The following is a 57,671-nucleotide window of genomic DNA, read 5'->3' as shown; positions in this document are numbered from 1 at the left end:
CCAGAGTAGCAAAGCAGTGCAATCAGCGGTGTCCAGTGCCAGACATCCATCAACAGAACCGTTAACCAGGCATCCACTGGATCGCCGGCATAGTTGTAATCAATTCCGATATTGTTGATTGCCCAGCCGAAAAGACCGATATCTGCACGTCCGAAAATCTGCCAGATGGTGCCAACCACATTCCAGGGAATCAGCAATGGAATCGCGATGAGGATCAGTGCCAGAGAGGCCCCTTTACCTTTGGTCGGCATCAATAGTGCGACACCAATGCCCAAAGGCACTTCAATCAACAGTACAGAAAATGAATACATGAACTGGCGCAGAAGTGCTTCATGCAGACGGGTATCAAACAGCATCTGACGGAACCATTCGGTGCCGACAAAATAACGGGTGTTCTGGTCAAAGATGTCCTGTACCGAGTAATTGACTACCGTCATCAGCGGAATAATGGCCGAGAAGGCAACGAGTAAGAATACCGGCAGGACCAGGAACCAGGCTTTGTTGTTTTCGACTTTGTTCATCCCAAGTCCTCCATCAGAAATTCATCGACATAGACTTTCAGCCATTGATCAGGAAAGCTGACATAGGCTTTGCCGTGGGGCATTTTCTGGTCTTCCTGCAGGCGCGCTTTCATTTCCACGCCGTCCAGTACAAAACTCAGGATTTTGTAGGTACCCAGGTCTTCGATATATTTCACATCGACAACAAATGCGTCATCGGTGGTGTCATCCCAGACATGAACAAACTCGGGACGTATACCAATCTTGATGTTATCGGACTGCTTCGCTTTGACGCGTTCCAGAAGCTTCTTGCTAAGAGGGACCTCTGTATTGGCAAAGCGAACTCCACTGTCGGTCAGCGTTACCGGAATAAGGTTCATGCCCGGACTGCCGATAAAGTATCCGACGAATGTGTGGTTAGGGCTTTCGAACAGCTCCCTTGGGGTGCCAAACTGTACGATTTGACCTTCATACATCACCGCAATTTTGTCCGCAAATGTAGACGCCTCGAGCTGATCGTGGGTGACATACACCATGGTAATGTTGAACTGCTCATGAATTTGTTTGAGCTTACGACGGAGTTTCCACTTGAGGTGTGGATCGATTACCGTCAGCGGTTCATCAAACAGAATCGCGGATACGTCATCCCGTACCAGCCCGCGTCCCATGGATACCTTTTGCTTTTCATCCGCGGTCAATCCCTTGGCTTTCTTATCAAGCAGTTCTGTCAGGTCGAGGATATTGGCAATCTCATGAACCTTGCTTTTGATCTTGTGTTCTGCAACTTTGACGTTGCGTAGTGGGAAAGCCAGGTTGTCGTACACCGTCATGGTGTCGTAGATCACTGGAAACTGAAATACCTGGGCGATATTCCGTTCCTGCGGGCTCATGCTGTTGACCTTCTTACCGTCGAACATAATGTCGCCGTCAGAGGGTTGCAGCAGTCCGGAGATAATATTCAGAAGTGTACTTTTACCGCATCCTGATGGGCCCAGTAGTGCGTAGGCACCACCCTGTTCCCAGATATGGTCCATTCTGCGAATCGCATAGTCTTCGTCAGACTTGGGCTGGCTGGAGTATGTGTGAGCCAGTTGTGATAAACGAATTTCAGCCATGATTAACCTCCAACCTTACGAGACGGTGCCTGCACCATCTGACCGTTCATATCAAAGGCGTACAGTTTGTGAGTCGGGAAGTAGATGTTGATGTCCTCATCCACGTCGTAGCCATGAACGCCAGACAGATGCAGTACCAGATTCATATGATCGTTCCGCACATGAAGGAAAGTTTCTGAGCCGCTGATTTCGGCCAGATCCACTTTCACGGACAGTTCCAGATCATCATCGTTCTGGGGCACCAGACCAATGTGAGACGCTCGTACACCAAACTGGTATTGTCCCGGTTTGAGTGCACGTAGATCCTGATTCAGAGGGAAATGAACCGTTTCATCGAAGGAAACTTCGGAGTCCGTGACACGCCCGTTAACGACATTTATAGGCGGCTCACTGAACATTTCCGCTGTCAGAATATCTTTGGGACGATGATAGACTTCGGCTGTTGGACCATATTGCAGCACTCTGCCCTCATGCAGAACGGTCGTGGTTCCACCAAGTGCCAGTGCTTCATTAGGCTCAGTTGTCGCATAAATCGCGATGGTGTTGCGTTCCTTGAACAGTTCTCTCAGTTCCAGGCGCAGCTCTTCCCTAAGTTTGTAGTCCAGGTTCACCAGAGGTTCGTCAAACAGAACAATGGTCGCTTCTTTTACCAGCGCACGGGCCATAGCTGTCCGTTGTTGCTGGCCACCGGAAAGTTCCAGAGGAAGTCGTTTGAGGTACTGTTCGATATGCAGCATTTCTGCTGTTTCATGAACACGTTTGCGAATCGTTGCCTCACTGATGTTCGCCAGGCGCAATGGAGAAGCGATGTTGTCGTAAACGGTCAGGTTGGGATAGTTGATGAACTGCTGGTACACCATGGAGATGTTGCGATCTTTTACCGGTACACCGGTAACATTCACGCCATTCATCATGATTTGTCCTGTACTTGGGCGGTCCAGCCCGGCAATCAATCTCATCAGAGATGTTTTTCCGGCTAGCGTGCGTCCAAGAAAGACATTGAAGGACCCTGGTTCCAGGGTGAGGTTTAGGTCGCTGATCCAATGCTGGCCGTCAACGACACGACTGATGTTTTTTAGCTCTAGGCTCATAATACATTCCGTCAAATTGTTTGATTTATTTTCGGAATTTTTCGAAATTCAATTTTTGAACGTGAGATTAGAAGGGCAAATAGCAGGCCAATTTTTTGATGACTCGAAAAAATATTAATAAAATATTTAAATAACATATAGTTATAAAATATCTCGTCTAAATTTTCCCCATAAAATCCAGTCAGTTAAAAATGTTCAAAAACGAAAAAATGTTGACAACTGTTCAAATCACGACGATTATTTGAACACTAATTTGAACAGTGAACACTCTTGAACAGTGTCACTGAGCGAAAGAACAATGAGCATAAACGATAAAAACACATCACAGGCCGCACATCAGGAAGAACCCACACATAAGGAAATGATCGAAGCATCATGGCATCGATGTGAGCAGTATGGTCTGACTCACAGCAGTACGCCTGTATATGGTACTTTGTCCCAGGGGGCGATCAGTGCTTTGCTGGATGAGCACCAGATACTGGTGAACACCACGCAAAAAGAAGTGCTTCCTTATTACGATCACATTCTGGCCAACTCCAAATGCATGATTGTCCTCGCTGACCGGCGGGGGCACGTCCTGAATACTTGGGGAGATCAGCGCTTTGCTGATCAGCGTCATGGTCTGGTTGTCGGAAACCAGTGGACGGAGGTCAGTACCGGGACCAATGCCATCGGAACGGCCATTGCCACCGGGCAGGCTGTTCAGGTCGGGCGTGAAGAACATTTCCTCAGGGCCAATCGATATATGGTCGGGTCGGCGGCACCGATATTTAATACCAACAAAGAAATGGTGGGTGTTCTGGATATTTCGTCCGACGCCTACCTGCCCCAGGATCATACACTGGGCATGGTGAAGCTGATGACGCTGACGGTAGAGAACCGTCTCATCATAAATGCCTTTGCCCGTGAACATATGCTGATCACCTTTAACACCAACATATCCTCACTGAACAGTCCCTGGTCAGGCATGCTCGCCGTCGATAGTGACGGCAGAGTCATCTCAGCCAACAGACGGGCTGAAATCATGCTGGCCCACGATCTGGCGTTGGTGAATATTGAGGATGTTTTTGACTGCAAGTTAAGGGAGCTGAGGCATCAGCCTGAAGGAATGCCATTCGAGGCCAATGCTTTGGGTAAATATCGCATGCATGTTCTTGTCCGCCCTCCGATGGAGTTGCCGCTGATAGCACCTGATTTCAGGAGGAAGAAGGAGAAAGCCCCGACCAAACATGTGCCAGAGTCAGCAGTTGAGCCGCCGCAGGCTGTTCCGAATGAGGAACTGCCGGATGATGTGGTGCCGTTGAATGAGCTTGAGCATGGTGATGAGCGAATGTCGCGCATGATCAAACAGGCATCCCGGATCATGGAAAAAGAGATCCCCATCCTCATGCATGGGGAAACCGGCGTCGGTAAGGAAGTGTTTGTTCGTTCCCTTCATTTTCACAGTTGTCGCAAGAAGTTTCCTTTAGTGGCGGTTAACTGTGCGGCTATTCCGGCCGAACTGGTGGAGTCAGAACTGTTCGGATATGAGAAAGGTGCTTTTACAGGTGCCAGTTCCAAGGGATCTATCGGCCTGATACGTAAAGCGCACCGGGGCACGCTGTTCCTTGATGAAATCGGGGAAATGCCGCCGAATGTGCAGTCCCGTCTGTTAAGGGTGCTGCAGGAACGAAAAGTCACGCCTCTGGGGTCTACAGAGTCTTATCCGGTTGATATCAAGCTGGTTTCTGCAACAAACCGTTATCTGAAAGACGAAGTGCGGGAAGGACGGTTCAGGGAGGATCTTTATTACCGGATATCGGGTCTGAATCTGGAGCTGCCTGCCTATCGGGACCGGTTCGATAAACGTGAGTTGTTAGTGTATGTTCACAAACGTCTTGCCCGCCAGAGTGGTGAGAAATATATACCTCTGAGTGCTGAAATACTGGACATGATGTGTAACCACCCTTGGCCAGGAAATGTGCGTCAGTTGATCAGTGTTCTCAGTGTTGCGCTGGCCATGGCGGACGGCGAGCCCATTGAGGACTGGCACTTGCCTGATGATTTCTATGATGATCTGCGGCGTGAAACACAGGGCAAAGGACCGGTGGAAGTGCCACCTGACTACGAGCAAACGGCAGAAGAAGATATCGAATCGCGGATTGTTCGCCTGTTCGAAGAACATGACGGAAATGTATCAAGAACGGCTAAGGCTGCGGGTGTGAGTCGTAATACGGTGTACAAATATACTCGTAGTGATTAAGCGCCGCCTGCTGATCTACATTTGAAGTGATAAGGTTTGTTGCCTAATATCTAATTAATCTCTCACTTGGGGCTGGCAGTGTGATTACCCGGATTCTGCTGATGCCTGGTCTGGTGGTGTGGTCATTATCTGGACAGGTGCAGGCACAAACCTCACCGGATGACAGGGTTGTTGAGGTCACTCACTACCAGAGTCAGGCCAGATATCAATATGGCCTTAAAATTCTTGATCTGGCTCTCAGTAAGCTGGATGTCCCATATGAAATTCGATCTATTGATTACCCAGGACTAAATGAAGCCCGGGGTGAGTTGATGGTCGAAAAAGGGGAAATCGATCTGGAATTCATGTCGACCAGTAGAGAGCGTGAAAAAAAGCTTATCCCAATCAAGATTCCTATCTATCGCGGCATTCTGGGGCTAAGACTTCTGTTGGTCAGAAAAGAACAGCATGAAGAGTTGCAAAAAATTGCCTCGTTAGAGGATTTACGCCGTTATGTGGGCGGCCACGGTACTCATTGGGGGGATTTACCTGTCTATGAAGCAAATGGCCTGAAGGTCGTCACAAGTGCCCAGTACGAGACCCTGTTTACACTTTTGATGCATGCCCGCTTCGACTACTTTCATCGTGGTCTCAATGAAATCTGGGACGAAGCACAACGGCACTCAAAACAGTTACAGGTTGCCGACAATGTGATGTTGTTTTATCCCCATCCTGTTTATTTCTTTGTTACCAGGAAGCGGCCCGATCTAGCTGAGAAAATTGAGTCAGGTCTTAGCCTGGCGATAGAAGATGGCTCCTTTGAACATTTATTTCTTCAGGAAGCCCAGCAATTTATCGAGAGAGCAGACCTCAAGAGCCGAAAGTTGATCGTGCTGAAGAACCCCGTGATTCCGCCAGGTACTCCGCCTTTGGATACAAGTTGGTGGCTTCCCGAGAAATTTCAGGAGCAGTTGATGGAATATCCTTTGCTCAGGTAAGGCAAAAAGCATTTTGGACCAATTTTTTAATCACTTGGTATGAATCGCTGACCAGCCTGAAAAGCGAGCTATATTTATTTAAATTGCGTTCGTTTGAAGGAGGTCCGCCATTAGTTCTCCGATTGATCTTCCCGCACTGCCTTTTGCGACAAAAAGTAGTGAAGAATCTCTGTATGGCGCAGATGTCGTTGTGCATCTCCACAATGGCTTTCTCATTCCCGGTGTGTTGAAAACCTTGGATGGGGTTCAGCAGCGTATCGAGATTTCCGATCAGTCAGATGAGCACCTGACGCCAATTGATTTTTCAGAAATGCGTTATCTCGTGTTTACTCACAAACTGATTCCCAGTGATCTCATAAAAGAGCAGTCTCTGGCGCCTGAAAGCTATCTGGTAGAGTTCAATGACGGTAAGCGCATTCGGGGTAAAACACTAGGATTTGCCTCAAGTGAAGCCGGGCTGAGTCTATTTCGATTTGAAGATAAGTATTCCGTCAGTCGACTGTTTATCCCTGCGACGGGAATCAAGAACTATCAGATTGAGCCATCTAATGGAAGTGACCCTCAAGTGTCAGACTCTGATGTGGACCTATACACGCCTCAGGACACATCCTTGTCGCCTGCGATGGTGCAGGCCCGGGAAATGCGGGATGAGCTTGAAAAATCAAAGGGGATGACTGACGAGCAAGTACATCGTGCTCTGGCCAATAAACTGGCTATTCCTTTTATTCAACTGAAGCAGTTTGCGATTACGCCAGAGGCTGTTGCTCTGGTGCCGGGAGACTTTGCCCGGCATAACCTTGTGATGCCGATCAGTCTGGAAAATGAAAAGCTGGTTGTAGCACTCGATGACCCTTGTAATATCGATACTATTGATGCCCTCCAGTTTATTACCAATCGTCACCTTGAATTGGTTACCGCCAGTAAACGGGACATCCTCCAGGCCATTGGCGAGTTTTACGGCGAAAGCACCATTGACGATGAAATTCTCGCCGCGGAGGATGACCGTCAAAACAACGATTCTGTTCCCCATAAAGACCGGGAAGTTGGTGAGCTGGAAAGGCTCAGCCGGGAAAAGCCCATCATTCGATTGGTTAGCCGGGTTATTGTAGAAGGTATCAGACGACGAGCATCGGATATTCATATCCGTCCAAGGGAAAATATCGCAGATCTGTATTACAGGATTGATGGCTCCCTGATCAAAGTTCGGAGTTTCAGCAAGAATCTGTTACCCGCTGTGGTCAGCCGTATCAAGATTCTGGGAACGATGGACATTGCCGAGCGCCGGTTGCCCCAGGATGGTCGTTCCCGGGTGGTGGATGGTGAAGCGATGGTGGACCTTCGGATCTCCATTATTCCCACTGTTGAAGGGGAAAGTGTGGTAATCCGACTGTTAAACCTGAATGCGGGATTGTTATCGATCAGTGAGCTGGGATTTAATCCCAGAGACGAAGAGTTGTTTACCGATCTGCTGAATAAGAGTTATGGCATGATTCTGGTCACCGGTCCGACCGGATCAGGCAAATCCACAACCCTTTATGCTGCGCTGCAGGAAGTGATAAAACAGAACGTCAATATCATCACGGTTGAAGATCCGGTGGAGTATCACATTGACGGTATTGAACAGATTCAGGTGAATACTGCCCCCGGTTATAGCTTTGCCAGGGCGTTGCGTCATATCCTCAGGCATGACCCGGACGTGATCATGATTGGTGAAATCCGGGATGAGGAAACCGGTAAAATTGCCGTGGAAAGCGCACTCACCGGGCACTTGGTTCTCAGTACACTTCATACCAACGATGCTGCTGGTGCTATCACCCGATTAATAGAGATGGGAGTAGAACCTTTCCTGCTCAATGCAACGGTGCTGGGGGTATTAGCCCAACGGTTGGTTCGACGAAATTGTCCTCATTGTATGAAAGAGGAGACTCCGGAGCCTCTGTTCCTCAAGTCTCTTGGCATTTCGGCGGAGGAAGTTTTCTATAAGGGGCAGGGGTGCGATCACTGCCATCAGACTGGTTTCAGCGGTCGAATTGCCGTCTATGAACTATTGAAGATTACTCCGGATATGCACTCATTAATCCAGCGAGGTGTGGCGGTTAACGATATTCACGCCCAAGCTGTTCGTGAAGGCATGGTGCCGCTGACGGAAAATGCATTGACCTTGGCACGCCGACGAACCACATCGTTATCTGAAGTATATCGGGTACGTCTTGAATAGAGTTTCAGAAGATTTAACGTAGCTGAAACCTGATCGGAATGGCCAGTGTCAGCATATTCTTGGCTAGTTGATCTGGTATTGGCTTGAATTTCTTGATGGACCTGACGGTATCCAGCGCGGCTTCGTCCAGAATTGGAAAACCTGAGCTTTCTCTGAGTTGAATACCTTCGAGTTTTCCTTCCCGGTAAACCGTAAACTCCACCAGTGCGACCCCTTCCTGACGGCGACGCTTGGCACGTCGAGGATATTGCATCGCTTTCTGCAATGCTCTGTGCAGTGCCGCCAGGTACTCCTGTTCAAGACGAGGGTCAATCACTGGTGCATCAGTTGCGACACTCTCCTCGACGCCTGGAGCACTACTTGCCAGTTGGGAGGACTCTTTCTGAAGCTGTTCCTCAGACTCAGCAGTGTCGGTATTTGGCGTCTCTTTGGCCTCAGCAACCACTTCTTCAGGGGGCTCTGGCTGTTCCTGTGTGTCCGATGGTTGGGGCGTTTCGGGCTTGGACTGCTCTACCACTTGTGGAGGTTCCGGGGCAGGCTCTGTAACCTGCTTAACCTCAGGTTCTGGAGGAACAGGTGTCGTTTCGACAACCTCAGGTTCAGCAATGGGTTCCGGTATGACTTCTTCGACTCGTGGAGGTACGTCTTCTACTGGAGTAGGGGGTTGATCCGCAACCTGCTCAACGGTTTCCGGTTGCTCTATAGGAGCAGGTGTCTGGGCGATTTCAGGTTGTGACCAGCCTATCTGGCTGATTGCCACGGCGACAGGCGTTCCCTGAGGGGGCGGCGAGGTATTTTCCTGGTACCAGTAAACGCCTGCTGCGACCAGACCGGCATGGAGGGTAAGTGCTGTGCTGAATCCAATCAGGTGGTACTTCATGTTGCACGCTTCGCCAGGATGGATACATCGTTAAATGATTGCTGTTTCAGGATGTCGGTGACTTCCACAAAGCGACGGAAAACAGCTTCCGCATCCACCAACAGTTTTACCGGCTGGGTGTCTGTTTTTTGTAAACGCTGTGTTAGTCCTTCAAGGTCAATGGCTTCGTCATTCCAGTAAAGTGACTCGTCTGACGCAATTGTCAGGGTGATGTCAATCGTGTCCTTTGCCGGAGTATCCACTTGCTGGGATTCCGGAAGAGTGACGGGAATACGGCCCTGAACGACAAAAGTGGCGGTCGTTAACACGATGGCCAGGAGTACCAGCATGATGTCGATAAATGGAATGACATTGATCTGGTCGAACTTTTTCATGTTGCCGCCGCTTGTTGCTGTTGCGCCCGCCACATGGCCTGTTTGACTTCAATTTTCCGATTCAGGCCATTAACCAGAATAATGGTGGGTATGGCGACAGCCAGACCCAGGGCAGTCGCTTTCAGGGCCAGGGCCAGGCCGCTCATGACCGCACTGACATCCACCTGTCCCCGCTGTCCCATGTCGTAAAAAGTCAGAAGGATACCGGCGACGGTACCCAGCAGGCCGACGTATGGAGCATTGGCGCCGATGCTGTAAAGGGTCGTGATATTGCGGCTTAGGTCGACCGTCAGTGTGTCGTAGCTTGAGTAACTTGAAACAGGCAGACGCTTTAGATAGAGCACTCGTTCCACACCGAGCCAGACCACAATGAAACTCATGGTGCCAAGGACGGAAAACACGGCGACATCCAGCCACATGGATAGCGACTCCACAGTACCTCCTAATTTGGTTTGTACTTTGAAAACAATCTTGGCTTATAAGATAGAATAACTGATAATCATACACAATTGATAATGAATATCAATTGTAAACAGCTCATTCCTTGTAGCAATAAGCCCTTCAATCATGGAGTCTGCAAATGTCGGTGCCCCCCTTTATTTCTCTTACCCAGCAATATCATGGAATTCAGATCAGTGATGAATATTGGCCGGTACTGTGGGTGAGGTTTTCGGGAAATGTAACGCTTCATCAGGTCGAAGAGTGGCTGGTGTCCATGGACCAGGCATTACAGCGTGGGGAGCCTTACGTTATCGTAATGGAAAATGGGGCCTTATTGGATTTTCCATTGGAAGGAAAAAAACAGCAGGTACTTTGGTTTAAGGCGAATCGGGAGGCTGTGGCCTCTCAATGCAGGGGAATTGTGAGAATTGCCCGTGATCAGATCCAGGCGGACAAGCTGCTTCGACCTCAGGTTCAGGCGGCATTTCCGTGTCCGATGAAAGTGGTGATGTCCGTAGAACAGGCGTTAACCATGGTGGATGACCTGTTAGCGCAAGGCTGATGAAGTCTGCTTCTGGTCGGAGACTATCGGCTTTGTGAATTGAAGTGACCGTCAGGCAGTCCCCATCGGTCACTTCAATAATCTTCCCGTTTAGAAGTCCAGACCGTACCCCAGTGTCAGCGTGCGGCCGCGACCTTTGAAATATCTGTCATCATTCACAATCGCACTTTGCGAGTAGTAGGTGATGTAGTCTTCGTTTAGCAGGTTGGCTACGGCGACACTTAACTTACCAACCGGAAGCTGATAACCGATCGAAGCATCCACTAAGGTAAAACCGTCAAACTCCTTCTCGGGGTCATCAAAACTGCGGTCAAACGCATGGCTGGTCTGTAAAGTGGAACTGAGATTAGGAGACCAGTTGGCGTTCCAGCTGACTATTAGCCGGTTTGGAGAGATGTTAAGGCCATCGAGCTTGCTGTCCACTGATCCATCCTTGTCGCTGTCATATTCTCCGTTAATGCGGGAATAAGTGAACTCCAGATGATGTCGCTCATGTGCCTGGATACCCAGGGATGCTTCGATGCCGTCGATTTCTGTTTTCTCCCGTTTGACGAAATAAATACCGTCAATGTTCTCAAGGCGGGAGCCAAGATCTGAATCTGACTGGTAGTAGCTCAATTCGAAGGCAACGGGTTGCATATCGATACGGAGCCCGATTTCCCGGTTGTCGGTTAGAATAGGTTGCAGGTTCAGAAACTCATCCACATCCTGATCCGGCTGGTTGATACCGCGCAGTACACGGCCCGCGTCAGGCATACCGAAACCTTCTGAGTAGTTGGCAAACAGGCTCAGCCAATCTAAAGGCTTGATGACGAGGCCGGTGTTGTACAGAGTTTCGCTGAAGCTGGGGTTACCTCCCTCCACACTGACACTATTGGCTGAAGCCAGGGTCTGGAAGGTATCCACATCCAGTTCTGCGTGTTCATAACGTACACCCGCGTGGAGGATCACGCTATCCACAGGCTTGAATTCTGCCTGCAGGAAGGGAGCGTAATTGTTATAAGTGGTTTCGGGTACCCAACTGCGATCCGTCAGAACCAGGCGTTGTTGGGTGGTGTCCTGCAGAAGATCAAGCCCGCCGGTTAATTTCAGCGTATTGTCGAACAGATCCGCTTTACTGAGAGTTAATTTTGCGCCCAGTTTGTCTGACTCATTTTGTGACTGATCATAGAGCGTGCCGTCTGGTGCGATACTGGTATCCTGAAAGGTTGAAGTCAGCGTAGCACCGAAGCGTCCTTCAAACTGCTGGCTGTATGCCTGGGCGGTAAGTGTCATGCCATAGAAGTCATCGTGGCGATAATTAACGCTGGCTGTCAGTACCCTGTTGCGCGGGGCAATCCCCTTCGGTGTCCCTTCAGCGGAGGTTGTAGCAATACCATTACTACGATCACCGGTAACGCTGACATAATTCATGTTGCCTTCAAGGATGAACCGGTTGATCTCCAGTTCAATGTTCTGATTGTCGTCAATCCAGTAACCCAGCTTGGCGAACAGGTCATAGGCTTGAGAGTCCATTAGATCGCCCTGGGTATTATCAACACCGATATTGTCGCCATCTGCGTCCAGGTATAGCCCCTGTTCTTCATAGGTAACGCCGAACAGGTACTCGATATTTTCGTGGGTGCCTTCAGCCCGGTAATTCAGTTTGTAGCTTAAAGTATCGCTATCCAGTTCTTCTGTCGGAGTGGTCGTCTGAATTTCTGCATGTTGTTTGAAGCTTTCTGCAGTGGGACGACGGGTGATGAAGTTGATGATACCGCCAGTGGCGCCAAGTCCGTGAATGGCATTGGCACCGTGGATCACTTCGATACGCTCGACCATGGACATGTCAATAGTGTGGCCTGAACGACCAGCATTACGTAAAGGATTGGACTGCGGAACGCCATCAATTAGCAACAAGGCTGAGCGGCCGCGGAAGGTTTCTCCGCTGCTGGTGAGTTTCTGGCGGTTGGGTGAGTATGCTGGTAAAAGATTGCTCAGAATCTGAGAAGTATCTGATGTAATGGTTAACTGCTTTTCAATTTGTTCCCGTGTAATCACGGTCACAACCTGGGGAGAATCCTCTTTCTCTGTCCCTGTTCTGGTGGAAGAAATAACGGCTTCATCCAAAACAGTGGGGGCGGCTTGAGACAAACAGGTGACAACAGCCAATGGCAGCAGTGCCATGGCACAATGAGAGGGTTTTAACTGCATGAGTGGATACCTCTGGATTAATCTTGGGAGGTTTATAGGTATTAAAGGAAGTTTTTTTATATTATTAGGTGGGCAAATTTTAATCTAAATGATAATGACTATCAATTAAATGATAATGTTGGCAGAGGTCATTGTGTTTGGCCAGAGGTGTGGAGATGCGTGACAGGGAATGTGGACACACCTGATGTGCACCCACACTAGGAAATTTCTGAGTTATTCGGGAGATAATGTCTTTCGAAGTTTTTTTAATTCCAGAGGCTTTAACTATTTCGAAGGCAACATCTGCGTTAATTCCTGACGTCTTTTGTCTTCCTGCTTCTGTATTTCCAGAGCTTTATGTCCCAATTCTGCAGCTTTTGCAGGGTCAATAAAGAACAAACCGTCGTCGTCTCCTAACACCAGATCTCCGGGGCGAACGGTAGCACCGCCAATGCTGACAGGTACATTCACCTCGCCTTCCATATCCAGGTTACGGGTAGTGAGGGCACTGGTGGATCGGGAATACACCGGGAAGCCCAGTTCTGTGATGGCTTTAACGTCGGTTGCACATCCTGAAACTACAGCGCCTGCCAATGGTTTGGTCATTGCTGCAAGAGTACGCAGCTCGCCCCAGCAGGCACGAATGTCATCTCCGGACATATCAATCACCAGCACATCGCCCGGTTGGCTGAGTTTCAGTGCTTCCCGAATAATACTGCCGTTGATGTGGGGGATCCTGACCGTAACTGCATTCCCCAGCATTCTGACAGGCCGGAACAGAGGTTTGATTCCGGTGGCATAACCGAAATCGGTGATGTGCCCGACAGTGGCGGCGTCGATGTCCTGATACAGGGATCGCAGTTCCTCTGTGATACCTTGAACTCTTGGGTAAATGCGATAGGGTAAATTTTCAGCCTGATCTTTAATGTCGAGTTGATTCATACGTTCATAATCTCCTTTTGAATGGGTTTCCGTGGCTGTTTTGGTCGAGTTAGAGGGCAGGTGGAACAGAACTCTTTTGGATCACTGGCCCTGTAGTAATAGCAGCAGGTTTTTCTGAAGCGGACCGGACTCCCGGAAGGAAAAGCACATTGTTTTGGCCAGAAGAATTGTTGCAGAGGGTTTTCGGTGGTACCGAATAACTCCGCCGGTGCTTCGTAAATCAGATAATGAAAATCCTCTTCTGCCTTAGATTCCTGTTCATTACTGCCTTGAGCCAGCATTCGTCTTTCATAAAGTGAGTAAACCCTTACAGCTGTGTTTTCCCATAGAATCTTGGACGGTACCCGGGCAACTTCTGTCAGTATTTGCCATAGCGGTGCCAGATTCCCCGCGAACAATTGCCTGATAACGTGTTGTCGCCAGGCGTGACGTTGATTTGGTTCAGGGACCGAAGCTGTGAGATTGGTCAGTGGCATACTGGATTGCCACAAGCGGTTGTCATAACCGTATTCGATGAAGGAATTTTCCGGTGACATATCCAGTCCAAGATCGTACATGCTCATGGCATAGAGACTGGCCGCTGTGTAGAGGAACGCGATGCGCTTGCTCAATAGTGAGGCCGTTATTCTGCGTGAAGGTGAGTGGATCACCGGCGTCAGTTTATCCAGTAATGTTTCGCAGGTCTGAGGATTGAGCATTGACAGTGTGGGAAGGGAGTTCCTGTGATCACGTTGGTCGGCGGAAACCAAACGGAACCTGGTGGTCAGTGTTTCCCATTGTTCCGCATCAGGCGACAGCTGCTTCATAGGTATCCTGGCTATTCTTGTCAGTCCTTTTTGCTTTTTCCCTGACATGTCTGCCTTTCCCGTGAGGGATGCACATAGGCGTTCCAAACAACGGGTCCTGGGTTATGTGGCAATCCAGATGAAATACGTCTTTTACGGTCTTTTCTGTGATGACCCTTTCCGGCAGTCCTTGGGTATAAACGGTGCGGTTATTGACCGCGACGATATGATGGGCGTAACGACAGGCCAGATTCAGGTCATGAAGCACCATAACGATGGTTTTGTTCTCGCGTTCATTCAGATCGTAAAGCAAATCCAGAATTTCAATCTGATGGGTCAGGTCCAGATAGGTCGTGGGTTCGTCCAGCAATAGAATGTTTGTGTCCTGGGCCAGAGTCATCGCAATCCAGGCTCGCTGGCGCTGACCGCCTGAGAGAGAATCGACCGTCCGGTGCATAAGCTCATGCATGTCGGTGCTTTTCAGTGCCCGGTTGACGACTCGTTCATCCTCTTCTGACCACTGCTGTAGCCAGCCCTGGTGGGGATATCGCCCTTGCTGAACCAACTGATAGACCGTAAGCCCCTCTGGTGCCGCAGGCCCCTGGGGCAAAATTGCCAGTTTCTTCGCTACCTGACGTGTCGATTGTTTTTGAATCGCCTCACCATCGAGCAGGACGGAACCCTGTTGAGGTTTCAGGAGTCTGGCGAAAGACTTCAGCAAAGTGGATTTTCCACAGCCATTGCTGCCCACAAAAACCGTGATTCTGGCCTCGGGGATGTTCAGGTCCAGGTTGTTAATGATGAGTTTTCCGTCGTAACCCAGGCTGAGTGATTGACTGACTAATGGATACATCGGTGTGACTCCTGTTATCGGTGTTGCCGGTACAGCAGGTATATAAAAAACGGTGCGCCAACCGCAGATACAAATACACCGGCAGGTACATCCAAAGGGAGGAATGCAGTTCTGCCAATGGTATCAGCCACAATTACCAGACTTCCGCCGATGAGCATGGACGCAGGAGCCAGTGCCGCAAAGCTCCGGTTCACGAGCTGTCTGGCGATATGGGGGGCTATAAGCCCTACAAAGCCTATTGCGCCGGCATAAGCCACGGCAGCGCCGGCTAATGCCACGCTGATAGCAAGAAGTAAAAAACGCGCCTGTTGCAACGGGACGCCGAGGTTAATTGCCACCTGATCCCCCAGTTCCTGAACATTGATGGTTCTCGCCATCAAAAATGCAGCAGGAAGCAGTACCAGTATCCAGGGCAGCAAAGCTTTGACGTCCTGCCAATCAGTACCGTAAACAGTACCGGTCAGCCACACATAAGCCATCATGCTGGTGGCGATCGGACTGAGGACAATCATAAAGGTGGTTAAAGCGCCCAGCCCCGCTGCCAGACCAATCCCAATGAGAACCAGACGGATGGGAGACATTCCCTGGCGCCAGGCCAGCAGGTAAATCACCAGAGAGGTGATGGTTGCGCCAATGATGGCGGCGACAGGCAGCCATTCAGTGCCCAGGGTTCCGCTGAGAAACGACAGAAAGAACACGGCCGCTGCCGAGGCTCCACTGGTAACGCCGATAATGTCCGGCGAGGCGAGAGGGTTTCGAATCAGGTTTTGCAATATCAATCCGGACACCGCCAGGGCTCCACCGACCAGAAACGAAAGCACCACTCTGGGCAGTCTCAGAGTTTCGATCACGAAAGTGTGTTGACCCTTATTCGGATCAGCTATTTCTGTGATGACCTCCAGAGGATTTATCCACAGGCTTCCGGTTGTCAATGACAGCACCGCGATTACCAGAGTACCCAGAATTAGTAGGCAGTTGATTTTCAATGAGCCGGGATGGATCTGAACTGAAAACAAGGATGTCCGGAATGTCAGTAGTTTATCCATACTGAACCTCCCGTTTCTTTCCTGATGTCATACCCCGGCGAGCCAGGAAGATGAAGAAGGGAGTTCCCAATAAAGCGGTCATGACACCGATAGGCACTTCCTGGGGCATGATCAGGAATCTGGCCATGATGTCGGCAGCTAACAGCAAAGTTGCCCCGAGCATCGCGCAGCCGGGCAGCATCCAGCGGTAATCAGTTCCAAACATGGCTCGGGCCATATGGGGGACGATCAGCCCCACGAAGGCGATGTTACCGGCTATAGCAACCGCGCTACCGGCCAACCCCACCACAATCAGGCCCATGAGCCATTTCATCATGACCGTTCTCTGGCCCAGACCTCTGGCGACATCTTCCCCTGAAATCAAAATATTGATATGACGTCCCAGTAGCAGGCTGGCAACAAGCATCAGCGTAATGAAGGGAAGTACTGGTGTGATGATCTCCAGACTGCGTCCGGCGACTGATCCCGCCAGCCAGAAGAGGATGCTGTCCAAACCTTCCTGATTGACGACCAGGAGCCCCTGGGTAAAGGAAACAAACAGGGCGGTTATTGCTGCTCCGGCCAGTACCAATTTGACCGGCGTTAGTCCGTCCCGGCCGATTGCCCCCAGGCAATACACCATGCCACCTGCGATCCCCGCTCCTGTAAAGGCTATCCAGACGTAGTATTGCAGGGAAGCGACAGAAAACAGCGTGGCAGAAAGCACAATACCAAACAGTGCTCCGGCATTGATGCCGAGGATGCCCGGAGACGCCAGTGGATTTCGGGTTAGCGCCTGCATCAACGCACCTGCCACCGCCAGAGCAGAGCCGACGAATATGGCCGTTAAAGCTCGGGAGAGGCGGGTTGTGGTAATGATGATATGGTCTATGACCGTGGGATCGTACTGCGTGAATGCCTGATAAGCGGTCTTAAGCGAAATAGAGGTTTGTCCGAGAACAATACTGGCAGAAAATGCGGTGGCCAGCATCAACAGGGCAATAAGTAACTGATAACTGCGGAAAGATCTCAACATCCTTGATTCCTGTTTACCTTAATACCTTTTGACCTTGATACATTCTTCCCTTCATTCCCTTCATTCCCTTCATACCTGGACCTGTTATGCGCCAGGGGACAAATCAAAGTGTTGATAGATCTGGTCCAGCATCAAATTGGCACCGATAATGCCCCCGGACATGTTCCAGGCCACTTCATCAACCTGGTAGACCTGTTGGTTTTGCGGCGCATCCAGGTTTTTCCACAGGGGGTGGAGTGTCCACAGGTGATAGTTTCTGGCAACTGCCGGATCATCTGCAGTCATGAATACGAAAAAGACATCCGCATTCATGGCAGGGATACTTTCTTTGGTGGTCAGCTTCACCACCCACTGTCCTTCGGGGTGGTTCGAAGGCCTGAGAAAGCCGAGGTCGTTGAGTATCGATCCGGCATAGCTGTCCTTGAGGTATATGCGCGCATGATCAGCGCGAAAGTTCAGAAGTGCCACTTCCAAAGGCCATTGACTCCCCAGTTTCCTGGGTATACGCGTTTGAAAGTCATCTATCCGGTTCTCCCAATTCCTTAACAGCTGTGTGGCCCGCTGCTCCAGGTTCATAGCAAGCCCCATCATGGAAAGGGTTTCCTTGAAATCGAAGACGGTCTCCAGGGCGATGGTAGGCGCAATTTGGGAGAGATGGTGGTAGATCTTTTCATGTCGTCTTTTTGAGGCCACGATCAGGTCTGGTTGGAGACCTACTATCATTTCAAGGTTGGGTTGAGTCTCCTGGCCGACATGTGAAACTCCCTGAAGATCTTTTCGAAGATATTTATAGGTTGGTTTCTCTACCCAGGAATCCACCACGCCAACAGGAATTACGCCTAGAGCAACAGCGGTATCCGTTGCACCTTGAAACAGCGTCACGACTCTGGTGGGAGTGCCACTGATTTGGGATACTCCCATGGAGTGTTCAACCGTACGTTCCGAAGCAGCCGTCACCTGATGAAATAGAGACACCACCAGCACCAGGCACCAGCCCAGGACATTGCTCGCTGTGGCACAAAAAGGTGAACGATTTTGATCTGGCAGGCGTGGGTACATCATTGGGTTATGGCAATTAACGGGAAATGAAAGTCAAATAAATGCCAATGATATAGATTCTCATTCTCAATAACAAATGAAAGTTGAAACTGGGACAGATGTAAACAGGCATAAAAAAAACCGGCGGGATGCCGGGTTTTTCAGGATCAGCGTGGAAGCGTCACCGATAGATAGTTGGATGGGGAGCTTGCTCCACAGGCGTTTTTGGCGACGACTCTGGGGTAGTAGGTGTAACCCCCCTGTAGATTGTAGAAATCCACGTAGTTCTGCTCAGTCGTTGTGTGAGACTTCCAGGTTCTGGAATACCCATCCCAGGTTTGAACTTCATACTGAGTAGCACCGTCAACCTTTGGCCAATCCAGTCTGTACCAGGTGGAGTAGAGATAAGGAGTCCGCAATCCTGTTGGTTTCGCAGGTGGCGTCGAACAGCTTTTCTCTTCAGGAATTTCAACCTTGATCCAATTGGTTGCCTGTCCGTTACCACACTGGTTTTTCCCATAAACGCGATAGTAATAGGTGGTGCCTTTGTTGGTAGCGGTCAAGGTGAGTGAGGTCGAGTCCGTTTCCTGATGATCCTGCCATTCCCATCCGGTCCATTTCTGCACTGTATAGGAAGTGGCTCCGTCTGCGGCGCTCCAGCTGAGAGTAAAGCGTCCATTGGAGACATCAGACGCTGCAAACGCACCGGGTGTGCCGGGGGCCTGCGTACAGTCCTGGTTGTCGGTCAGTTCCACGGTGATGTATCCGGAAGGACTGGACTCGCCGCAGGCATTTTTCGCTGCAACTCTGACCCATTGGGTGCTGCCTGCTTCAAGATCTGTCGCGGTGACAGCGGTATCCGTTGTGACTTTCAGGGTATCCCACCTGGAAGCGGATTCATTCCAGATATCCGTACGGTAACTCTCAGCGGTGGACACTGTATTCCAACTGAAGCTGAAAGAGGTGGAGCCCACGTCTGTCGTTGCCAGACCGGAAGGTGTTGCGGGTGCCTCATCGCAGGTGGAGCCGGAATCACCCAGGTTGATGGTCCAGACATTCTGGGCGACCAGTAACTGATCGGGGTCCTTGATGACCCGAGAGGTTTTATCCGCAGAGACAACCTTCAGCGTGTAAACACCTTCCTGGTATTGACTACTGTTAAAGGTGAAACTGGCGCCGTCTCCCACTTTCTGATCATTCACATACCATTGGGTGCTGACGGTTCGGGAAGTCGTATCAACGGGGGTGACGTTAAAGTCCCGGGATTCGCCCTTGTTCATGGCGATGTCGGACTGAACCGGTTCTACGGCATCGATAACGTCGACACGGCCATAGATCCGGCGCACGATTTCGCTTTCATTTACCGCATAGAAGGGTTGTCCCAACACTTTCATCATGGAGGTGTTGCTGGGTCTATACATGCCGCTTGGACAGTACATGGCCCCCTCATACACACCAATGTTGGCATCGATATCTGACCAGTGCCGCCATTTGGCGCCGGATGAATCAGCGGTGGCATTGGCATTGTCTGGTTCATAGACTCTGCAGGTGCCGTAATCATATTCGTCGGCAAGTTTGGCAAAACTGTGTCCCAGTTCGTGCAGAGCGAGGTCGATGGCCTGTGGCGCCAATGACATGGTAGCGACTTGACCACCGGCACCACCATACTTCTCGGTGTTGACTACGACGAGCACCTTATCCATGGCGTTAGCAGGCATCACCGATCTCAAATAGCTCAGCACCTTGCTCTCATCCACACAAAGCAGGCGCTCGATGTTGTAACAATTGAAGTGAGCCCCAAATTTGGTGTCTATGGGGGAGCCGTTGCCTGCACCACTCTGATTACTGGCAACTTCCACCCGCCAGACGTTGAAATGGTTCTTGTATTCCTTATAGATATCTTCGTCAAAATATCCTTCAACGATATTCTGGACATCTGCCTCAAATTTAGCGAGATCGCTGGCGGTATACCCTTCTGAAAGCAGCACCAGGTCTGCCCGGTTTTCCGATTCGCCTGTCTGGAAAACACTGAATACTCCGTTGGCGCCCTGGGCCTGCAAGGATACGGACTCAGACATCGTGGCCTTATGGTTCTTCCCCAGATTGATGCGCTGGAGCAGATTGAACTGATATCCGTTGTCCTGTTTGTCGATGGTGTTCAGTTCCAGAGTGCGGATATTTTTCTGGTCCGGAACTTCCAGACGCAGCGTTCCGGAATCCTTGACGATCTCTTCAGCGGTTTCAATTTCGCCAGTATCGGGATTGAATGATTCAGCATGAAGAAGAAGCGGATTATCAACCACCTGCCGATAAACAATCTGATTATCGGCGTCTTTACCGATGACCATCAGTTGGTCGGTGGAAACGATCTCGTCGTCTTCATAGTACTTTGCCTGCTTGGCGACTTTTTCGGTGACGCTGGCGCTGACACCAGCAGCAAGATTGCCGGGATTGGCCGAATATATCTGGGTTCTTTCCAGTTGGATTTGCAGTTCGGTAATCGATTCTGCTGTGGCGAAGACTGATAAGCACAGCAATATTAGCGGTATGAACAACCTCTCGAGTGCCTTCATTGTCTGCCTCCTTTCAGGCAAATGATCCATGGACGTAATTAGCACCAGAGTTCCTTTTTCTGATGACAGGTGGGCATCCATTTCTCTTGGTTTAGTGTCAAGCCCGGCTGATATTCTTCCACTGCGTCGGGCTGATTAATATTTAAGCATAACGACTTATTAATGTGATGGTGAGACGCGATTTTACGTAGCCGAAAGGAGGTATTAAGAATTGAGTAAGCCTAATAAAAACAATGGACTAGGAGGGGATAGGATGAACGGAATCAGTCATATAGTAATTGACTATCTATTATCTGAAAGGGATAGGGAAATCAGACGGACAGTGATCAGTATCCGCTGTCCGTCCCTTTCCGAGCAGAAAAATTAAGCGTTGGTTTCAGGACATTTCAATTGATGAAACGGGTTCTGCAGGGTCCCTTTTCCAAACGGCATACTACCGGGTCCACCGGCACGTTCGATCATGGGTTTGATCAAAAGTTTTAATGGCCACTCCTTGGATTCGAATACTTGTTTTTTAATCATTGCCCGAGCGTCATCAGAGAAATCGATGTCCTCGATAAGTTGGCTCATCACATCTTTGATGGTGTACCAAAGCGAAGATTCCTCAATCCCATAGTGCAGTGACAGGGTCTCGACAATGGCTCGCAGGTTGACCTGGATTCCAAGTGTTTGCAGGTAGAACAGCAGATCTTCCGGTGCGTCATGATACAACGTATTGGCAGCCCCCTTTCTGATGCAGTATTCCGGGTCGGCCAGTCCGGCGTCCTCCAGCCAGGGCACAAACAGGCGCAGTGAATCATGATCTCGGAATAAGAGCCCGTCAACGTTCCCATCTTTCAGGATCAATACGGCGTTCTGGCCATGCATCTCTGCCAGCAGGCCGATACGGAGAGTCCGGAGATTGATGTTCAGAAAGCAGTGGCAAACTTCCCGGAACAGCTGATGTACCGAAGCATTATTTGCCTCCAACTGACGATAGGTCATCCAGTGGTCGAAAACATGCTGGGTTTCTGAACGCTCCGCAGGACCGTCGGATTGATTAGACAACAGTGTGCCCAATGCCGCCATAGGGATCATCCGATATCGGAAATCTTGCAGTAGGTGCTCTGGGTAACTGCGTACCATGGCAGAAAGATGCCTTGGAGCTTCGTCAAAGAGGCTTCCGCCCTCTGGCATATAGGCCCACCATTTGGTTTCATCGCACAGGAACACTTGTTCGTCCAGCACTTTGTCCAGAGGGAGAGCCCGGCGTAACAGTTGTTCGCTGCGTTGACCGTTGATCATTTTCACCGCCGGCAGATAGCGGGACCCGCCCAGTGAATAGATTGCCATCGGCAACTTCAGATAGTGGGGGCTGTCAGTCACCGGGGCCATTGAACGAACGGAAGACGTTGCCAACGACTCCATATCCTGAAATGCCAGCGTTTCACAGGTACAGCTCTGCCACTCATCCGCTAACAGCCGGGGAATAGCATGTTCCAATTGCCACGGATGAATCGGTATCGCAATATGGCTTTGATCAATTCCTCGTTGCACCATTTCCTGGTGGAGCGTTTCACGTTGTTCGTCTGTCAGGATATAGTTGGCCGGTGTGTTTTGGCGTGGTGAATCGACTCCGGTTCCCCATTCCAACAGTTGCAAGGGAATAGCGACCCATTGCATGGGAATACGATGGTCAAACTCCGCCATGTAGCGTCGGTAATTCACCTCATCCAGCCCACTTTTGGCTTTGGCGGTGGGATGAAATGGGCGGTCTCTGACCGATGCCCACTGCTCCAGTATCTGAAAGGCCTCTGCTGGCGAGCGCTGCAATAATTGATCTGTCCTGATATTGTGCTCCATAGACCAGGCAGTCTGGTCCAGGCTATCCGCCAGGGTCTGAATAAACAACTCACATCCTTTGGGTTGCCCTGGCATATCTTCAGGAAGTGATTTCTGAACCATCTTCATAAGCGCGACAGGCGTAACAGTTGACACTTCGTAACCGGCAGGGCTGTCCGTTAATGTTACTGAATAAACCGGTGTATGGCGGACACGCTCAAGAGTGTGGCAAATACCAGGCTTCACCGGAATGACAACAAATGCATCCTCTGCGGGCCACCAGCGCCAGAACAATGTGTTTATCTGCGGAATGTCAGTTGTCAAAGGCCAGGTGGATATCTGATTGAACAGACCTGGATATTGTTCGCACTGGATTTGAAGTTGTTCCAATGAATGCAGATCCTGTTGAGCATTGATAAAGAAGCGCTCAGCAAACAGGCACTCTATCAGGTCGTGCATAATGATTTCGGCAGCCTGTTGTTGGGGGGGGTCGTTGAAAATCACGTTTATTTCCTTACTCGTGTGATTGGAGCGTGCTCGTGTGAAAAAGCCAGCTCAGGTGAAATATTGAGCGCATTAAAGCGGCAGGCCGCCGGGAACTGTCGCTCAGTTATATCCACAAGCGCGGAAGGCTATTCCGCACTTGTCTTCTGGATTAAAACAGTCTGAATACCCTTGTTGGCCAGCTGTTTTATGCTTCTGAAAAATAGGCTCTCAGCGTGTTTTAGGCTTGTGAGCGTAAAGCGGATTGGGAACCTTTTTAAAGCGGGGCTGGTGGTCGCCAAACAGACGTCTCTTGGTCAACTCCTCCACTTGGTAGGTTTCCGCGAATACATCAAAAGCTTTATAACGCTCGGCATGTTCTGGATAAGACTTCTGATAGTCGAGAATCACATTGGCCGCCATACGCCAGAACTTGGTTTCTTCCAACTGATATTGTTGCTCCAGAAATATGCAAAGCTCCGCAAGGCAGATGAAGAAGAAGGCATCGCAGGAAAAATCCCGCACCGCATCCAGGTCATCGGTCAGAATAAAGGAATTCGGATTGATCTCGGCATGGCTTGGAGGAACAGGGTACAAATCAGGGTTTTTCTCCGGGTAAGCCAGATGTGAAGGGGAATAGCGAACACCATCGTGCAAATCCTTCAAAGCAATGCGTACCGGCCATCCGTTCTTGTGGATCAATACGATATTCTGGGCATGGGATTCCATACCAATGCCCTGCGCAAACAGCATATGAATAATCGGTGAGATGGATACTTTCAGCAGTTGTTCAGTCCAGGCTTTAACCCCATATTGCTTGATCCACGCATCAATGAGTGGAACAGGGTCGCTGGAAGTTTGTCCTGATGTATTTGACTGTTCGGGTATATAGGAGCAAAGGCCGTTAAACGGAAACCCTTCCTCACCTTCACGTAGGTAACGATGCAGACTTTCCCGCCAGATGACGCCTAGAGTGCCATAGGCCTTGGTTTTTCTCACATCAGGCAGTTGCTGATAGTTGAAGGTCACGCCAAGCGTTTCACCCAGGATCACAAAATCCATTTCTTTGGCTGTTTCGTCCTGTGCCACCAGGCCGTGCAACCAGTCAGTGATGATGGGGCCGTTTAACACCGTATGACCTGCCAAAATGCGGCTTGTAGAAGTGTTGGTGATACTCAGGGCCAGCTTGGCATATGGCTTCTCTTTGACGCTGGCATTTGCCAGGGTTCGAATGGATTGCTGAGCCCGGTAATGGTCGGATCCTGTGCCCAGATAAATGATGTCTTTATTGACCAGCTCAGGATAAAACGTCGCCAGAACTTTTTCCTCCCATTGCCAGGGGTGCACAGGGAGCAGCCAGAAGTTTTCGATATTTCGACCCTGAGCTTTTAACAATGCTGCAAAGCGTTGAAAATCCTGCTCGCCCAGTTGCTCCCGGATCATTTCCTGATAGTCGGTCGACATCGAATGGTTCATGAGACCCAAAGGGTGATGAACTGCCAGCCAGTGTAACTGCATGGAGTTCTTGAATTCAGGGCCATACTGCTCATTCTGCTGCAACGAGAATCCAATGCGGGATTTGTAGCAGGGGTGGTAGGAGTGTGCGTCTAGAATATCGCCTTCAAGCTCATCAAAATCAAGCTGTCCGTTCCATGGCTGTGTAAGCCTTTCCTGGGTTTGAGACTGAAGATCCTTGAGCAGTGTTTGCTCAAGTTCGTCCATAAAGGTTGCTAACAGCTCGGACTCGGGAATTCTGGCGATCACTTCTGTCAACGTATCCTGAAGAGTGGCAGACCGGGTTTGCCCATTCTCGGAAATCCTAAGTACTGCCACTTTTTCCAGTTTTATCTGTCCGAAGCTGACCTTGGCACCACCACGGCAATGATAGTGCACGGGTTTCCCGTCGAGGGTTTTACCTTCAAGTACAAACCAGCCTTTATTGTCTGGTGTGGCATCCTGACGAAATTCATAGGGCAGGACGTCCTCATAGATCAGAGTTTGCAACAATTGCCTGATAACACGTTGCTCAACCTGCTGAAACTGTTTTGATGCCAGCGCATCAATCAAACGAGCCGTTTGATCGGCGATGGTGGATTGAGTTTGGTTTCCGGTTTCCTTGGCTTCCAAAACACTCATGATTCTACCTTGTTCAATTTCTGATTTAAGTTGGGGTGCTTTTTGAAAATACGGGGCTTTTTGATAATAGAGGTCTTAAGGAAAGACAGGTTGTTCGCTGATGATGTCTCCGGTTGCGATTGCTCTTTCCGGGATCGGGTTGCAGATTTCGGAAGTAGCAATGCCAGTGGCATGGCCAGCAAAAGCAGGAGCCCGACAGTTAAAAAGATTTCGTTTATGGCGGTGAGACCGCTTTGGGATGTGGAGATACCTGAAAAGGTTAGATGCGCGCTGCGAATCTCGAAATAGATCGAAGCGGTCACAATCGCAATTGAAGCGATGACCCGGCGTAGAATGTTATTCATCGCCGATCCCTGGGCGACCAGGTTTTCCGGGATAGCATTGAGCCCTGCTGTGGTGACTGGCATATAGGAAAGACCGATGCCAATGCCTCTTGCCGCCATCAGGAGGATAATGACCCATAGCGAAGTGCTGATACCAATCCAGCCAAAGGCCATCGTGGCCAGGGCGGTGATCAACAGGCCGATAGAGACAATGCCTCTTGGTCCTTTGGTGTCGAGCGTTTTACCTCCAACATTAACAAAAGCACTGGCGAATACGGCGGTTGCCAATAGGGCCAGGCCTGTCCAGGCAGGACCATATCCAAGCACCGTCTGCATCAACAGAGGCAGCACCATAATACAACTGAACATGCCGACCGCATGCACTACGGCGATAACGACACTTAAGCTGTAACTGGGGATGGCAAAAATCCTCAGGTTGAGTAGAGGATGCTGCTTGGTTAGTTCAACACGGATGAACTGAATCAGACAGACTCCCGCGACCATCAGCAAACCGATGTTTAGAGGGTCTGCCAGTGCCGTCTGATCCCGGAAGCGGCTTAACACGGTAAGCATTATGCCCACCCCCAGAGTCACCAGCAGAAAACCTGGCCAGTCAAATTGACGTGGCTCACGTTTCTCGTCCGCAGGCAAACAGGTGAAGCCGATGACTAATCCCAGAATTCCCACGGGAATGTTCATGGCGAACAGCACTTGCCAACTGAAGAACTGCAACAGCAGCCCTCCTAAAGCCGGACCAACTGCGGGAGCCAGCATAACTGCGGTTCCCCAGATCCCCGTGATTCTGCCGCGTTGCTCTATAGGATATACCTCAAAGATGAGCGCCAATGACAACGGAATCATCAAACCTCCGGCGATACCCTGTAATACTCTGGCAGTCACGATCCAGGGCATGTCAGTGGCCAGAGTGCCGGTGCATGAACCCGCGATAAACAGGGCCAATCCGGCAAGATAGACCGATCTTTTACTGTAGCGATGGCTCAGATAGGCCGTCAGAGGCATGGTCATTCCCATGCTGATCATGAACCCGGTGATGATCCAGCTTGCAGTGATTGCCCCGATATCAAAGGACTCCATAAACACTGGTACGGCAGGATTCAGCGCACTGTTGTTGAAGCTGACCGTGAAGGTGCCCAAAAGCGCCGTCAATACAATCAGACGGCGCGTTGAGGTGTGTGTGGAATCCGGCTTCATCCTGCAGCACTGATCTCTTGAGTCAGACAGAGTTCCCTCACCGCCGCAGAAAAAATATCGCTGATCTGCTCAATCTCTTCTTTCGTTACGGTTAATGGGGGTAAAAAACGCACAACAGAGGAGTGACGGCCACCTACCTCAAGAATGAGTCCTTTCTGGAAGCATCGACGCTGAATTCGGGAGGCGAGATCCGGATTAGCTAATGGATTACCCAAGCGGTCGGTTTCTCCGTCGCTGTGAACAATCTCCACGCCGATCATCAGCCCCTGTCCGCGTACATCGCCAATCTCGCCGCATTGTTGCTTCAGTTCATTCAGTTTTGTCTGTAATTGCTGTCCCTTGTGCAGTGCCTGCTCTGCCAGGTTTTCCGACTTGATATATCTAAGACTGGCCAGACCCGCAGCCATCGCCAACTGGTTCCCTCTGAAGGTGCCGATATGTGCACCAGGTTGCCATTGATCGTACTTCTTTCGATAGACAAGGACGGACAGTGGCAGACTGCCGCCGATGGCTTTGGAAAGTACCAGGATGTCTGGTTCAATACCGGCATGTTCGAAGGCGAACAGTTTGCCGGTTCTGCCAAAACCGGTTTGGACCTCATCAATAATTAAGGGGATATTGGCTTCCGCAGTGATACGGCGTATTTCCCGAAGCCATTCAACTGGTGCAGGAATGGCACCTCCTTCACCTTGAACCACTTCAAGAATCAATGCCGCCGGGGGCAAAATTCCACTTTCAGGGTCGTGTAGAATGCTTTCCAGATAACGGGTGCTAAGCTGGTGCCCTTGTTCGCCACCAATACCAAAAGGACAGCGGTAGGTATAGGGGTACGGCAGGAAGTGCACGTCCGGAATCAGACCATGAATGGCCCCTTTTTGATGCAATGTACCGCTTAAACTCATCGTGGCATGAGTGGAGCCATGGTATCCACCATGAAATGAAAAAACGCCACTTCTACCTGTAGCGGTTTTGGCCAGCTTGAGGGCTGCTTCAATACCGTCAGCACCGGATGGACCACAGAAATGGACACGGGCATCGTCAGCAAAAGACGACGGTAGACTGGAAAAGAGTTCCTCTATAAAGGCGTCCTTGACCGGAGTGGTGAGGTCTAGCGTGTGCAACGGAACCTGCTGGTCCAGGGTGGTTCTGATGGCCTCCACGACAACCGGATGATTGTGCCCAAGGGCTAGAGTACCGGCGCCGGCCAGGCAATCAATGAATACCTTGCCATCCATATCTGTGACATGGATTCCCTCGGCTTTTTGGATAGCCAGGGGTAAACGGCGAGGGTAGGACCGGGCATTTGATTCCCGATTGGCTTGCGTTTCAAGTAGAGGCAGGTTTTGTGAGCTCTCATTTACAAGCGGTTGCAACATGCTTTTCACTCCTTTGTATGTATGCGTCGAGAACGCTTGAATCCAGAAAAATCTGTAATGGTTTTGGGTGACACAGGAAGTCCGTGTGGGAGATGTTGTATCCGTAAGCGCCTGCTTTGGGCAGCACCAGTAGATCTCCTACACGAAGGTCTTTCAGCTTCCGGTGACGGGACAGAATGTCCTTGGGGGTGCATAGCTGGCCAACAACGGTGATATCCAGCATAGAGGTTGACTGTTGGCCTTCTGAATCCATCGGTAAATGGATAACCGGATGATCATGGGACTGTGCTGCCGGCAGACGGAACTGGTGTGTTCCCCCTCGACATACCGCAAAAATCTGACCATGGGTTTGTTTAATATCCAGTACCTGGACCAGGTAGTAACCGCAAAACGCTGAAATAAACCGGCCAGCTTCGAATCTTATGCGAGGAGGGTTGGAATGTTGTTTGATTTTTTGCTTCAGGTGCTGACAAAGGTCACCCCAATCAAACTGATCTTCTGACAGATAGTTAACCCCAATACCGCCACCCACATTGAAGTAGTGGAGATTGCTTTTGTCTGAGACCAGCCCTTTCCATTTCGTCCATTTTTCCAGGTACCAGTCCAGAAGCTGCTTGTGCCGGGAAACCTCTGTCTGGTGTGACATGGCATGGATGTGGAATCCACTCAGTATGAGATGTTCAGACTTCTCAACCAGTGCTATGGCCTCAATCAGCTGGTTTTCGTCAATACCGAAAGGGGTGGGAACACCGGCCATGGACAGTTTGGTTGCCAGGCTGTCCGGTAAAACAGGATTGATGCGTAACAGCACTTTTTGCCGACGATTCATTTCTGCGGCAATGGCATCCAGTCGATGGATTTCCGTTAAGCTCTCCAGGTGAATCATTTCCACCCGATGACTGATAGCCTCACGCAGGTCAGAATCCAGTTTACCCGGGCCGGAGAAAATAAATGACTTGCGTAAAGAGCAGTCGACCACTTTCTGGATTTCGCCACCGGAAGAAATCTCAAAGCCATCTACAATAGGGGCTAGGGCTTCCAGTACTTCCGGTTCACTATTGGCTTTGATGGCATAGTAGAGCTCTACCCCTTTGGGTAGTTGCGACATTAACTGACGTGTATGGTGCCGCAAACTGTCCAGGTCATAGATAAAAGCGCTCACGGGGTCCTGTGCTTTTAACGCCAGTGTTTTGGCGTTGGCGACAATGTGATCCGGGAGTTGACTGGGGATTGTTTCGGTCACTTGGCGTACCTCGCAGCTTTCTGCATTTGAGTGATGCTGGACGCTTTTCTGTGCGCAATGGAATCACTCCAGGGAGATGTTAGTCGTACATAGCCAGCCTGTTTATCTGCAGCCCCCGCCAGCCTCACCTTGAAGTTGGTTTTACAGGGAATATCATCACCGGCAAGCAGTCCGTCCAGCTCTGGAGTGGCGACGGTCAACTCATCCCGAATTTCTTTGATTTCATTGAAGACGATTTCCCACAAGTCCAATGCCAGTCCCGGACGGTTGTGGGTTAGCGCCAGAACTGCCTCTGACAGGTTGTTGATAAAGAGGCAGTAAGCGATTCGACTCCAACCCTGAGAACGGGGATAGGTCATCGATTGCCTCACTCGCGGATGGGTTCCTTCCGGTATCCAGTGGACTCCGGTATCCGCAGTGAGTTTTACACCCTCGTAATCACGGAGCAGGACTTTTACAGGGTAACCGTTCTCGTGGACGACAATGGTGTTCTGCAGGTGAGGCTCAAAGACGATGCCATAGTTATAGAACAGACTAAGTACCGGACGCAGCAGCAATGACTGATATCGTCTGAACCATTCAAGCAATTCCTCGCTGGCCACAGTAATTCCCTGCTGGCTCAGGAAATTCAGCAGATTGGGGTAAAGTGTGCCGTCACGGCCAAAGAGTGTTCCCGCCATCAGGCTGTTTTCCATTCCTGCGCTTCGGCAGAAGTTGCGCCTCAGAATGGCGCCGGTTTGCTCCTTGAACCAGATGCGGTCATCATCATTGCTTTCGACAGGTGACCAGCTGATAGCCCCAGGCTCTCCCATGAGCGTCAGCCCTCCGGTAGTTTCCGGGTATTCCTCTACCAACCGGGTGAGCAGATCATCGATAATCAGTGCGCTTTCCAGCTCGTACCAGGAGTTTTTGCGCACACAGTTAGTGATGCGGACATTGAGCGATCCCTTGGATAAAGAAGTCGTGATTATTCACAAACAGTGTTCTCAAGGACGCCGTAGGCCATGCTTCAAAGCCGGTCTGGCCTAAATCGCGAATGGTGCCGTTTTCGATAAAATGCTGTACGCGGGAATCGGATCTGAACAGCTCTCCCTGTACCGGGTGCATGCTGATGATGGCCATGTCGGAATGGGCATTTGACTGATCGGCAAAACCGTTCAGTATTTGCTGCCTGGAAAGTCCATTCCCTTTAATCCAAAGCCCTTCGTGCGGTACTTCGAATTGATGCAGCCGCATGGAGCGGCCGAACTCTGGTGAGAAGTCTTTCTGTTGTAAGTGCTCAGGCCACAGTCGGGCTTTTGGCGCAGGATGAGTCGGATGGCCAAACCACAGACTCTGTTCGCTATCGAGGTAGCCCTTCAGAGAGCGCCGCACCTCCTTGCCGAGGTGCTCGATAATCTTTTGCTTAAGATTGCTGCTGGAAAGAATCTGATCCAGAAGTTCCTCATTTCGGTGTCCGGTAATATCAGAACAGCTATCCAAAAGATATTCTGCAAAGGATGTCAGCTCGAGCTTACGCCAAGGGGCTGCCTGGCGTTTTCCAAAAACACCGGAAAGATAGTATTGGCTTCCCAGGTTATCTTTCCTGTCTACGAGGACCAGGAATCGGGTACCGTTCGGCATATTTACGCGCATGGGAATGGCTTTCACTGAGCGGGCTCGATGGGATAACTGTAACGGTAAGCCGTGAGGTTCGGGAGGCCAGCCGTAGTGAACCAGTGACAACGGCAGTGCGAATTCCTTGATCAGGCAATTAAGCAGGGAATGGCACGCGGCCTGTTCACCGATAATCTGGGAATAAACCGCGTAAGGAGGGTTTTGGCTCATGCGGTCACCTCTTCATTGGCTGTTTCTGTCAATTCCAGAGGGGAGATCGGTACACCCAGGCTAAGTTTGATGATTTCTCTAAATAAATCACCCTGCAGATGAAGATTCAGTGACAGCGAGATCTCATCATTATTGAGACCGTTATGGATTTCCAGAATCTGGGCTTCATCATCCGTCACCACATACTCAACATGGTGACGCCCAAGACCTGGATTTAATGTTGACAGAATGGCCAGAATTTCCTGGCTTCCCGGTGGGTTTTTTATCCAGGTTGGATAACGCTCATATTGATCGGAAGTATTAATATGGTTTGTCTTAACGCCGCCAAGCAGTATCAGTTCGTCCGGAGTACCCATGACTTCAAGGATATATTGTTCACCATTTGGAACCTCATCGATCATGGCATAAGCCTGATGCAGGGTTTTGAGGTAAGAAGCCAGCTGATCAGTATTACGGACGATCTTCTTCTCAGTCCCGGAACCGCTTTCCAGAGACTCGAGCAGAAGGGGGAAGGAAGTGGGGAATTCGGAGTACTGAGTTTTTTCCCGATGAATAATTTTGGCTTTGACGAGTTCATCCGCAGGATTCAATTTGCGTCTAAGAGCAAGTTTGTTGCTACAAAGCAGGGAGTTCTGCCAGGAAGGGCCGGGTAGTCCATAGTATTCGGCCAGAATGGCAGCACTGGTTTGTAGACTGGGAGTGGTGGCGATCACTCCGGAAACAGGGAGGTTATGAACAGAAATTAGCTGTGCAACGGACAGAGGGTTAAATACGTCACAGTCCAGCATTTTGCAGATTCCGTAGACGGATGCCGACTCTCTCCTTAGTACATGTTCCTGAACGCAATCAGTCAGTATTGTCACGCCGACGTTCATATCGATAGCCGCAGGGAGTATTCCCTCTTCAAGGACGCGGGTCGGCAAATGGGACAATATCATCAATTCCATTTGGAGCCTCATAGTGTGATTAGTTGTAAATTGTTCTTATACAGTAATGAGAATCATTCTCATTGTAAATGGGAGAAATGACCTAATCCCCAGTTTTTTTGGAGAAAGACATATAGACATTTGTCGCAGCGGGATACTGAAAAAGAGGAATTAATCGCAGCTAAGAGCGAGACAGGAAGCGTGATGCTTTATAGGAACTTCAAAGGCACTGAAGCACCTGCAAAGAGAGGTGCTTCAGTGCCTTTTAGAGAAGAGTAATCAATAGGTTACAGAGTATCCCAAAGTTAGTGTCCGGCCCTCTGCGCTAAGCCCAGATGGTGAGCCATACGTGGCTTCAGCCCATTGTGAGTAGACAGTTTTGTAGTCTCGGTCAAAGAGGTTGCTGATACCTGCTGTCAATTCACCTACTGGCAGATTAAACCGGCCAATCAAATCAACTACCAGGTAACCATCGATAGGCTTGATGGTGCTCACTTCTCCGGTGGTATCGTTGATGGAAGCGTCTTTTTCATAGTCCTGAATCTTCAGCGCCTGTAATCTCAAACTGTAGTCATCCTTCACATACCCTACATAGGTCGTGATTTTCTCTGGAGCCACTTCGCTGGCATCGAGATCGATCCAGGTACCGGTTTCATCATCTTTGGTACGACCCTCGGTAAACGCGTAGGTGGCGCCGGCGACAATATTATCCGTAACAAACACATCAAGCGTTGCTTCTAAACCGTAGATACGTTTCTGCTGTTCCAGCATGTCGACGGAATAATCGCTATTGAACTTCACCGTTTTATCCGACTTGTTATAAAACGCAGTCACGCTTGACTGAACAGATTGCCACTGACCGCGCCATCCCAGCTCGTAGCTTTTCACTTTCATGGCATCAAGATTGATGTCATCGATTGCCGTATACGCACCTCCGGTGACGGCGACAAGCTGGCTGTCTTCCGCCACGGCATTTCTCAGCAACCGTGCAGTATCTGGCAGTTCATAGCCTTCGGAGTAGTTGATGAATACTTCATGTTCAGGGTTTATCCGGTAGATGGCTCCGGTGTTGACTAACAGAGAATTGTAATTGACCTTGCCACCTTCCAATTCTGTCGGCGCAAAAGCGGCTGGCATGCCTGCATCATCGTATGCATAGTCAATCAGGGATTCATAGGGCGACGTGAAATCACTGATATCCTGTTTGATTTTTTCATAACGTAAACCGAGCTGCAGTGTGAGTGGATCTATTGGTGTGTAGGTGGATTGTAGAAATCCTGCCAGTGTCTGTGTCTCTACATCCGGGCCGTAAGCATAACTGCGACCGGTGGGGCTGTATTCAAGGCCATTGGAGGCGAGAAACGTGCCGGAGTCGTAACTTTTGGCTTTCTGCGATCCTTTTTCAATCTCATAGTCTGCGCCCCACACCAGGTTGACCTGCTCGTGTACAGGTGTGTCGAATACCAGCTTACTACCCCAGACTTCTGACTCACTGACAGATTGATTCACTACCAGCCGGTTAAGCGCACTTAAACCTGGCAGATCAGGAAGGAAGGTCGGAAATGGATAGAACTTATATTCACGTTGGCGGTAGTAGCCCAGTAAGTGAAAACTGCCCCCCAGTGTATCCTGGTCGTTAAAGGAAACTGAATAGGCATCACGGTGACTATAGGGCTGGTCATCCAGCTTCAGACCATCGACAGCTTCAGTGGGAAAAGACATCCTACCACCGGAGGTGATATAGGCAGCCCCAGGGCCGTAATTCGGGCCATGAGTGGTATCCATATCATCACGAAACCATTCCCCGGATAGTTGAATATCCTGTGTTTCATTAAGTTGATATCCACCTTTTAGCAGAATGTTCCGGGTTTCTGTATCTTCCCGCCCAACTTGAGCTGGTTCGGGAGCAATGCGATTTCCTTCGCTGTCGTACCTACCGTAACGCTCTTCATAATTGGCGTTCAGGAACAGGTCAAAATCACCCTCTTTGACGGTGACAGTCTGGCCAACATTGTATTTATTGATTCGCTTTTCCGGCGTGGAACCGGTGATAGACGTACCGATGTCTGTGGTGAACTGAACGCCGTCTTCGCGTGCTTTTTTGGTGATGATATTGATCACGCCACCAGCGCCCCCTGACCCATAGACGGCACTGGAGCCGGAAATCACTTCAATGCGGTCGATAATGCTGGGGGAGAGCGTATTCAACTGACGGCTGACATTTCGGTTTTCAATCTGTGGAACACCATCAATCAGCAGTAGAACATCGCGCCCACGGATCGTCTGGGTAAAATCTGTCGATATCTGGGTACTGGTCCCCATTCCCGGAACCAGACGACCAAGAATATCTGCCACAGAAGCTCCGGTTGCGCCTTGCTCTGCAATCTGTTCATTGTCGATCACTTGCACGGTTTGCGGAATTTCCGAGATGGATTGAGCCGCTCGGGAGGCCGTTACGAATACATCATCCATGACAATGGCGTCCTCTGCTATGGCAATGCCAGAAAGCATAACGCCCATGGCAACGATTCCTGTCGCCTTGGTGGTCTTGTTAAACAATGGTCGGGATGATCGTGTCACGACTTGACTCCTGCTTGATGAAAAGTATTAATACTTAGGGTTGATAATCATTCGCGTTTGAAATTTATAGACATGCGTGCTTAGTCATGAATCCCCGGGTGGCGCCTAATTGGGTAAGCTGGGATTGGATGAGAAGCGCTGCCGGTATTTACCTGTCAGCAATAGAATGACGAAATAGGTGCCACCCAGAACTGCCGTGGTAATGCCGGCGGCGAGTTCGAACGGTGACATGACTGACTGGGCCAGCGCATCGGCTGCGATGAGCAATATGGCTCCAATCAACAGGCTGCCGGCCATCTTCTGACGATAATTGGATAAGCCCAACATGCTGGCCAGATGTGGTGCCATCAAGCCAACGAAGCCAATGCCACCGACCACGGCCACAGAGGCGGCAGCCAGCACACAAGCCGCTGCGAGCATTAACAGGCCCTGGCGTTTAACGGTCACATTGAGTGCTTGGGATAATTCCGGGCCCAGTTGCAGAATGTCCAGCAGGCGTGCCTGGTGCAGTACCCAGCCGATGAGCGGAACTGTCAGGGCAACCAGCAGCCACCATTGGGATTGAGTGACACCATAGGTCGTACCTGACAACCATAGAAGTGCATCTGAAGCCTGACTTGCTCCCAAAGTCAGTAATAAGGTATTCAAGGTGGCGGCGATAGCGGAGAGCGTCATGCCCACCAGGGCGACATGAGTCGGAGAATAGGCCGGTCTTCGCAGTAACAGGAAAAACACGGGAAGAACCAATAAGCTGCCAAACATCGAAAGCCAGGCAAAATCCATCCGGCTCAGATCCGGGCTAAAACTCAAGGTGATCACCACCACCAGGACGCCGACGGTGGTTACGCCTGATATATCGGGGCTGGCCAGAGGGTTTCTTAACAGCCCCTGAAAGATCAGTCCAGAGCACGCCAGCGCAGCGCCAGCCAGTGCCGCGACAGCTGAGCGGTAAGCGTAGAGATAGGCAATGGGGGAGTCCAGACTGCTATTCGGCGAGGTAAGCCACAGTAAGCCTGCCAGCGTGATTATCAGAACGGTGAGCAAAGTGCCGGGGCGACACGCAAATAGAGGAGACAGACCCACCTCGCGCGCTTCGGGCAATCGTGTTCTCTGTTTGGAAAGTCGCAATAGCATCCATAACAGGAATGGTCCGCCGATGATGGTGGTCATGGCCCCTGCTGGAAGCGGGAAGTCATGACCTCCTACCACTCTTGCAAGAAAGTCTGCAGCCAAAAGCATGACAGCACCAAAAATAGCCGTAAGAACCGCGTGGTGAACAGCCTTCCGAACACCAAACAGCCTGGCCAGATGAGGAGCCACCAGACCCACGAAACTGATCACACCGACAATGCTGATACACAGACCGGCCAATATTGTGGCAAGTAGTAGACTCAGCCCCCTGATTTTGGCAACGGATACACCCAGTGAGGAGGCTGTCTGATCGCCCAGATGGAATAAGTCCAGGGCTCTGGCAGTGAATATACCCAGAAAAATACAGATGCCCAGTGGCAATGAGTAGGAAATTAAGTCCGGGGTTTCCAGGTGTTGCAGTGTTCCGGCTCCCCAGAGAAACATGCCATCCAGGCGGTTTTCATAAAACAGCATAAATCCGGAAGTCAGTGCGCCCAGGGCGAGTGATAATGCCATGCCCACGAGAATGGTATTGAGGGCACTACTCCCCAGCCAGGCAGCAAACCCATAAACCACCAGAGCGGTCATGGCCGCACCGCCAAAGGCCCAGAGTGAGGCCTCCCAGGGGGTGAGACTGGCAAAAATCAGTTGTCCCGCAATCAGTCCCACCATCGCGCCGGCATTGATGCCCAGGGTGGTTGGGCTGGCAAAAGGGTTCTGCAGGCTTTGCTGAATCAGATTTCCGGCAAGGGCCATAGCCGCCCCAATCAGGCAGGCCAGCAGAGTTCGGGGAATTGTCAGTGTGACAAACAGCTCCTGATCCAGGCTGTAAGCATTGTTCGTTAATAATAACGGGAATACTGTGGTGCACTGATCATTGAGACAAAATGAGGCGGCAATCAGTAAACCAAGCAGTGTCAGGCCGGCGAAGACAGCGTTTGTCAGCTTCATAGCCCCTGTCCTGTTGATTGAGGTGCTTGTTCGATCAAGGTTTGGGTAATGGTGGTTGCCATTCTTGTCGCACTGACTGGGCCACCGAAGCTCCATAGCTGTGGAGTACTGTACAGTTTATGACTTTTCACAAACGGAAGATGAGGCCAGAGAGAGGAGTCGGTGAGTTGTTGGGCATTGTCAGTCAGGCCGCCAACCATAAACATATGGGTATCCTGGAATGCCGCCAGCTCACGCAATTGAATATGAGAAAAATCCCTACCGGGAATGGAGGTTTTCCAGCGGTTGATGAGTCCCAGTTCTGAAGCAATTGTTCCTGCCAGTGATTCCGGACTGAAGACTCTGACACCCAGGCCCATGCCGATGGCTTTGGCGATGACGATCTGTTCACCCGTAAATCCGGTTTCTGCCAGGCGAGTGCGTGCGTTGTCGAGATCAACTCTCATTTGTCTGATCAGTAGGTGCGCTTTTTCTTCCTTGTCCAGCAGGCGGGATAGCTGCACAAAGTTTTTCTGCATGACGTCAAAATAACGAAAGTCTTTTTCTCCCGACATTGGATACTGTTGAAAGAGTGCTGTAGGGGCAATCTTGCTTAATGCTTCATATACACTGCGGTGTCGCCAGGGGTAGCCAACGATGAGATCGGGTTTCAGTGCTGCAATGGCTTTCAGGTTGACCTGGCTGCGGCTGCCAAGTTCGGTGATACCCTCAGGAAGTTCCGGATGATTTGACTGCCATTGCCGGTATCCCTTGATACTGGCAACACCAACCGGAACGACATCAAGGCTGAGCAGCATTTCTACGGCTGTCCAGTTTAAAGCGACAACCCGTTGGGGGGGAGAAGGCAGTTCCAGGGTGCCCATGGCATGTTGAGCACTAACGCTGCCATACACCTGCCCACAGTTCAGTATGAGCAGACTGCATATCAGGAAAACCATCAATCGCAACGTACTTTCTCCAGAGAAGGTTTTCCACTGTTGCTTACCTGACGAGGACGGTAATTGTTGGAGCGGCAATGCAAGTAGGTGTTGCCGTCAGGCAGTTCAACACGGGTTGTATGAAGCTGAAACGTTTCGTCAAGCAGAGGAAGCTCCAGCAACTGCTCAGGTGTGCCAAAAAATGCAGGTGAGCCTTTTTTCATGAGCAGTATCTGATGGCTGAACTGCAGAGCCTGATTAATATCATGCAGTATCCAGACAATACTCTTGTTGAGCTGGCGGTTGATATCCTGCACCAGCTCCAGAAGCTCGAACTGGTGGCTGAGATCCAGATACGAAGTTGGCTCATCCAGGAGAATGATGGGGGTATCCTGTGCCAGAATCATCGCCAGCCAGACGCGCTGCATCTCGCCGCCGGACAAAACATCGACCCGTTCTTTGCGGCGGTCGGCCAGATCCACCAGTTGGAGTGCCCAGTCAATCATTTCCTGGTCATGCTGACTCAGGCGTCCCAGTACCGAGCGATGCGGGTGCCGTCCACACGCCACCAGATCTTCTATCAGCATCCCCAGAGGCCGAGGCGCAGATTGCGGCAGCAGAGCCAACTGGCGGGAAAGCTCCCGTTGACGGTAATGCTTCAAGGGCTTCTCACCCAACTGAATGTTTCCCTGACTCGGCGACAGCAGGCGGCTGGCCAGTTTAAGAAATGTACTCTTACCTGAACCGTTAGGACCGATGACAGCACTGATCGATCCGGCCGGAAAGGTCAGTGATAAATCGGACACCAATGTTTTTTGGCCGATGCGGTAGGCGACAGAATCAAACTCAAGGGAAACGGACATATGACGACAGCTAATAAGTGATAATATATTAATTTAAATCACAATCATTCACATTAGCAATAGTGTATTGTTTTTGGCGCGCCTCAGGAAGAGGCGAAATGCTGTTTTTTGAACATTGCCACAAGGTTAAAACTAATATTGTCGGACCCAATAACATGGAGATCCTGAGGGCGTAGTCGGGGAAGTACTGGAAAAGCAAACCACCAGCCAGAGTGCCGACACCATAACCAATGGTGTGAGCGCTGGTCAGGATACCTCCGATGAGACCTTGTCGTAGTGGCCACCGGTCCCTGAGCTGTTGGCCGTAGTAGGGAGTGATGAGTGCCACTCCCACACAGGCAAGTATCAGTCCTGTCAGCAGTATGGCAATACTGTCGCTGCTACCCAGCAATATACTGCCCACACAGACAGTCAGTAGCATCATTATGAGATAACTTTTGGCGTGATCCTGAAGCTTCGGAATCAAGACAAGAGCAGTGACGACCATTGATAAAGCTGACATAGCCAGCATAAGGCTTAATTGTTGGGTCGCCTCCTCCGGAGATAAGCCGTATTGGTGTTGCAGGTAAGGCCCCAAAACAAACTGTATCGTACCCAGGAAGAACGTCAGGCAGAGCGCCATGGAAAGCTCAGGAAGCATTTTTCTCCAATCAATCCGCTCGTTGTTGACATTGTGTTGTTTGTTGGTGTTTCCAGAGAGCTGCTGCTCGGAATCGGTTTCCAAAGCCAGGTCTTTCGCCTGACAAGGGCTATTCATCCGGCTCCGTTCATTCGTTCGGTAAAGATAATGCGTTCGATAAAGTAGTGACCAGGACACCAGAATGCAGATCACTCCAAGTAGATAGAGCGACAAGAGTGCGTGATACCAGGCACAGAGAGCGACAAGTAGAGGGCCTAACAAACGCCCGGCCTGGTTGGCGGCATTCAGCCGTGCCAGATGGCTGCGCGTATTATTTAGATATGGCGTTATGACACTGGCCTGTGCTGCTCCAAAGAGCCCAGAGGCAAACAGCGAGTAGACCAGGCGCGATAGAATCAATCCTCCCAGAATAGGCCAGAATGCGGTTGGTTTGATGATCGCAATGGTGACAGCCGCAAGCAGAAGCAAGTGAGATGTCGTCAAACCGGCAAAGGTCCAGGTAAGAGTTCGGGCAGGGGTATATCGGTCCGTCAGTTTGCCCCAGATCGGGCCGCAGAAGACAAACCCCAGCAAGCCGCCGCCAATCAGCCAGGACCACAATGATGTCGTCATCGGGGTGCTTGCAATCAGTAATGGCAGACAGGCCAATAACGCTGATTGTAATGTGCCCATGAGTAACACACTGACATGAGCGGTTGTTGTATTGGATTCGGTGCTTGGCGGAAATTTCTCGGAGTCCATTTTGACCTGTCAATTTGTGATTTTTATCAAAAACTCATAAATGATAATTGTTCGCACTTGAAAACAATTATCACACGCATTAGCATATTTTGGAACTCGGAAGTGCAGGATTGGTATTCATCGCATGATGAGTCGCCAATCGATTCGGTCATTTGATTCGAAAGAATTCAACATTCAATGCCCCTGACAGCCTTGGAAGGACACAATGAGCTTCTTTTTCGATCCCTCTCTCAACTGCTTTTTCAATGGTTTAATCAGAGAATGGAATGGCTGGAGTTACCGATCTGCCCAATCCGATGCAAAGTCCACGAGTGAGGTTGAGTATCCGGCCGGTTGGTTTGATATACCTGTTTCCGAGGGGGTGCTTTCTGTACCTTGTCGGCATTTCTCCACGACTGGCAGACATCACCTGTTGGCTCCCTGTCTGATGCAGGACGCCTCAGGAGAGATTCATCCTTTGCCTTTGCAGCAGGCAATTGAAGCGGTGATGCTGAATAGCCAGCTGACGGCTGAAACTGATACTTCAGACACCGTGAAAGCCTTTGTCAAAAGAGCCTTGGAGAGCGATGAGAATATGAGGCATGCACTCAACTATCGCAAGGCCGACATGGAGGAGTTATTTCAGGGGACGCTAAGCTTTGAACAAGCTGAAACGTCATTGTTCACTGGCCACTCTATCCATCCCTGCCCAAAGGCAAGAGATAACTTTTCAGAAGAAGACACTTTGTCCTATGCGCCTGAATACGGCGGAAGGTTCGTTCTGCATTGGTATCGGTTGAAGAAAGACAGGCTGTATGTACGGGAAAGTCAGGGCTGTGAATATCAGAAACTGGTGACAGACCTGATTCAGTCAGATGAGCGTGCGCAAGCATGGGCAAAGCAGATCGGGCCAGAGGAAGTGTTGTTTCCCTGTCACCCATTTCAGCATAAGGTTTGGCAGGATTCTGCTCGCATCAACGAATTGATGGAACAAGGTGCAGTGATACATCTGGGTCAGGGGAGTATTCCCTGGAGTGCCACCTCATCCGTACGAGCCATTTACAGTGCTCAGGTACCCTGGATGCTAAAGTTTTCCCTAAGTGTCAAGCTGACCAACTCCATTCGCCACCTCCAACCTGAAGAACTAGTGCGCGGGGCGGAGCTGTTCAGAGTTCTAATGACCGGGAAAGCACAGGAGTTTGTTGCCCGGTTTCCTGACTGCCAGATTTTAATGGAACCTACGGCTGCGGCCATATGTGGTGAGGACGGCCAGCCTTATGAAGAAACCATAGTACTCTGGCGGGAAAACCCGTTTAGAAACGGGATTGAAAATAATACGGAAGTTTTGGCCACGCTGCTACAGGACGACCCGCGCAATGGTGTCTCCCGTCTGGAGCAACGGTTGCGTCACTTCTCCCAAGACTACCCGGAAACGGCTGTTAACTGGTTCCGTCAATATCTGGAAGTTGCTGTGAAGCCATTGCTGATTGGGCAGGCTGATTATGGCCTGCTTTTTGGCGCTCACCAGCAAAATATTGTTTTAAAACTCGACGCAAGTGGCTTCCCGGAAAAAATGTACTTTAGGGACTGTCAGGGAACAGGCTATACCCAGTTGGCCTATCAGTTATACAGCAAAGAAATTGTTGATATGGGCAAGGACAGCGCCAATGTTCTTGAAGACGAATTGGGCATTCGTCTGTTCAGTTATCACATGATAATAAATGCCACTTTTAACGTGATCAGCAGTCTATGTCGTGATGGTTCCGTGCCCGAGGTTCGGTTGACTCAGTGCCTGAGAAATTTCTTACTTTCAGTGAAGTCCCTGGGAGTGCGTGACGAACAGTGTATACATTACCTGCTTGATACGCCGGAGCTTCTGTCTAAGGGGAACTTCCTCATCGCATTAAGAAAGCTCAATGAAAATACTGAGTCGGATTACCTGGCGATGTACCACACGATGGCAAATCCACTATTGAACCGTTCACAAGCTTCCGATGTTTGCACTTCGGAAAATACCGGGCAGATCGCAACAGAGCCCGCGATCCAGTATACCGCTTCTTAAAAAAACGATTGAATCAACAAACTGACCGGAAGATCATGAATACGATTGCACAAATAACTGACTCATATGACAACACAAAACACACTCTGCAGGTGGAAAAGTTTCAAGTGATTCCCCATTCTGCTGATAACAGTCTGGTTATTCAGCAAGGTATCCGGCAGTGGCAGGTTGATTTTACCCTTCAACCATCTGATGAAATGTTGATTACCGGGTTGTATGGGGCTCTGGATTCGAATCGTCAGGCGTCTCAGTTGATGGATCAGCTATTTGCCTACAGCAAGTCAGCAAAGTTGGTGATTTCGAATGACCTACTGACAGATAGACCAGAACTTCACATGTCTCACTGGAGAAATGTGAAGGGAGGACTTGCGATTGATCGGGCGGCTTTCTATCAGATTCGGGAACATTGGCTGGCACCGGAAGTCTTGAGTGTTGCACCTGATGTACGTGTTGAAGTCGAAGGTGTTTCTGAGCCAGTTCCTGTTCGACCGCAAACCCCTGATACCATACTTTATCAACGCTTTATCCCAGAGTTGAATGAAGTCTTCAGCCTTCGTCGTGCGAGTGTGGAAGAGGATGGCGAGCGTTTCCATCGCTGGCAGAATGAACCCAGGATTGCCGAGTTCTGGGAATATGCGCTAAGTCGGGAAGAGCTTGATGACATGTTGCGTGATCGCTTATCCGATCCTCATTGCGAGCCGCTAATTGCCTGTTTCGACGGCGTGCCTTTTGGGTATGTTGAAACCTACTGGGCGCTGGAGGATCGTTTGGGACCTTATTACGATGCCCGCCCCTTTGATCATGGCTTTCATGTTCTGGTAGGTGAAGTTAATTATCTGGGGCGCGGACGGACTGCCCATTGGATTAATGCCATCACACACTATTTGCTGCTGCTTGACCCCCGGACTGACCGGATTATGGGAGAGCCACGCGCAGACAACACCAGGATTCTGAAATGGATCGAACATACTGCCTGGTATAAAGAGCGGGAGTTTGATTTTCCGCATAAACGGGCTGCCCTTCTAAAGTGTGAGAAGCATGATTTCTTCCAATCCACAGTTCTCTGAATGCCTATCTTTCAGGAAGGAAGAACAATGAACCTTGATCCTATACTGTGGGTGCATTGCCATCAGGCCCTGGTTGCCAAAATTATTGGAGAGTGCGCTTACGAGGAATGTTGGCATCCAACCACCGCTGATGGTCAAACCTATCAGTTGATGCTGAATGATCAGCACCAATATCAGTTCTGTGCCGAAAGAAGCATATGGGGCTGGCTTCAGGTGGATCCAAAGAGTATTCGCTATCAGGATAAGCCGGTTACCTCAGTGATAGAGTTTTTGTTGCATGCCCAAAAAGACCTGCAACTGAATGATATTGATCTGGGTAATTTTCTGGAAGAGGTTCAGAACACCTTATACAGCAGTTACCGCCAGCAGCAAAGGCTGTCTGCTTTCACTGCCGCTGATATGGTCGAATTGGAGCAGCCGGTATTGCAGTCCTTGCTGGAGGGGCATCCCAAAGCGATAGCGAACAAAGGACGAATGGGCTGGGGGTCCGATGAACTGAACCGGTACGCGCCGGAGTCTGGCAAGTCAGCCCGGTTGATGCTGATACTGGTTAGCCGAAAGCTCTGTACGGTAGGGTATGAGAGTGATCGTGATCCTTGGAGGATTCTGGAAAAGCATCTCTCTGCAGACCTGATGAGTGCGGTAACAGGTAATCTAAAGCGCCGAGGTGCAAACCTTGCGGATTACTATCCCGTGCCTGTGCACCCCTGGCAATGGCAGCGGTATATTGTCATACAGTACCAGTCCTGGATTCAGAGTGGTGACATTGTTCCGGTTGGTGAGTTGGAGGATGATTATCTTCCTCAGCAGTCTATTCGTACCTTCTCTAACTTAAGTACGGAATCAGGGTTTGATATCAAGCTGCCGCTGACCATTCTGAATACCTCGTGTTATCGGGGAATTCCCGGCAAGCATATCGCCACCGGGGCAGAGTTATCCCGTTGGCTGCATTGTGTTGCAGAGGTAGACCCGGTTCTATCTCGATATATGATTGTTCAGCGTGAAGTTTGCGGTATCCACTGCGGACACCCGGTTCAGGAGCAGGTACCCGAAACTCCCTATCGGTATCGAGAGATGTTGGGAGTTGTTTGGCGGGAGTCTCTCGAAAGTCATTTGGCCCCGGATGAACGGGGAATACTCATGGCGACGCTCATGCAGTGTGACGCTGAAGGGAAATCATTGGCTGCTGAATATATCTGCCGCTCAACACTGGACCCGGAGGCCTGGTTGCGCCAGCTCTTTGATGTGGTCGTAGTGCCTCTCTACCATTTAATGTCAAAGTACGGCGTGGGTCTGGTTGCCCACGGTCAGAATATCAGTGTGGTGTTGAAAGACTTCGTGCCTGTCAGAATGTCCGTTAAAGACTTTCATGGTGATCTACGAATCGTAGACCAGAATTTCAGTGAATTGGCAGCGATGCCTGCTGATGTAAAAGAAAGCCTGACAAAATTGCCAGCGGAATATCTGATACATGATTTGGTCACCGGTCACTTTGTGACCACACTTAGATTTATTTCACCCTTAATTGAGAAACAATGTGGTGTCCCGGAAGCACGCTTCTATTCTTTGCTGGCAGACGTGCTGAAGGAGTATCAGAGGCAGCATCCGGAACTATCAGACCGCTATCAGCTGTTTCCACTGTTTACTGACACTATTCTCAAAGTATGTATTAACCGGGTTCGCTTTCGTATCGGATATGCCGACTCTGCAGATAGACCCGTCCCTGAACTGGGAACACCGATCATCAATCCTTTAGTTGTGGAAAACGTCACGGAGAATCACTATGACACTGCCTCTTGATCTAGCGGGCCTGGGTGCGGGACCTTTTAATCTGAGTATTGCCGCACTCATTGATGGACTGAACAGCCGGGGGGAAGCGATTCGTTCCAGTTTTTTCGAACGTAAGCCGTCATTCTCATGGCATCCGGGAATGCTGCTTCCGGATGCCAGAGTGCAGACTTCTTATCTAAAGGATCTAGTGACGGGCGTTGCACCGACTAATCCACATAGTTTTCTGAATTACCTCGTGTCTCACAAACGCTTTTACCAGTTTCTTTCGGCGGAACTCAGTGCTGTTAGTCGGGCGGAATATGCGAATTATCTGAAATGGGTGTCTGAGCGTTTACCGATGGTCCAATACAATACGAGAGTACAATCGGTGGACTTTTCAGAGGGGCACTTTCTGTTGCATATAGAGGGAGAATCTGAGCCAGTTGCTGCAAAAAACATCTGCCTGGGAACCGGTAAAAGTCCCTATGTCCCTGAGTGCGCTCGTCCCCATATGGGAGGAAACGTTTTCCATGCTATCGGCATTGCGCAGCGCGATTTTTCCGTGGAAGGGCTGCGCGTGGCAGTCGTCGGAGGTGGGCAAACCGGTGCGGAAGTGTTCCAAAGCATGATGGACAGCCATTGGGGGGCGCCAGCAAGTGTTCACTGGGTGTCACGTCGACAGAATTTTGAACCCTTGGATGAGACGCCTTTTACCAACGAGTTTTTCACGCCGCAGTATGTAGATACCTTCTTTAAACTGCCCGTAAATGCCAAACAGAATATCGTGGCGAGCCAGAAGTTGGCCTCGGACGGTATTTCTCCGGATACCCTTAAGGCGCTTTACCAGAAACTGTATGAACGGGCGATTACCGGGCAAACGGATCATCTGGATCTGAGGCCCTATCGCGAATTGACGGGCATGACTTATGCTGATGGGCACTACACTCTTGAAATGATGAATGGTCTGCATCAGCAGTTGGAGAAGCTGCAGGTGGATGTCGTGATTCTATGCACAGGCTTTGAGTCAGAAGTTCCTGCTTATCTGGATAATCTGCGTCACCGCTTGTCCTTGGATGAAGACGGGCGTTTCAATTTGACCCGAAACTTTGAAGTAGTCTGGGACGGACCGGAAGCCAATCGCATTTTCGCTGTCAATGCAGGGCGTCATAGTCACGGGATTGCGGAGCCTCAGATGAGCCTGATGTGCTGGCGCTCTGCCAGTATTATCAACACGCTTTTGGGTGAGCCGGTATTTGATCTGGAGCAGAGTATCAATCTGGTGAATTGGGGGCGGGAAGCTCAACCTGAAGTTGAGTTGGCCTTTGATATGGCGATATAAAACTAATGCCTATCAGCCAGTGAGCGGCTGATAGGCATCGCTTACTTCGCTAGCTATTCGGCAGAAATATGCTTCACTCCTTCCAGAGCTTTTTGCCAGCCCTTATAAAGACGGCTGACCGTTGCATCATCCATTTTTTGTTTGAATGATCTTTCGCATTGCCAGTAGCTCTGCAGCTCCTCCAGAGAAGAATAAATTCCCTGATGTAATGCGGCCAGCATGGCGGCACCCAAAGCCGTGGTCTCAGTCACCAGAGGGCGGTCTACCTGGACCTGTAGAATGTCAGCCAGGAACTGCATCACCCAGTCGTTAACGACCATACCACCGTCCACTCTCAGTGCAGCCAGTTCTTTGACGCCGTCGGCTTTCATGGCCTCCAGCAGATCGCGAGTCTGATAACAGACGGACTGCAATCCGGCCGTTACAATCTGCTCAATACCGGTATCACGGGTCAGTCCTACGATTGCTCCTCGGGCCTTAGGGTCCCAGTGAGGTGCACCCAGACCGGTAAATGCAGGTACCAGATATACAGATTGATCTGCGCCCGCTTTAAGCGCATGTTGCAGGCTGTCGCCGGCGTTTGTGATCAGTTTGATACCATCCCGCAGCCACTGCACAGTGGCGCCGGCCATGAAGATACTGCCTTCAATGGCATAGGTGATTTTTCCGTCCAGACAGTAGCCGATGGTGGTCAGTAACTGATTGTCTGATGTCAGCGGTTTGTCACCGGTATTCATGATCATGAAGCAACCGGTACCATAGGTGCTCTTGCACATGCCGGGCTCAAAACATGCCTGGCCGAACAGTGCTGCCTGCTGGTCCCCGGCGACGCCGGAAATGGGGACTTGTCCGCCAATGAAATGTTCTTCAGTGCGCCCGTAATCGTCGGCGCAATTCAGAACTTTTGGCAGCATGCAGGCTGGAATGTCCAGCAGTTTAAGAAGCTCTTCATCCCATTGCTGAGTCTTGATGTTGTAAAGCATGGTACGGGACGCGTTGGTCGCATCAGTTGCGTGGGTCTTACCGCCGGTCATTTTCCACATCAGATAAGTGTCTACGGTGCCGAACAACAGCTCGCCATTTTCTGCCCGGGCACGAGCGCCTTCCACCTGATTCAGAATCCACCGGATTTTAGTGCCGGAGAAATAAGGATCGATCAACAATCCAGTTTTATCCCGCACCTTGTCCGCCAGTCCCTGATCACGCAGCTCCTGGCAATATTCCGCTGTACGGCGGTCCTGCCAGACGATGGCATTGTAGATCGGTTCTCCGGTGACTTTGTCCCATACGATAGTGGTTTCGCGCTGGTTGGTTATCCCGATCGCAGTAATATCCCGGGCCTGTATCCCTGCCTGTTTGAGGACATCACGGCATACATGCTCGGTGGTATTCCAAAGATCATAGGGATTGTGTTCAACCCAACCATCACTGGGGAAGTGCTGAGGGAATTCCTGTTGGGAAACAAAGGCTGGTTTACCCTGATGGGTGAACAGAATGGCACGACTGCTCGTGGTGCCTTGGTCAATGGCTAACAAGTATCCATTCACAGTTTTTATTCTCGTATTAGTGAAACGGTCAGGTTCTCAATACAGCTGTCAGGCATTAGCGTAACAGCTATAAAAATTTAAAGCATCGGTCAGACTCATGCCTGACCGATTGTCATTTTACGCAGCTGCCCGGTTATCGAATGCTTTTTTTTCGATGTAGTTGCTGACAGCGTTCTTTTGTTCCTGATCCAGAAACAGACCCATTTTGGTCCGGCGCCACAGCACATCCTCTGCGGTGCAGGCGAATTCGTACTGTACCAAATAGTCGACTTCCTTTTGAGTCAGATTGGCACCGAAATTCAGACCAAGGTCATCAAGTGACTCTGCTTCGCCAAGAATATATTCCGCCCTGGAACCATAGGTGGTCGCCAAACGTTTGGCTGTTTCCTGGTTCAGGAATTTGTAGCGCTCATGCAATTTGGCTGTGTAGGCTGTGATATCTGAACCGATATTACCGCCAGGCAGCTTGCTGTTTGCTGTCCAGGAAGCTCCCATTGATGGGTAAAACGACTGTAATTTGTTCATTACCGCTTCACTAAGTTTGCGGTAGGTGGTCAGCTTGCCACCAAAGACTGAAAGCAAGGGTAATTTGCCCTCTGTTTCCAACTCGATCGTGTAATCCCTGGTGACGGCCTGAGGTGAGTCGGACTCATCGTCACATAACGGCCGAACGCCAGCATAGGTCCAGACCACATCTGCCGGAGAGATCTGGCGGGTGAAGTGCTGATTGACTATTTTGCACAGGTAGTCGATTTCGCCTTGGGAAATCTGCACCGTATCGGGTGCTCCTTTATGCTCAACATCGGTGGTGCCGACAATGGAGAACTTGTCCAGATAAGGGATCACAAAGACGATTCGGCCATCTTCGTTCTGCAGAATGTAAGCCTGTTCCTGTTCATGGATGCGTGGAACTACGATATGGCTGCCTTTGATCAGGCGGATTCCACGGGGACTGGTGCGCGATAGTTCATCGGTCAACAGGTCTTTGACCCAGGGGCCGGCTGCATTGACGAGGCCTTTGGCTTTCAGGGTACGTTCCTTGCCGCTCAATTCATCACGTACCTGAATATGCCACAGATTGTTTTCCTGTTTGGCACCGATGCATTTCGTGTGAGTGAAAACATCTCCACCCAGATCCCGGCACTGCATGGCGTTTAACGTGACCAGACGGGCATCATCTACCCAGCAGTCGGAATACTCATAGCCTCTGTTGATTTCAGGTTTCAGTGGCGAGTTACCCTGTTTAAAACGCAGGAATTTGCTGCCGGGCAGTACATCGCGCTTACCGAGAAAATCATACAGGAACAGGCCGGAACGAATCATCCATGAGGGTCTTAGGTGTGGCCGGTGAGGCAGGATAAAACGCATGGGCTTAACGATGTGTGGCGCTTTGTGGAATACGACTTCACGCTCATTCAAGGCTTCCCGAACCAGGCGAAATTCATAATGCTCCAGATAGCGCAGACCGCCGTGAATGAGTTTGCTACTGGCCGAAGAGGTTGCGCTGGCCAGGTCTTTCATTTCCACGAGAGCAGTTTTCAGGCCGCGTCCCTGTGCATCCAGAGCCACACCTACACCGTTAATACCCCCGCCGACCACTAAAAGATCATAGACTTGTTCCTTCATGGGATTAAAACCTGTTATTGGATAGTTGTTCATATTGAATGAATGCTAAATCAACAAAAAAGAAAATAAAAGGAAAATAAACGAAAGTTTGTAAATTATTTGATCTTTCCGTGATCGGTTATTTTCACTATGGGCTCGGAATATGTCGGGCTTGTGAATTCAATTGCGGTAGGAACGGCTGAGAATGGCTAAGACGTATCAGGTAAAAAAGCTTGATGAGCGGATGCCAATTAAGAACGGAGGTGCTAGGAGAGGTCCTGGGTGCACAGGGACGCGGTCTGAAATAAAAGCGCTTGATAAGGAATTAGGGGTGGGAAAGTCTGTGCCCACCCCCGGAGAATAACATTAATTGCAGATCTGGAGCCGCACGTCGTTTTCTTCCATCATGCGGATAATATTGTCTTCAGGTGGCTGGTCTGTAAAAAACATGTTGGCCTGGGTGATATTGCCCAGCCTGACCATGGCCCTTCGACCAAACTTTGAATGATCCGCAGCCAGAAATACATGTCGACTGTGTTCAATAATCGCCTGGGCGACCTTAACCTCCCGGTAATCATAATCGAGCAAAGTGCCGTCCTCATCGATGGCACTGATGCCGATAATACCGAAATCAAGGCGGAACTGTTTGACGAAGTCCATTGTGGCTTCACCGACAATCCCGCCGTCACGTGCCCGGACTTCTCCTGAGGTAACAATAACCCGGAAATCTTCCTTCTGGCTCATCAGGCTGGCGACATGAAGATTATTGGTCACGACCTGGAGGCCGTTATGATTCATCAGCGCTTTGGCAATCGTCTCTGTGGTGGTGCCGATATTAATAAACAGGCTGCTGTGATCCGGTATATGCAGGGCAATTTCCCGGGCAATGGCTTCTTTTTCTTTCAGGTAGCGAATTTGCCGATCCTGATAGGGAAGATTTTGGGTGGATGTGGTTGAGCTGGCTCCACCGTGGAAGCGTTGGATCAGATTGGCGTCTGCCAGTAGATTCAGGTCACGGCGCAGAGTCTGCGGGGTGACATCAAAGCTCGATTCCAGTTCATCTATCGTTGCCGAGCCATTTTGCTCGATCATTTTCAGAATATTCGCCTGGCGGGCATTCAGCGGTTTTTCAAGCATCTTTTTCGTTATTGTTCCATTGCTGGTAAAAATCGGATTAAATCAGGCGCGTCGATGTTCGGCACCTGAGCATTATGCAGCAATGTCAGGAGGCTTGTAACCCTGCAAAAGTTCTAGGGAAACTCTGAAAAACTACCTGCGTTGCCATGGCGGCGTCACAAGTCGGCTCAAAATGCATATTTATTCACGATAGACTGTGCTTTTTCTCCGAATTTTTCCTTGCTCTGGCGGCCTCGCCAACGCTTTTCAGAAGTTCCCTAGAGCGTGTTATCCGGAAAGCAGTCGAAGAACTTGTTGTGCCTGACCGTTTGCCTGTGCCCGTACGGCAATCTGTGCCTGGTTTCGAACCTGTTCGGATATCAGGCTGGATGCAGCTTCTGCAATATCAGTGTCGGCGATCCTGCTGCGGGCTTCCGCCGCATTGGCCCGGCTGGTTTCTGCTTGAGAGATCGTGGCCTCAAACCTGTTGGCGACAGCGCCAAGTTCTGCGTCCCGTTCACTGACGGCTGCCAAACTGTCATCAATGGCGGACAGGGCGTTAGTCGCACCTTCCTGGGTACTGATGTTCAGTTCATCCAGGCCAAGACTGTTGAGCTGTTCGAGCAGATTACTGCCTCCGACCGAGACCTCGGCGCTGGCCTCCTCTCCCACCCGAAACGTCAATTCCTCCTCATTATTGAAGACATTGACTCCGTTAAAGTTGGTATTTTCAAGAATTTGCTGAGTACCTTCCAGAAGCTGGTCTGCTTCTTTCTGCAGTGCTTGCCGATCTCTGTCTGAGAGTGTTCCATTGGCTGACTGGAGCGATAAATCTCGAATTCTCTGTAGATTGTCTGTGACCTGACCCAAGGCACCTGACGCCAATTGGGTGAATGAGATACCGTCGCCGGCATTTCGGATAGCGACATTGAATCCTCCGATTCGGGCATCAAATCGATTACTGATTGCCAGACCTGCAGGATCGTCGGCGGCGCTGTTGATTCGGTTTCCCGAACTGATTTGCTCAAAACGCTGGTTGATCCGGGTATCGCTGATCGGAGGAAGATTGTTAAAGGTGTTATTGATGTTGATAGCCATGGCGTATTCTCCAGCAGAGATATTGCTCATCTCTGCGTCCAGTCAAGCATGACGTCAATATCTGTCCAATAATTGTACAGTGTCGATACGTACTGTACCTACACTAAAACAACACTTTTCGTTGACTATTTGGTAACTTGTTGTAGTTTATACGTAATCAGAAACCAGCAGGATCGTTATAAATGGTTAAATTGCCATTTGGCCGATAGTCAGCCTGTTCTATCATGGTGTAACGTTCGCAGTTTACTGCTTTTTTGGCTAGTAAGTCCCAAACGTCAGCATTTGTCCCGTTGTTGGTGTGCTAATCTGACTAACAGGGGACAAAAGGCGAACCGAGGTATATTTCTGCAAATGGGTAAACGCTGGCTATCAGTTACTCTGGTCAGTCTGTTGATCTTGATTTTAAACGGGCCAGTTGTCTATGCAGGTCAATTGAATCTTGTGGATATTCCCCAGGGTTCTATCGACCTGTCAGACGTAATGGAGTACTGGATCGACCAGGACGGCAACAGTTCCATTAGTGATGTTTCTGCCAAAGCCTCTCTCTGGCAGCAACTTGATGAAAATAAGGGGGTAAATTTCGGCTTTATTGAAAAGCCCCTTTGGCTCCGTTTCGATATACAGAACACAAGTTCCCTAACCCTGCAGCCGCTGCTGGTTCTGGCGGCACCTACCCTGGATTTTGTAGAGATATACATCATCCGGGACGACGGGGTGGCTGAAAAAGTTCTCAATACCGGGAATGCCTACCCCTATCACTCCAGGCTTTTGGATAATCGCAATTTCGTTCTGCCCCTGAATTTTGCTCCTGACGAGTATGCGACTGTTTACGTCAGAGCGAGGGAAGGGGGGTCCATGCAGGTACCTCTTGCATTGTGGAATAGGGATGCGTACTACGTTGACTACCAATATGATCAGACCAAATATGCACTGTACTTTGGCCTTCTCTTGACTCTGATGGCCTACAACCTGTTCCTGGCTCTGACATTACGTTCCAAGGGGCATAGCTATTATGTTGGCTATATCGCCACATTGATCCTGATCCAGGCCTCTCAGACAGGTTTGGGGCCTCAGTTTCTCTGGCCAGAAACACCGATATGGGGTTATTTGTCGTTGCAACTTGGGGTTGCCATGTCGGTGATTTGTGCCGGATTGTTCAGTATCGAGGCGCTGGGCCTGACCCGATGGCCCAGGTTATTGCGCTGGAACAAAGTGGTTATCACCCTGGCCACCTTGATAATGGTGTCGGGTTTGATTCTTCCACTGGGCCTTCATCTTAAGCTGGTCGTGGCTTTGGGGATGGCCGGGTCAGCTGCATTTCTGGTTGCCGGGCTGTTGACCTGGTCTCAGGGAGAGCTGACTTCACGTCTGTACACACTGGCTTGGGTAGCCTTGGCAGTGGGAACAACGATCTATGGGGCCAACAAATTTGGCTGGATCCCGGCGAATCCAATTACCAACAATGCTTTTTGGCTGGGTTCGGCTGTCGAGGGGCTTTTGCTCTCTTTCTCGCTGGCTGCCAGATTTAGCGCCCTACAGAAGCACCGTCTGGAATTGCAGCGACAAATTGCCACGGATCGGGAAAAACAATTTGAATTGGAATCCACGGCTATTGAGGCTGAGGCTCAAAACCGGGCCAGAGGGGAGTTCATTGCGACCTTCAGTCATGAAATAAGAACACCGCTGAACGGTATTCTGGGAATGACAGAACTGCTACAGGATACCGAGCTTGAAACAGACCAGCGAAGCTATCTGGATGCGATCAAAGGTAGCGGTGAAAACCTGATGCACCTGATCAATGGTGTACTGGATTTTTCCAAAATTGAAGCAGGGCGCCTTGAGCTGGATTTGCAACCGACAGCATTGAAACCTCTCGTGAATAGCTGTTGTGAGCTGTTCAATACGGTTGCCACTGATAAAGGCATTGGCTTTGGAGTGCGCTATAAGGGCAATATTCCGCATTCTTTGATGCTGGACCCCCTCAGGGTCAAGCAGATTCTCATTAACCTCCTGTCCAACGCATTCAAGTTTACAGACAAAGGTTCTGTCGAGCTGGCAGTCATGGTGACCGACCAACAGAAAATCCGGTTTGAAGTAACCGATTCTGGCATCGGCATTCAGGAAGAATACCAACAGATGCTGTTTCAGTCGTTTTATCAGGGAGACAAATCCACTACCCGTCGCTATGGTGGTACCGGGTTGGGGTTGGCCATTTGTCAGAGTCTGGTCGAGCTTCATGAGGGTACAATCGGGGTCACCAGCGCTCCGGAGTGCGGTTCTACTTTCTGGTTCGAAGTGCCAATGGTCGTGGTGGAAGAACCGGAAGGGAGCTATGAGCTATCGCAGGTTCATGAAGAGCGTCAGGATGAGAGCATTTATAAACCTGACTGTTTTCGGGTTCTGGTGGCAGAGGATAATAAGGTTAACGCCATGGTGATTGAGCGTTTTCTGGAAACCTTCGGCTGCGAATCAACCTTCTGTAGTGATGGTCAGGAAGTACTGGCGGCTTATATGCAGGCTCCGGATGCATATAAGCTGATATTGTTGGACTATGAAATGCCGGTAATGGATGGCTGTCAGGCCACGATTGAAATCCGGAATCATGAGGTGGCCCAACAGCTGTCGCCTGTGCCGATCATCGGTATCAGTGCCCACACACTTCCGGAAACCGAACAGCGTCTGAGAGATGCCGGTATGAACGATTTTCTGCACAAACCGATTAATCGGCAGCAGTTTGAAAAGCTGTTGATTAAATACTCCAGAATAGAAAATTCAGCCTGACACAGCCATTTAGAGCATAATAGACCCACTGACTTAATCCGATCTTAATTGTTGGATCATGAATACCCGAAATATAGGAAGCTGACACCATGCAAATCTGGGTAGATGCCGATGCCTGTCCGAATGTTATCAAGGAAATTTTGTTTCGAGCGGCAGAGCGCACCGAAATTCCACTCACTCTGGTGGCGAATCAGGCCATCAGGACACCGCCATCGCCCTGGATCAAATCTGTGCAAGTGGAATCTGGTTTTGATGTGGCAGACAACACCATTGTCCAGCGATTGGAACCCGGAGATCTTGTGATCACAGCAGATATCCCATTGGCTGCTGAAGTCATAGAGAAGGGTGGTCACGTGATTAATCCCCGGGGACAATTCTACAGCCGGGAGAACATCAAGCAGCGTTTGGCCATGCGAGACTTTATGGAAACGCTGAGAAGCAGTGGTGTGCAGAGCGGAGGGCCGCCCGCTCTCAATCATGGGGATCGTATGGAGTTTGCCAATCAATTGGACAGGTTTCTGGCAAAAAACAGGAAGTAAAAGAGAAGGAAGTATAGTCAGCGCATCAGGTCACTCTGAAGTCTGGATCGCGTGGGGTGAATGTGACCGGCAACCATATGGATATTGCTGCTCCTAAGGAATATTTAGCCCTCTTTAAGTTGCGACCATCTATAATGGTTCGTAAATAAGTATGGATTTGAGAGGCACTATGTACACCATTAGCCAGCTCGCCAGGTCCGCAGGAGTCAATGTCGAAACGATCCGCTACTATGAACGCCAAGAGCTCATTGAGCAGCCGAAAAAACCAATCCAAGGTTACCGACAATATCCAGAAGAAACTCTGACAAAAGTTCAGTTCATTAAACGTGCCCAGCGTTTAGGTTTTACGCTTAATGAGATTGATGCTCTGATCAGATTGAGTTCTGAGTCATGTCACGAGGTTCAGTATCTAGCCCAACACAAACTCAAGACGGTTCAGACTAAAATCAAAGATCTGAAGCGCTTAGAGAAAAGCCTGAAGCAGTTGATTTCTTCATGCCAGTCCAACACTGATAGCGATTCTTGTCCTATTATTGATTTTCTTGTTCCACTGGGCCGCCACCTTTCTTGACTCCGTAGTATGGTGCGGACTTTATACTGTCTCCCGGAGGTGGTTGTGTATGAAGAAAGGGTCTCCAGTATGGTTGCTGAGTGGAGGGCTGGTTGCGGCTTTTGGAGCCAGCCTGTGTTGTACTGGCCCATTTATAATACTTTTGCTTGGTGTCAGTGGTTCCTGGATCAGCACGCTCGCTGCTTTTGAGCCATATCGAGCTTATCTTATTGCTACGGTGATCGTGCTTTATTTGTTTGCAGGGTGGCTGGTTCACCGACCAATCGAACGCTGCTCTGAGGGCAGTGTCTGTTCTATTCCAGAAAGCCGCCAGCGTTACCAGATACTCTTCTGGATTTTTACAGTGGTAGCCCTGCTTTTGGTATTGAGTCCGTACTGGCTGGCCTGGTTAGCATAGGAGATGTTGTATGAAGCAGCTATTAGCTCTAATCTTGCTCATAATCTGATTGGTCGGTACAGCAAGGCCTAACACCCTAACCGTGACACTGTCAGTGTCGAGTATGTCGATCAAAAATGCATGTTGGCCAGCTCTCGAAAACAACACTGGATGCCGGCTATCCGTCTTCATAGATCAAGCAGGAAAAGTTATGGGACCGAAACTTGTTTTTGAATCAGAAATAACTTGCCCAAAATGCGGATTCAAAAAACTGGAAACCATGCCAACAGATGCCTGTCAATGGTTCTATCAATGTGAGCAGTGCCAAACTTTACTGAAACCTAAGACTGGCGACTGCTGCGTATATTGTTCATATGGTTCAGTACCCTGCCCGCCGATCCAGCTTGCTTCACAAGAAAGTGGGGAGAAGGGATGTTGCTAATGACACAAAACCAGTTTCAGAGTCATTAACTTGGCGTGAGTGTCTGCGACGCACGACTAAACCCGCATCTGCTGGGATCTTGAATACGTCCAGCTCACCTATCAAGGCACCAAGGTCGAGGCTGGAAGCGCCGAAGATTCACGTATAGCAAAGAAGAGTATGAACGCCACACGAGTAATCACCATCGGGGCTCTGGCGCGTGGGAAGCCTAGAACAAACTCCGACATTGATCGCACAGTAAGATCCTGGGTATCAAAGCATCAATGGATAATAGAAGGCGGAAATTCCAGAACCTACCTGGACAGAGTAACTGTTTTAAGAGTCTGCTCTCCGTCTAAGAACATGGCTGGTTCGAAGGTAACATCTCATCTGGTGCAAGTGGCTTAAACTTTTTCAAAGGGTCTTCGAAGATGCATTTCTCTCCTACAGCCGAAAAAATCCTTCCATTATGTCAGTCAATCCAATACCACGGGAGTTCTATGGGGTCTACATCCAAATTAGTACTATGATTCCATCATTTCTCTTATTACATTTTCAGCATTAAACCCCTCCTGCAAATCAAGCCTTTCAAGAGAATCAATGAACGCCTGTGGGGGCATGTACTGATGTTTTTCTATAAAGTGAATTATTGTTGAAGGAGCTGCAAAATATTGACCGTCGTCCAAGCTGGGTACAAGCAATAAAAATGTACCTATTATTTCCTTTTTCTCATGAAAAATAGTAGTCGTTATCCCCCCGCATAAGCCACAGCTTGCGAAGCCCCTTGAGATTCGAAAGCAAGCAGAAAAAGGATGTTTCCCTAATGCTAATTCCTTCAACTTATGAAGATGCTCCGGTTTGACGTTGCCTACCGGAAAATCTGAGTTGCTGTCTAGCCAACCAATATTAAATACTCTCTCCAATGAAGGCTCGAAACCATCGGTATACTGTGTCAAATCCTTATAAAGCATAACTAATTGTTCCACTCGATATCGAGATATTCTGTACAAGCCGCCCAGTTAACACACCCTTGGTTAGGCGTGAGTATGTCTGATACCGGCATATTATCACGGATAGTTGTTGAATTATTGTGGATGGTTATGGGCTTACCTGCTGCAGGGTGGAAGAACTGGTAGTTAGGAATTTCCGCCCCAGGCAACCAAGTTGTCATCCCTTCGATTTGAGAAGCAAACAAATTTCCTCTTCTAGGGAGGCTCTGAATAACTCCCCAAATCAGTCATAATACGGCCAACTTCACTCATCAGGAATACTATCCATGGATCAGATGACTTTCTCCGAAGCTGAATACCAGAATAAGAAGCGTAAGACCCGCCGGGAAATCTTTCTGGAGCGAATGGATAAGCTGATCCCATGGAAACGCATGGAAAAGAAGATCGCCCGCTATT

46 protein-coding genes (1 of these 46 running past the window's edge) are annotated in these 57,671 nt (G+C 49.9%); 13 read left to right on the top strand and 33 right to left on the bottom strand.

Annotated features, from left to right (window positions below; genetic code table 11):
- The 3 genes in view from F566_RS0111510 to F566_RS0111500 are tightly spaced (at most 2 nt apart) and all read right to left on the bottom strand, a layout consistent with a single transcriptional unit that may run on beyond the window.
- Positions 1-521 carry the 5' portion of a carbohydrate ABC transporter permease gene (locus tag F566_RS0111510; protein ID WP_020407138.1) on the bottom strand. The gene continues 349 nt to the left of window position 1, outside the view, so the window shows 521 of its 870 coding nt (coding positions 1-521); it begins with the start codon at positions 519-521; its stop codon lies beyond the left edge, outside the window.
- Complete coding sequence (locus F566_RS0111505) at positions 518-1,615, bottom strand: ABC transporter ATP-binding protein (RefSeq protein WP_020407137.1); 1,098 nt, start codon at positions 1,613-1,615, stop codon at positions 518-520. The genes F566_RS0111510 and F566_RS0111505 overlap by 4 nt, the downstream gene beginning before the upstream one ends.
- 2 nt (positions 1,616-1,617) lie before the next feature.
- Positions 1,618-2,706 (bottom strand): ABC transporter ATP-binding protein, encoded by a 1,089-nt coding sequence (locus tag F566_RS0111500; RefSeq protein WP_020407136.1) that lies wholly within the window; start codon positions 2,704-2,706, stop codon positions 1,618-1,620.
- Between the two features lie 298 nt (positions 2,707-3,004).
- Here F566_RS0111500 and F566_RS0111495 point away from each other — a divergent pair, with 298 nt between their 5' ends.
- The 3 genes from F566_RS0111495 to F566_RS0111485 all read left to right on the top strand — a co-directional run bounded on the left by F566_RS0111495 (position 3,005) and on the right by F566_RS0111485 (position 8,143).
- Positions 3,005-4,948, top strand: coding sequence for a sigma-54-dependent Fis family transcriptional regulator (locus F566_RS0111495; protein WP_020407135.1), 1,944 nt, complete (start codon positions 3,005-3,007; stop codon positions 4,946-4,948).
- Between the two features lie 80 nt (positions 4,949-5,028).
- The gene (locus tag F566_RS0111490) at positions 5,029-5,925 is read left to right on the top strand and encodes a type 2 periplasmic-binding domain-containing protein (RefSeq protein WP_157496746.1); all 897 of its coding nucleotides are present in this window, start codon (positions 5,029-5,031) and stop codon (positions 5,923-5,925) included.
- Between the two features lie 190 nt (positions 5,926-6,115).
- Entirely contained in the window at positions 6,116-8,143 is a 2,028-nt protein-coding gene (locus tag F566_RS0111485; protein ID WP_020407133.1) for a GspE/PulE family protein, read from the top strand.
- A 13-nt stretch (positions 8,144-8,156) separates the two neighbouring features.
- Here the strand turns inward: F566_RS0111485 and F566_RS0111480 are convergent, their stop codons facing one another.
- The 3 genes from F566_RS0111480 to exbB are packed head-to-tail and all read right to left on the bottom strand — an operon-like array spanning position 8,157 to position 9,831.
- Positions 8,157-9,023, bottom strand: coding sequence for an energy transducer TonB (locus tag F566_RS0111480; protein WP_020407132.1), 867 nt, complete (start codon positions 9,021-9,023; stop codon positions 8,157-8,159).
- A complete protein-coding gene (locus F566_RS0111475; protein WP_020407131.1) occupies positions 9,020-9,397 on the bottom strand; it encodes a biopolymer transporter ExbD in 378 nt (125 codons plus the stop codon). Before F566_RS0111475 ends, F566_RS0111480 begins: the two co-directional genes overlap by 4 nt.
- The gene (gene exbB / locus F566_RS0111470) at positions 9,394-9,831 is read right to left on the bottom strand and encodes a TonB-system energizer ExbB (protein WP_026179938.1); all 438 of its coding nucleotides are present in this window, start codon (positions 9,829-9,831) and stop codon (positions 9,394-9,396) included. The genes F566_RS0111475 and exbB overlap by 4 nt, the downstream gene beginning before the upstream one ends.
- 146 nt (positions 9,832-9,977) lie before the next feature.
- On the opposite strand from exbB, the gene F566_RS0111465 reads away from it, so the two are divergent.
- On the top strand, positions 9,978-10,400 hold the full coding sequence (locus F566_RS0111465; RefSeq protein ID WP_020407129.1) for a hypothetical protein: 423 nt from the start codon (positions 9,978-9,980) through the stop codon (positions 10,398-10,400).
- A gap of 90 nt (positions 10,401-10,490) precedes the next feature.
- Here the strand turns inward: F566_RS0111465 and F566_RS0111460 are convergent, their stop codons facing one another.
- The 21 genes from F566_RS0111460 to F566_RS0111360 all read right to left on the bottom strand — a co-directional run bounded on the left by F566_RS0111460 (position 10,491) and on the right by F566_RS0111360 (position 39,925).
- On the bottom strand, positions 10,491-12,593 hold the full coding sequence (locus F566_RS0111460) for a TonB-dependent receptor (protein WP_020407128.1): 2,103 nt from the start codon (positions 12,591-12,593) through the stop codon (positions 10,491-10,493).
- 264 nt (positions 12,594-12,857) lie between these two features.
- Positions 12,858-13,514, bottom strand: coding sequence for an RraA family protein (locus F566_RS0111455; RefSeq protein ID WP_020407127.1), 657 nt, complete (start codon positions 13,512-13,514; stop codon positions 12,858-12,860).
- Positions 13,511-14,320, bottom strand: a complete 810-nt coding sequence (locus tag F566_RS0111450; protein WP_020407126.1) for an IucA/IucC family C-terminal-domain containing protein — start codon at positions 14,318-14,320, stop codon at positions 13,511-13,513. The genes F566_RS0111455 and F566_RS0111450 overlap by 4 nt, the downstream gene beginning before the upstream one ends.
- Complete coding sequence (locus F566_RS0111445) at positions 14,301-15,152, bottom strand: ABC transporter ATP-binding protein (protein WP_020407125.1); 852 nt, start codon at positions 15,150-15,152, stop codon at positions 14,301-14,303. Before F566_RS0111445 ends, F566_RS0111450 begins: the two co-directional genes overlap by 20 nt.
- 14 nt (positions 15,153-15,166) lie before the next feature.
- A complete protein-coding gene (locus F566_RS0111440; RefSeq protein ID WP_020407124.1) occupies positions 15,167-16,198 on the bottom strand; it encodes a FecCD family ABC transporter permease in 1,032 nt (343 codons plus the stop codon).
- A complete protein-coding gene (locus tag F566_RS0111435; RefSeq protein WP_020407123.1) occupies positions 16,191-17,213 on the bottom strand; it encodes a FecCD family ABC transporter permease in 1,023 nt (340 codons plus the stop codon). Before F566_RS0111435 ends, F566_RS0111440 begins: the two co-directional genes overlap by 8 nt.
- An 84-nt stretch (positions 17,214-17,297) precedes the next feature.
- Positions 17,298-18,275, bottom strand: coding sequence for an ABC transporter substrate-binding protein (locus tag F566_RS0111430; RefSeq protein WP_026179936.1), 978 nt, complete (start codon positions 18,273-18,275; stop codon positions 17,298-17,300).
- 143 nt (positions 18,276-18,418) lie between these two features.
- Complete coding sequence (locus F566_RS0111425; protein ID WP_020407121.1) at positions 18,419-20,824, bottom strand: M64 family metallopeptidase; 2,406 nt, start codon at positions 20,822-20,824, stop codon at positions 18,419-18,421.
- A 363-nt stretch (positions 20,825-21,187) separates the two neighbouring features.
- Entirely contained in the window at positions 21,188-23,149 is a 1,962-nt protein-coding gene (locus F566_RS0111415) for an IucA/IucC family protein (protein WP_020407120.1), read from the bottom strand.
- Between the two features lie 210 nt (positions 23,150-23,359).
- Positions 23,360-25,264, bottom strand: coding sequence for an IucA/IucC family protein (locus tag F566_RS0111410; protein WP_020407119.1), 1,905 nt, complete (start codon positions 25,262-25,264; stop codon positions 23,360-23,362).
- Positions 25,261-26,799 carry an MDR family MFS transporter gene (locus F566_RS0111405; protein WP_020407118.1) on the bottom strand — a complete coding sequence of 513 codons (1,539 nt, stop codon included), beginning with the start codon at positions 26,797-26,799 and terminating at the stop codon, positions 25,261-25,263. Before F566_RS0111405 ends, F566_RS0111410 begins: the two co-directional genes overlap by 4 nt.
- On the bottom strand, positions 26,796-28,175 hold the full coding sequence (locus F566_RS0111400) for a diaminobutyrate--2-oxoglutarate transaminase (protein ID WP_020407117.1): 1,380 nt from the start codon (positions 28,173-28,175) through the stop codon (positions 26,796-26,798). The genes F566_RS0111405 and F566_RS0111400 overlap by 4 nt, the downstream gene beginning before the upstream one ends.
- Positions 28,153-29,418 (bottom strand): type III PLP-dependent enzyme, encoded by a 1,266-nt coding sequence (locus tag F566_RS0111395; protein ID WP_020407116.1) that lies wholly within the window; start codon positions 29,416-29,418, stop codon positions 28,153-28,155. The genes F566_RS0111400 and F566_RS0111395 overlap by 23 nt, the downstream gene beginning before the upstream one ends.
- Positions 29,415-30,335 (bottom strand): IucA/IucC family C-terminal-domain containing protein, encoded by a 921-nt coding sequence (locus tag F566_RS37310; protein WP_211210651.1) that lies wholly within the window; start codon positions 30,333-30,335, stop codon positions 29,415-29,417. Before F566_RS37310 ends, F566_RS0111395 begins: the two co-directional genes overlap by 4 nt.
- A gap of 4 nt (positions 30,336-30,339) precedes the next feature.
- Entirely contained in the window at positions 30,340-31,245 is a 906-nt protein-coding gene (locus F566_RS37305) for an IucA/IucC family protein (protein WP_211210649.1), read from the bottom strand.
- Complete coding sequence (locus F566_RS0111385; RefSeq protein WP_026179934.1) at positions 31,242-32,192, bottom strand: ATP-grasp domain-containing protein; 951 nt, start codon at positions 32,190-32,192, stop codon at positions 31,242-31,244. Before F566_RS0111385 ends, F566_RS37305 begins: the two co-directional genes overlap by 4 nt.
- A gap of 258 nt (positions 32,193-32,450) precedes the next feature.
- The gene (locus F566_RS0111380; protein WP_157496745.1) at positions 32,451-34,751 is read right to left on the bottom strand and encodes a TonB-dependent receptor; all 2,301 of its coding nucleotides are present in this window, start codon (positions 34,749-34,751) and stop codon (positions 32,451-32,453) included.
- A 105-nt stretch (positions 34,752-34,856) separates the two neighbouring features.
- Positions 34,857-36,833 (bottom strand): iron ABC transporter permease, encoded by a 1,977-nt coding sequence (locus F566_RS0111375; RefSeq protein WP_020407113.1) that lies wholly within the window; start codon positions 36,831-36,833, stop codon positions 34,857-34,859.
- Positions 36,830-37,771: an ABC transporter substrate-binding protein gene (locus tag F566_RS32615; RefSeq protein WP_020407112.1), complete on the bottom strand. Its 942-nt coding sequence runs from the start codon at positions 37,769-37,771 to the stop codon at positions 36,830-36,832. The genes F566_RS0111375 and F566_RS32615 overlap by 4 nt, the downstream gene beginning before the upstream one ends.
- Positions 37,771-38,613 (bottom strand): ABC transporter ATP-binding protein, encoded by an 843-nt coding sequence (locus F566_RS32610; RefSeq protein ID WP_020407111.1) that lies wholly within the window; start codon positions 38,611-38,613, stop codon positions 37,771-37,773. The genes F566_RS32615 and F566_RS32610 overlap by 1 nt, the downstream gene beginning before the upstream one ends.
- Before the next feature lie 28 nt (positions 38,614-38,641).
- The gene (locus F566_RS0111360; protein WP_169334441.1) at positions 38,642-39,925 is read right to left on the bottom strand and encodes an MFS transporter; all 1,284 of its coding nucleotides are present in this window, start codon (positions 39,923-39,925) and stop codon (positions 38,642-38,644) included.
- A gap of 274 nt (positions 39,926-40,199) precedes the next feature.
- Between F566_RS0111360 and F566_RS0111355 the strand changes: the two genes are divergently transcribed.
- From F566_RS0111355 to F566_RS0111340, 4 genes are read left to right on the top strand one after another with little or no spacing between them, the layout of a single operon-like run.
- Entirely contained in the window at positions 40,200-42,035 is a 1,836-nt protein-coding gene (locus F566_RS0111355; RefSeq protein ID WP_020407109.1) for an IucA/IucC family protein, read from the top strand.
- 35 nt (positions 42,036-42,070) lie between these two features.
- Positions 42,071-43,102 carry a GNAT family N-acetyltransferase gene (locus F566_RS0111350; protein ID WP_020407108.1) on the top strand — a complete coding sequence of 344 codons (1,032 nt, stop codon included), beginning with the start codon at positions 42,071-42,073 and terminating at the stop codon, positions 43,100-43,102.
- 27 nt (positions 43,103-43,129) lie between these two features.
- Complete coding sequence (locus tag F566_RS0111345) at positions 43,130-44,902, top strand: IucA/IucC family protein (protein WP_020407107.1); 1,773 nt, start codon at positions 43,130-43,132, stop codon at positions 44,900-44,902.
- A complete protein-coding gene (locus F566_RS0111340) occupies positions 44,886-46,211 on the top strand; it encodes a lysine N(6)-hydroxylase/L-ornithine N(5)-oxygenase family protein (protein ID WP_020407106.1) in 1,326 nt (441 codons plus the stop codon). Before F566_RS0111345 ends, F566_RS0111340 begins: the two co-directional genes overlap by 17 nt.
- A 53-nt stretch (positions 46,212-46,264) precedes the next feature.
- Here F566_RS0111340 and glpK read toward each other — a convergent pair whose 3' ends face one another.
- The 4 genes from glpK to F566_RS0111315 all read right to left on the bottom strand — a co-directional run bounded on the left by glpK (position 46,265) and on the right by F566_RS0111315 (position 51,607).
- A complete protein-coding gene (glpK, locus tag F566_RS0111335; RefSeq protein WP_020407105.1) occupies positions 46,265-47,758 on the bottom strand; it encodes a glycerol kinase GlpK in 1,494 nt (497 codons plus the stop codon).
- Between the two features lie 117 nt (positions 47,759-47,875).
- The gene (gene glpD / locus F566_RS0111330; protein WP_020407104.1) at positions 47,876-49,384 is read right to left on the bottom strand and encodes a glycerol-3-phosphate dehydrogenase; all 1,509 of its coding nucleotides are present in this window, start codon (positions 49,382-49,384) and stop codon (positions 47,876-47,878) included.
- Positions 49,385-49,729: 345 nt separating this feature from the next.
- Positions 49,730-50,500, bottom strand: coding sequence for a DeoR family transcriptional regulator (locus tag F566_RS0111320; RefSeq protein ID WP_020407102.1), 771 nt, complete (start codon positions 50,498-50,500; stop codon positions 49,730-49,732).
- 267 nt (positions 50,501-50,767) lie between these two features.
- Entirely contained in the window at positions 50,768-51,607 is an 840-nt protein-coding gene (locus F566_RS0111315) for a flagellin N-terminal helical domain-containing protein (protein WP_020407101.1), read from the bottom strand.
- 321 nt (positions 51,608-51,928) lie between these two features.
- Here F566_RS0111315 and F566_RS0111310 point away from each other — a divergent pair, with 321 nt between their 5' ends.
- The 5 genes from F566_RS0111310 (at position 51,929) to F566_RS37925 (ending at position 56,286) form a co-directional block, all read left to right on the top strand.
- The gene (locus F566_RS0111310; protein WP_020407100.1) at positions 51,929-54,358 is read left to right on the top strand and encodes a hybrid sensor histidine kinase/response regulator; all 2,430 of its coding nucleotides are present in this window, start codon (positions 51,929-51,931) and stop codon (positions 54,356-54,358) included.
- A gap of 89 nt (positions 54,359-54,447) precedes the next feature.
- Positions 54,448-54,897 (top strand): YaiI/YqxD family protein, encoded by a 450-nt coding sequence (locus tag F566_RS0111305; RefSeq protein ID WP_020407099.1) that lies wholly within the window; start codon positions 54,448-54,450, stop codon positions 54,895-54,897.
- 169 nt (positions 54,898-55,066) lie between these two features.
- Positions 55,067-55,468, top strand: coding sequence for a mercury resistance transcriptional regulator MerR (gene merR / locus F566_RS0111300; RefSeq protein ID WP_020407098.1), 402 nt, complete (start codon positions 55,067-55,069; stop codon positions 55,466-55,468).
- A gap of 49 nt (positions 55,469-55,517) precedes the next feature.
- Positions 55,518-55,865: a mercuric transporter MerT family protein gene (locus tag F566_RS0111295; protein WP_020407097.1), complete on the top strand. Its 348-nt coding sequence runs from the start codon at positions 55,518-55,520 to the stop codon at positions 55,863-55,865.
- A gap of 103 nt (positions 55,866-55,968) precedes the next feature.
- On the top strand, positions 55,969-56,286 hold the full coding sequence (locus F566_RS37925; RefSeq protein WP_425402009.1) for a GDCCVxC domain-containing (seleno)protein: 318 nt from the start codon (positions 55,969-55,971) through the stop codon (positions 56,284-56,286).
- A 503-nt stretch (positions 56,287-56,789) separates the two neighbouring features.
- Here F566_RS37925 and F566_RS0111290 read toward each other — a convergent pair.
- Both F566_RS0111290 and F566_RS38320 read right to left on the bottom strand, forming a co-directional pair.
- Positions 56,790-57,236 carry a DUF7919 family protein gene (locus F566_RS0111290; protein ID WP_020407096.1) on the bottom strand — a complete coding sequence of 149 codons (447 nt, stop codon included), beginning with the start codon at positions 57,234-57,236 and terminating at the stop codon, positions 56,790-56,792.
- A 2-nt stretch (positions 57,237-57,238) separates the two neighbouring features.
- Entirely contained in the window at positions 57,239-57,436 is a 198-nt protein-coding gene (locus tag F566_RS38320) for a putative adhesin (protein WP_033416126.1), read from the bottom strand.
- Positions 57,437-57,671 lie beyond the last annotated feature (235 nt).

The organism is Hahella ganghwensis DSM 17046, from assembly GCF_000376785.1.
GTDB classification, from domain to species: Bacteria; Pseudomonadota; Gammaproteobacteria; order Pseudomonadales; family Oleiphilaceae; genus Hahella; species Hahella ganghwensis.
Note: the sequence above shows the minus strand (reverse complement) of the source record. Positions and strands in the feature narration are given on the sequence as shown.

Bases quoted from the DNA above. Each gene is read 5' to 3' on its own strand.
- F566_RS0111295 (WP_020407097.1), top strand. From the start codon at position 55,518: ATGAAGAAAGGGTCTCCAGTATGGTTGCTGAGTGGAGGGCTGGTTGCG.
- F566_RS0111410 (WP_020407119.1), bottom strand. From the start codon at position 25,264: ATGAGTGTTTTGGAAGCCAAGGAAACCGGAAACCAAACTCAATCCACC.
- F566_RS0111310 (WP_020407100.1), top strand. From the start codon at position 51,929: ATGGGTAAACGCTGGCTATCAGTTACTCTGGTCAGTCTGTTGATCTTG.
- F566_RS0111480 (WP_020407132.1), bottom strand. From the start codon at position 9,023: ATGAAGTACCACCTGATTGGATTCAGCACAGCACTTACCCTCCATGCC.
- F566_RS0111340 (WP_020407106.1), top strand. From the start codon at position 44,886: ATGACACTGCCTCTTGATCTAGCGGGCCTGGGTGCGGGACCTTTTAAT.
- F566_RS32615 (WP_020407112.1), bottom strand. From the start codon at position 37,771: ATGGTTTTCCTGATATGCAGTCTGCTCATACTGAACTGTGGGCAGGTG.
- F566_RS0111455 (WP_020407127.1), bottom strand. From the start codon at position 13,514: ATGAATCAACTCGACATTAAAGATCAGGCTGAAAATTTACCCTATCGC.
- F566_RS0111505 (WP_020407137.1), bottom strand. From the start codon at position 1,615: ATGGCTGAAATTCGTTTATCACAACTGGCTCACACATACTCCAGCCAG.
- F566_RS0111315 (WP_020407101.1), bottom strand. From the start codon at position 51,607: ATGAGCAATATCTCTGCTGGAGAATACGCCATGGCTATCAACATCAAT.
- F566_RS0111500 (WP_020407136.1), bottom strand. From the start codon at position 2,706: ATGAGCCTAGAGCTAAAAAACATCAGTCGTGTCGTTGACGGCCAGCAT.
- F566_RS37305 (WP_211210649.1), bottom strand. From the start codon at position 31,245: ATGAGCCAAAACCCTCCTTACGCGGTTTATTCCCAGATTATCGGTGAA.
- F566_RS38320 (WP_033416126.1), bottom strand. From the start codon at position 57,436: ATGACAACTTGGTTGCCTGGGGCGGAAATTCCTAACTACCAGTTCTTC.
- F566_RS0111405 (WP_020407118.1), bottom strand. From the start codon at position 26,799: ATGAAGCCGGATTCCACACACACCTCAACGCGCCGTCTGATTGTATTG.
- F566_RS0111435 (WP_020407123.1), bottom strand. From the start codon at position 17,213: ATGTTGAGATCTTTCCGCAGTTATCAGTTACTTATTGCCCTGTTGATG.
- F566_RS0111345 (WP_020407107.1), top strand. From the start codon at position 43,130: ATGAACCTTGATCCTATACTGTGGGTGCATTGCCATCAGGCCCTGGTT.
- F566_RS0111320 (WP_020407102.1), bottom strand. From the start codon at position 50,500: ATGCTTGAAAAACCGCTGAATGCCCGCCAGGCGAATATTCTGAAAATG.
- F566_RS0111350 (WP_020407108.1), top strand. From the start codon at position 42,071: ATGAATACGATTGCACAAATAACTGACTCATATGACAACACAAAACAC.
- F566_RS0111440 (WP_020407124.1), bottom strand. From the start codon at position 16,198: ATGGATAAACTACTGACATTCCGGACATCCTTGTTTTCAGTTCAGATC.
- F566_RS0111495 (WP_020407135.1), top strand. From the start codon at position 3,005: ATGAGCATAAACGATAAAAACACATCACAGGCCGCACATCAGGAAGAA.
- F566_RS0111450 (WP_020407126.1), bottom strand. From the start codon at position 14,320: ATGAAGCAGCTGTCGCCTGATGCGGAACAATGGGAAACACTGACCACC.
- F566_RS0111305 (WP_020407099.1), top strand. From the start codon at position 54,448: ATGCAAATCTGGGTAGATGCCGATGCCTGTCCGAATGTTATCAAGGAA.
- F566_RS37925 (WP_425402009.1), top strand. From the start codon at position 55,969: ATGTCGATCAAAAATGCATGTTGGCCAGCTCTCGAAAACAACACTGGA.
- F566_RS0111400 (WP_020407117.1), bottom strand. From the start codon at position 28,175: ATGTTGCAACCGCTTGTAAATGAGAGCTCACAAAACCTGCCTCTACTT.
- F566_RS0111425 (WP_020407121.1), bottom strand. From the start codon at position 20,824: ATGAAGGCACTCGAGAGGTTGTTCATACCGCTAATATTGCTGTGCTTA.
- F566_RS0111290 (WP_020407096.1), bottom strand. From the start codon at position 57,236: ATGCTTTATAAGGATTTGACACAGTATACCGATGGTTTCGAGCCTTCA.
- F566_RS0111430 (WP_026179936.1), bottom strand. From the start codon at position 18,275: ATGATGTACCCACGCCTGCCAGATCAAAATCGTTCACCTTTTTGTGCC.
- F566_RS0111360 (WP_169334441.1), bottom strand. From the start codon at position 39,925: ATGGGCACATTACAATCAGCGTTATTGGCCTGTCTGCCATTACTGATT.
- F566_RS0111355 (WP_020407109.1), top strand. From the start codon at position 40,200: ATGAGCTTCTTTTTCGATCCCTCTCTCAACTGCTTTTTCAATGGTTTA.
- F566_RS32610 (WP_020407111.1), bottom strand. From the start codon at position 38,613: ATGTCCGTTTCCCTTGAGTTTGATTCTGTCGCCTACCGCATCGGCCAA.
- F566_RS0111385 (WP_026179934.1), bottom strand. From the start codon at position 32,192: ATGGAATTGATGATATTGTCCCATTTGCCGACCCGCGTCCTTGAAGAG.
- F566_RS0111475 (WP_020407131.1), bottom strand. From the start codon at position 9,397: ATGAAAAAGTTCGACCAGATCAATGTCATTCCATTTATCGACATCATG.
- merR (WP_020407098.1), top strand. From the start codon at position 55,067: ATGTACACCATTAGCCAGCTCGCCAGGTCCGCAGGAGTCAATGTCGAA.
- glpD (WP_020407104.1), bottom strand. From the start codon at position 49,384: ATGAAGGAACAAGTCTATGATCTTTTAGTGGTCGGCGGGGGTATTAAC.
- F566_RS0111460 (WP_020407128.1), bottom strand. From the start codon at position 12,593: ATGCAGTTAAAACCCTCTCATTGTGCCATGGCACTGCTGCCATTGGCT.
- F566_RS0111465 (WP_020407129.1), top strand. From the start codon at position 9,978: ATGTCGGTGCCCCCCTTTATTTCTCTTACCCAGCAATATCATGGAATT.
- F566_RS0111375 (WP_020407113.1), bottom strand. From the start codon at position 36,833: ATGAAGCTGACAAACGCTGTCTTCGCCGGCCTGACACTGCTTGGTTTA.
- F566_RS0111445 (WP_020407125.1), bottom strand. From the start codon at position 15,152: ATGTATCCATTAGTCAGTCAATCACTCAGCCTGGGTTACGACGGAAAA.